The sequence below is a fragment of the Williamsia limnetica genome (assembly GCF_003217475.1).
Classification (GTDB): Bacteria; Actinomycetota; Actinomycetes; order Mycobacteriales; family Mycobacteriaceae; genus Williamsia; species Williamsia limnetica.
This window is the reverse complement of sequence record NZ_QJSP01000017.1, coordinates 57,672-115,342: the sequence shown is the minus strand read 5'-3', so window position 1 is coordinate 115,342 and position 57,671 is coordinate 57,672. Positions and strand designations below refer to the sequence as shown.

The window sequence follows — 57,671 nt, the reverse complement described above, 5'->3', positions numbered from 1 at the left end:
GGCGGTCCGCGACGCGGAGTGGCTGCCCGGTTCGGTCCAGGTATTCATCCACGGTGAGGCCGAAGTGGTGATGCAGAACCTGCGTGGTTACATCCGAAAAGAACGCGGCGTACCGGCCGGCAATGCGTCGATCAGTGGGTATTGGCGACGAGGGCATACGGAAGAGGGCTTCCGCGAATGGAAAGCCAGTCAGCGTAGTCGCGACGAGAAAGCCGGAATCACCGCCTGACCCGTGGTCGCCTGGGCCGGAGTGGCACCCCCGGTGTGACACCGGTAGATGGTTGTCTGTGTGGGTGAGTGCGACAATCATCGACGACTACGAGAGCCATCTGCGGCTCGAATGCGGTCACAGCGAGCACACGGTGCGCGCCTATCTCGGTGACATCCGTTCCCTGGTGAGCTTCGCAGGCGCCCGGGGACTGTCGCCGGCCGCGATCGATCTGTCCGTGCTCCGTGCGTGGTTGGCCTCGCACAGCAAACAAGGGGCCGCCCGCACGACCATTGCCAGACAGGCCTCCGCCGCCAAGAGGTTCACCGCCTGGGCCACGCGCGAAGGCATCTTGGAGGCCGACCCCGGCACGCGCTTGCAGGCGCCGCGGGCGCACCGGACCCTGCCGGGCGTCCTGAGTGCAAACCAGGCCGCCGCTGCGATGGAGCCGTCCGGGCCTGATCATGACCCCGACGCCCCCATCTCCCAGAGAGACCGGCTGATCGTCGAATTGTTGTACGCGACGGGCATCCGGGTGGGGGAGCTCTGCGGTCTTGACATCGACGACATCGATTCGTCGCGAAACGTGTTGCGCGTCATCGGCAAAGGCAACAAGGAACGGACCGTTCCCTACGGCGCGCCCGCTGCTACCGCCCTCGACACCTGGCTGCGCAGCGGCCGTCCCGCACTTGCACACGCCAAAGCAGGCAATGCTCTGCTGGTCGGCGCCAAAGGCGGTCGGCTCGATCAGCGGATGGCCCGAACCGTGGTCCATCAGGTACTGGCGGCCCTGCCGGACTCGCCGGATCTCGGCCCACACGGACTTCGGCACAGCGCAGCAACCCACCTGCTCGAGGGTGGAGCCGACCTGCGCGTCGTCCAGGAGTTGCTCGGTCACGCCAGCCTGGCGACAACTCAGCTGTACACCCACGTCAGCGTCGAACGGCTGCGCAAGGTCCACGATCAGGCGCACCCGCGCGCCTGACGGTGCTCAGTGCTGCTTGTGTGTTCACCGGTTTGAGGCGGACCTGAACCCTGCCGAGCAGCGCGAGCGGATCGAAGTACACCGCCGATGCCCCGGCACCCCTGCGCGCACCCCAGTGCAGGCAAGGGCTCGTGCACCCCGCATGACCCGCCAGCAGCATCCCGATGGACCCGCCGCGGCTCACCGGCGGGCCCGTGGTGACCGTCGCTGTCACCGGTTCGTAGGTGGTCAGCAATCCGTCAGGGTGACGGATGGACACGACGTGCTTGCCGCCCACCATCCCGGCGAAGTTGATCACCCCGTGGCCCGCTGCGCGCACCAGGGCACCTGCGGGAGCGGCCAGGTCGACACCCCGATGCCCGGGCAGCCACCGCTCGGGCGGTGGCGCGAAACCGTTCACGACGGTCGGGGTCGGTGACAACGGCCACCCGAAGTCGGCAGATCTCGTCGGGGCCGAGTGAGCGGGTGACGCAGACAGATCCGCGAAAAGAGGCGGCGCCACCGCGAGCACCGTCAGGAGTACTGCCGCCCGTACGAGGGCCCACCAGAATCGCATGGGTCAACGATGAGGGATGAGAATCGAACAAGCGCGGACGAAGACACAGGTGGGGATGGATTTTGGTAACTGTCCCCAGACCGCTGTGCGGCCTTGACAACAGGTCGAGAGTGCGCCCCGGCAGCGATTTCGTCTCAGGGGCCTGCGAGCGTAGACTCATGTGGCGCTCTCGCTGCGGCGGGAGTGACTTCGCGCGCCTGCGGTCTGCCGATTCACCTCGGACGACACAGCGTGTGGGCAGTCCCGGGCAGTGGCAATGCTCCGCTGCGGGTTCCACACGTGTCAGGTGCCAGGGTCGGCGACCAACCGGGAGCCGACGACAAACTGCACATGAAAGTGAAGTACATGGCTGTCGTAACCATGAAGCAGCTGCTTGACAGCGGCGCTCATTTCGGGCATCAGACCCGTCGTTGGAATCCGAAGATGAAGCGATTCATCTTCACCGATCGCAACGGCATCTACATCATCGACCTGCAGCAGACGCTGACGTACATCGACCAGGCGTACGAGTTCGTCAAGGAGACGGTTGCCCACGGCGGCACCATCCTCTTCGTCGGCACCAAGAAGCAGGCTCAGGAATCCATCGCCTCCGAGGCGCTGCGCGTCGGCATGCCGTACGTGAACCAGCGTTGGCTCGGCGGCATGCTCACCAACTTCTCCACCGTCCACAAGCGTCTGCAGCGTCTCAAGGAACTCGAGACCATGGAGCAGACCGGCGGTTTCGAAGGTCGCACCAAGAAGGAAATCCTCATGCTCACGCGTGAGATGACCAAGCTGGATCGCACCCTCGGTGGTATCCGTGACATGTCCAAAGTCCCCTCGGCCGTGTGGATCGTCGACACCAACAAAGAGCACATCGCTGTCGGTGAGGCTCGTAAGCTGAACATCCCGGTGATCGCCATCCTCGACACCAACTGCGACCCCGACCTCGTCGACTACCCGATCCCGGGCAACGACGACGCCATTCGCAGCGCAGCGCTGCTCACCCGCGTCATCGCTTCTGCGGTCGCCGAAGGTGTGCAGGCACGTGCCGGGCAGAACACCGGTGCCGACACCAAGCCCGAAGGTGCCGCCGGTGAGCCACTCGCCGAGTGGGAGCAGGAACTGCTGACCCAGGCCACCACGCCTGCAGCAGAAGCCCCCGCAGCAGAGGCACCGGCAGCAGCCGAGGCCCCCGCAGCAGCCGACGCGGAAACCCCCGCCCAGGCCTGATCCACCTCTGGCTCATCGATCCATACACATTCGACAGGAGGCTCGCCCACCCATGGCGAACTACACCGCCGCTGACGTCAAGCGGCTCCGCGACCTCACCGGCTCCGGAATGCTCGACTGCAAGAACGCACTCGCCGACAACGACGGCGACTTCGACAAGGCTGTCGAAGAGTTGCGTATCAAGGGCGCCAAGGACGTCGGCAAGCGTGCCGAGCGGTCCACCGCCGAAGGTCTGATCGCCGCCAAAGACGGCGCGATGATCGAGATCAACTCCGAGACCGACTTCGTGGCGAAGAACGACGAGTTCCAGGCGCTGGCCGCCAAGGTCCTCGACGCCGCGGTCGCTGCGAAGACGTCTGATGTGGACGTCCTCAAGGCCGCAACGGTCGCCGACAAGACGGTCGACGAGCTGATCCAGGAACTCTCGGCCAAGATCGGCGAGAAGCTGGTCCTGAACCGGGTGAGCTACCACGAAGGCAACGTCGCGTCGTACCTGCACAAGCGGGCGTCGGATCTGCCGCCGGCCGTGGGCGTCCTGGTGGAGTACACCGGTGACACCCCCGAGGCTGCCGAGGCCGCTCGCGGTGCTGCAATGCAGGTCGCTGCGCTGCGTGCCAAGTACGCCACCCGCGACGAGGTCCCCGAGGACGTGATCGCTTCCGAGCGTCGCATCGCCGAGCAGACCGCACGCGAGGAGGGCAAGCCCGAAGCGGCCTTGTCCAAGATCGTGGACGGCAGGCTCAACGGATTCTTCAAGGACGTCGTGCTGATCGACCAGGCGTCGGTGCAGGAGTCGAAGAAGACCGTGAAGGCCGTACTCGACGAGGCGGGGGCACAGGTTGTGTCGTTCACCCGTTTCGAGGTCGGACAGGCCTGACTCTCGTGAGAAGAACCCCGTGCGAATCGTCTGATTCGCCGGGGTTCTTTTTGCGCTCGACCAATGATCTTCACCTTGTCCGATCTTTACCCTTGTCCGATCTTTACCCTTGTCCGATCTTTACCCTTGTCCGATCTTTACCCTTGTCAATGACGCTGATCTGTTCGCACTTTCGAGAGGGATCCCCATGACCGAGAACGCCACGCAGGAGCGCACCGGATTTCGACGGGTCGTCCTCAAACTCGGGGGAGAGATGTTCGGCGGTGGCAAGGTGGGCCTGGACCCCGACGTGGTGTCCACCGTCGCGGATCAGATCGCCGAGGTGGTCAACACCGGAGTCCAGATCGCGGTGGTCATCGGTGGCGGCAATTTCTTCCGCGGTGCGGAACTGCAGCAACGCGGTCTCGAACGGGCGCGGTCCGACTACATGGGCATGCTCGGCACCGTCATGAATTCCCTCGCCCTCCAAGACTTCCTGGAAAAGCGGGGGATCGTCACCCGCGTGCAGACCGCCATCACGATGGGGCAGGTCGCCGAACCCTACATTCCGTTGCGCGCACAACGGCACCTGGAGAAAGGTCGCGTCGTCATCTTCGGCGCAGGCATGGGCATGCCCTACTTCTCCACCGACACCACCGCCGCGCAGCGCGCTCTCGAGATCAAAGCGGAGGTCGTCTTGATGGCGAAGGGCGTCGACGGCGTCTATTCAGCCGATCCGCGAACCGACCCCGACGCCACGCTGTATCGGGAGATCACTCACCGTGAGGTCCTCGAAAAGGGCCTCAAGGTCGCGGATGCGACTGCCTTCAGTCTGTGTATGGACAACGAGATGCCGATGCTCGTGTTCAATCTTCTCGAGCAGGGCAACATCGCTCGAGCGGTCGCGGGTGAGAAGATCGGAACACTGGTCAGTTCCTGATCGGTATCTCGCGCAGCACAACCTGACCGCATCCCCACAAGTCAACGGAGGACACCATGATCGACGACGCGCTCTTGGACGCCGAGGAAAAAATGGAGAAGGCCGTCATCGTCGCGCGCGACGACATGGGCTCGGTGCGCACCGGCCGTGCCAATCCGGCCATGTTCAATCGGGTCACCATCGATTACTACGGTTCCCCGACGCCGATCGGGCAGGTGTCTTCGATCAACACCCCCGAGGCCCGCATGATCGTGATCAAGCCCTACGAGCCTTCGTCGCTGGGATTGATCGAGACTGCGATTCGCAACTCCGATCTGGGTGTGAACCCGACCAACGACGGAAACATCATCCGCGTGTCCATTCCGCAGCTGACCGAAGACCGTCGTCGCGATCTCGTGAAGCAGGTCAAGGCGAAGGGCGAAGACGCCAAGGTCTCGATCCGCAACGTTCGACGCAAAGCAGTGGATGAACTCAAACGCATCCAAAAAGACGGCGAGGCCGGTGAAGATGAGGTGACGCGCGCCGAGAAGGATCTCGACAAGACGACGGCGTCGTACGTCAGTCAGATCGATGAACTGGTCAAACACAAAGAGGGTGAACTGCTCGAGGTCTAGGTCATCGCATGCGATGACCGATGGCGGGGCAGTGGCGAAGGGGTAGGCAGACGACAGTGACCGACACAGACCGGCCGGGCGGCGCAGCGACGCCGGCTCCCAAGGGCTCTACCTCGCGGGCCGGCCGCGACCTGCCTGCCGCCATCGGTGTCGGCGGCACGCTCGGCGTCTCGCTGATCCTCATCTTGGTGTTCATCCCCGAGGTGTGGTTCGGGGTCGTCGCGGTGGCGATCGCCGTGGCGAGCTGGGAGGTCACCAAACGCCTGCGCGACGGTGGGATCAAGGTCGCGCTGATCCCGATTCTCGTCGGTGGCCAGGCGATCATGTGGGCCAGCTGGCCCTGGGGAATCTCCGGCTCGGTGGTCGCGCTGGCGGCGACGGTGCTGGTGTCGATGATCTGGAAGTTGCTGTCGCAGGGCCTGCAAGCCGCCCCTGAGAACTACCTGCAAGATCTTGCCGGGACAACGCTCGTGCTCGCATGGCTACCGCTGATGGGCGCATTCGGGGCGTCGATGGTGCTGCAGGACGACGGAGCGGCCAGGGTGTTGACCCTGATGATCGTCGTGGTGTGCTCTGACGTCGGCGGTTATGTGGCCGGCGTGACCTTCGGCAAACATCCCATGGTCCCGGCCATCAGCCCGAAGAAGTCGTGGGAGGGCATGGCCGGGTCGATGGTCTTCGGCATTGTCGGCGCAGTGCTCACCGTCATGTACCTGCTCGACGCACAATGGTGGATCGGACTGGTCCTCGGCCCGGTCCTCGTCGTCTGCGCCACCTTGGGAGACCTGGTGGAATCCCAGGTCAAGCGTGACCTGAAGATCAAGGACATGGGTACTTTGCTGCCGGGTCACGGCGGCATCATGGATCGCCTCGACTCCGTCCTGCCCTGCGCCTTCGTCGTCTGGGCGATCCTGGGAGCGCTTCTCTGACGAGCGACTAGGGCCGGGCCTTCTTGACCGCCCGTCGGACCTGCAACATCCGCAGGCTGCCCACGATCGCCGTGATCACTGCGCCGAGGATGGCTGCGATCAGCAGACTCACGCCCACCGGCAGATTGACCGTCCAGAAGAAGAGGTCGATGTTCTGGCTGTCGAGGTTCTGGACGATGAAGATCAGCAGGATGAGGGTGACCAGCGCGCCGACGATCAAACCGACCCAGGCTGCCCGCGTGCGCGTGTGCCTGACGTCGTCGAGAGCCTGTCTACGTACCTCTTCGCGGTGATCAGCCGCGGGTGGGGCGGCGTCGGTGGGGCCGGTCGGGTATGCGACATCGGGCTGGGTGGGGTCCGGCTTCACCGGGTTGTAGTCGGGGCTCGGCTGATAGCCCTCGGGCGGTTGATACGTCATCGCTCTATGGTGCGCTGGAGTGGGGGAAACGACAATCACAGTGATCAAATTGGCATCTGTGGCGGATCTACGTCACGCTTTGATGATGACTGGTCCGTTGCCGCTGGTATTCGACGCACCTAAACGCGGCAAACCGCCGCAGCACCTCGCCGACCTGGACGCCGCAGGCCGCGTTGCCGCGGTGACCAAGCTCGGTTTGCCCAAGTTCCGTGCCGACCAGTTGGCCCGCCAGTACTACTCGCGGTTCAACGCCGACCCGGCGGAGATGACAGATCTGCCCGCTGCGATGCGCGAGTCGGTGGGTCAAGCTCTCTTCCCCGAGCTGATGACCGTGATCCGGCACATTGCGTGCGACGACAACACCACACGCAAGACCCTGTGGCGGTTGCACGACGGCACACTCCTGGAGTCCGTCCTCATGCGGTATCCGGACCGCGCGACACTGTGCATCTCGAGCCAAGCGGGTTGCGGCATGGCGTGCCCGTTCTGCGCCACCGGCCAGGGCGGGCTTGATCGAAACCTGTCCACGGCCGAGATCGTCGATCAGGTGCGCTCCGCGGCGCGTGCGATGCGTGATGGAGAACTCGGTGAACCCGGCCGACTGTCCAACGTGGTGTTCATGGGTATGGGCGAGCCGCTGGCCAACTACAAGCGCGTGATCGACGCCGTCCGCAAGATCACTTCGCCTGCCCCCGACGGGCTCGGTATCTCGCAACGATCGGTGACGGTGTCGACGGTCGGTCTGGCACCCGCGATACGCCGGATGGCCGACGAGGGACTCACGGTCACCCTTGCTGTGTCCCTGCACACCCCGGACGACGAGCTCCGCGACACCCTGGTCCCGGTCAACAATCGCTGGTCGGTCAAGGAGGTGCTGGACGCCGCGCGCTACTACGCGGACAGCACCGGTCGTCGGGTCTCCATCGAGTACGCACTGATCCGCGACATCAATGATCAGCCCTGGCGGGCAGATCTGTTGGGGGAGAAGCTTCGTAAGGCGCTCGGATCTTTGGTACACGTGAACCTCATCCCCCTCAACCCGACCCCTGGATCGAAATGGGACGCGAGCCCCAAGCCGGCGGAACGAGAGTTCGTCAGAAGGGTGATTGCGCAAGGTGTGTCGTGCACGGTTCGAGACACCCGCGGCCAGGAGATCGCCGCTGCCTGCGGTCAATTGGCAGCCGAAGAGAAGTAGTCGTCAGTCGCTGAGCAGGCGCGCGATGTCGATCTGACCGGATTGTTGCGCGATCTGCAGGGCCGTTCGCCCCTGCGCGTCCAAGATGTCGCGATCGGCACCTGCTGCGAGCAGCCGGGACACAATGTCCTGATACGTCGGTGAGCCGTCGCCGTAGACGACCGCCTCGAGCAGAGCCGTCCACCCTGAGTTGTTGATGTGGTCGATCCGAACGCCCGCATCGATCAGGAGCTGGACCGTGGACGGATGGCCCTTCTCAGCTGCAGGGATGAGCGCCGTCCCGCCGAACCTGTTGGTGGAGTTCACATCTGCGCCGTGATCCAGGGTCAGGACGAGGATGTCGTCGAGTCCCTCGGCCCCGGAATAGAGAAACGCGGAGTCCTGCATGTTGTCTTTCGCGTTCACGTCCGCCCCTGCCAGGATCAGTGCGCGAGCGGCGTCGGTGTCCCGGGCCTTGGTTGCGATCACGAGCGGTGTCCGGCCATCGGCGTCCCTGTTCTCCAGGGCGGGGTCGGGCGTCATCGCAGTGGTCTGGGTCGCCGAAGGTGACGTGACGGGCGCCGCAGTCGACGCGGGGCTCGATGCGGACGAACCGGGATCGGGACCGTCGGGGCGATTGGCTGCGGGGCGATCGGCAGTGGACGTGCAGGCACTGGTCACGATCAGCGCAGACGCGACCAATGCGGCTGCAATGCCGGCCGGAATTCGACCCGCAGGCATGTCGGCGGTGGAGAGGTGTTGTGGCTCTACTTCTTCTTTTTCCACTTGCCACGGCTCAGGACCTCACCGCGGACGAGGAGGAAGACGATCACTGCGGCAAACCCGATGAGGTACCAGTCTTCGACGTGGCCCTCGTGATTGCCGATGATCATGCCCAGCAGCGCGACGACCGACACCCACGCGGCGATCTTGTACGTCTTCATGCCTTCGCCGTGCCAGCCGAATCGGGCCGACGGCGCCTCTGCGGGCTCGGGCTTGTACTCGACCTCAGTGCTGGCCACGGCTACTCCTGCTGGTTGCGATCGGACTTTTCTCGTCCAGAGCATATCGTGCGCGGTGACCCATGGCCTCTGACGGGTTCGGCAGCTGTGGCGCGCCGCGGCAGGAAGCCTCGTCTTCTGCGCGGCCAGGGCCCCGGTGCCAGAATGAACGCCGTGCCGACCGAGAGATATGCGCCGTCCGACTACCCCCGCGACATGATCGGATACGGCCGCACCCCGCCACATCCACAGTGGCCGGGTCAGGCGAACATCGCGGTCCAATTCGTTCTCAATTATGAAGAGGGTTCGGAGAACAACGTCCTCGAAGGCGACCGCGGCAGCGAGACGTTTCTGTCGGAGATGGCGGGCGTCGCCGCGTTCCCCAACCGTCACATGAGCATGGAGTCGCTGTACGAGTACGGGTCTCGCGCAGGCCTGTGGCGGTTGCTCCGGGTGTTCGACCGCCGTGACCTGCCACTGACGATCTTCGCCGTGGCGCAGGCCATGGCCCGTAACCCCGAGGCCGTGGCGGCCTTCATCGAACGGGGCGACGAGATCGCTTCGCACGGGTTGCGTTGGCTCAACTATCAACTCATCAACCCGGCCGTCGAACGGGCTCATATGGCCGAGGCGATCGAGATCCTGACCGACCTCACCGGTAGCGCGCCGCTGGGCTGGTACACCGGTCGTGATTCGCCGAACACCCGCGGGCTCGTCGTCGAGCACGGCGGTTTCGTCTATGACTCCGACAGCTACGCAGACGACCTCCCGTACTGGGTCAAGGTGCCGACGGGCGGCCCGGCGGTGTTGCCCGATGCCTCGCCGGGACACGTCGTCGATCACCTCGTGGTGCCCTACACGCTCGACACCAACGACATGAAGTTCTCATCACCCGCCGGGTTCGGGTCCGGTGATCAGTTCTTCGCACATCTGCGCGACGCGTTCGATGTCCTCTACGCCGAAGGTGCCGCGGGGTCGCCCAAGATGCTGTCGGTCGGACTGCATTGCCGCCTGGCCGGGCGTCCGGGCCGCACCGCGGCACTCGAACGATTCCTGGACCATGTGCAGTCCCACGACAAGGTCTGGATCACCCGTCGCATCGACATCGCGCGCCATTGGATCGACCGGCATCCTGCACCGGGCTCGCCGGATCAGGAGTCGGCCGGCGCGGACGCAGGCGGATCGACCACACTGGAGCGGTGACCACTCGTGTTCTGATTCTCGGCAGCACCGGATCGATCGGTACGCAGGCGCTCGAGGTGATCGCTGCCAACCGCGACCGATTCTCGGTAGTGGGCCTCGGGGCCGGCGGCGGGAACGTCGACCTTCTTGCCCGGCAGATCGCCGACTGGCAGTTGCCCGGTTCGGCCGTGGCGGTCGCGGATCGGGTGGCCGCCGACAAGGTCGCCCTGGCTGCGGGAGTCGAGGGCATCGTTTCGGGTCCGGACGCGATGGTCGAGCTGATCGAGAAGACCGGCGCCGATGTGGTCCTCAACGCGGTGGTGGGGTCGCTGGGACTGCGGCCGACGTTGGCGACGCTCGCCACCGGTGCCCGGCTGGCCCTGGCGAACAAAGAATCGTTGGTCGCGGGAGGCGCGCTGGTGCTCGCGGCTGCGGCGCCCGGACAGATCGTCGCCGTCGACTCCGAGCATTCGGCCATCGCGCAATGTCTGCGCGGCGGCAGCGCCGCGGAGGTCGACCGACTGGTGCTGACCGCCTCGGGCGGACCTTTCTTCGGCTGGGATGCGCAGCAGTTGAAGGACGTGACCCCCGAGCAAGCGGGCAAACATCCGACCTGGTCGATGGGGCCGATGATCACCTTGAACTCCGCGACCCTGGTCAACAAGGCGCTCGAGGTCATCGAGGCGCACCTGCTGTTCGACGTTCCGTACGACCGCATCGACGTGACCGTGCACCGGCAGTCGATCGTCCACTCGATGGTCACATTCGTCGACGGCGCAACCATCGCGAAGGCCTCCCCTCCATCGATGAAACTCCCGATCGCCCTCGCGCTGGGATGGCCGGACCGGATCCCTGGCGCCTCGCAGGCCTGCGACTTCTCGCAGGCCAGTACCTGGACCTTCGAGCCTGTCGACAACGCGGTCTTCCCGGCCATCGACCTCGCCCGGGAGGCGGGGACGCGGGGCGGCTCGCTGACCGCGGTGTTCAATGCGGCCAACGAGGCCGCCGCCGACGGTTTCTTCGCCGGGGCCATCGCCTTCCCGCGGATCGTGGACATCGTCGGCGAGGTGCTCGCCGCCGCAGATCAGTGGACCGCCGATCCAGGTACGGTGGATGAGGTTCTGGCGGCCGACGCCTGGGCGCGAGAGCGCGCCCGGCAGCTCGTCGCCGGTGCACTGACGTAGAAGTTCACCAGAAGGGTAAGTGCGGCCGATGATGTTTGCGTTGGGCGTGGTGCTCTTTGCACTGGGACTGTTGGCCTCGATCGCGTGGCACGAATGCGGCCACATGTGGGCTGCCCAGCGCACCGGGATGAAGGTTCGCCGCTATTTCGTCGGATTCGGACCGACTGTGTGGTCCACCCGACGCGGGGAGACCGAGTACGGCGTGAAGGCCCTCCCGCTGGGCGGTTTCTGCGACATCGCCGGCATGACCACCCACGATGAACTCGCACCCGAGGATGAATCCCGGGCGATGTACAAACAAAAGGCCTGGAAGCGGATCGTCGTACTCGCCGCGGGGCCCGCGCAGAACCTGATCCTCGGGTTCGCGCTGATCGTCATCATGGCGTTGGCCTGGGGACTGCCGAGTCTGTCGGAATCGCTCCCGGCCAAGGTCGGGTCGGTCGCCTGTGTTGGTGACACCATCAACAAGGGTGAGCTCGCCCCGTGTTCGGGCGAGGGTCCGGCGCAGCGCGCCGGTCTGGAGCCCGGCGACACGGTGGTCGCGGCGAACGGTGAAAAGATCAGCAGCACCACCGAATTGAGCACGGTCCTGCGGGCGGGTACCGATCCGGTCACCCTCGCCGTGGAGCGCGACGGAGTGACGCGTGAGGTAACTCTCACCCCGCAAGAGGTGACCGTCAACGGCGTCGACGACAAGGGTGCGCCGAAGACCGAGACCATCGGCATGGTGGGCATCGGCTACGACGACGGCTGGCAACACCCATCTGCCGCAGGTGCCATCCCGGCTGCCGCCGGATTCACCGGTGACCTGGTCGTTCGGACCTGGGATTCGCTGCTGTCGCTCCCATCGAAGATCGGAGCCCTCTGGACGTCGGTGACCGGCGGCGAGCGCGCGGCCGACACCCCGGTGAGCGTCTATGGCGCCTCGGTGATCGGTGGCGACGCCGCCGACCACGGTCTGTGGTGGTTCTTCGTCTTCCTGCTGGCCAGCATCAACTTCTTCCTGGCGCTGTTCAATTTGGTGCCGCTATTACCCTTGGATGGTGGGCACATGGCCATCGTGGGCTACGAGAAGGTGCGCAACATGCTGCGCCGGTCTCGTGGACTCGGTGTCGGTGCGCCCGTGGACTACCTGAAACTGATGCCGATCACATACGTTGTGCTCGTGATCATGGGCGGATACATGGCCCTCACCCTGACCGCAGACATCGTGAACCCCATCAAGGCCTTCTAGGACCCGCCAGACTTTGTTCTCCACACCAACGAGTTTTTCCACAGTCAACGAAGCAGGAAGTGACCAACGATGAGTCCAGACGCCACCGCGATCGGTTTGGGGATGCCCGCGGCACCGCCGCCGGTGCTCGCACCCCGGCGCAAGACCCGTCAACTCCAGGTGGGAACCGTCGCGGTCGGCAGCGACCACCCGGTGTCGGTGCAGTCGATGACCACCACCAAGACTCACGACATCAACGCGACGCTGCAGCAGATCGCCGAGCTGACCGCGGCGGGCTGCGACATCGTACGAGTGGCCTGCCCACGTCCCGAGGATGCCGAGGCCCTGCCCGCGATCGCGAGGAAGTCCCAGCTGCCGGTGATCGCCGACATCCACTTCCAGCCGAAGTACATTTTCGCAGCGATCGACGCCGGTTGCGCCGCCGTGCGGGTGAACCCGGGCAACATCAAAGAGTTCGACGGCCGCGTCAAAGAGGTCGCCAAGGCGGCCGGCGACGCTGGGATCCCGATCCGTATCGGTGTCAACGCCGGGTCTCTCGATCCGCGGTTGCTGCAGAAGTACGGCAAGGCGACCCCCGAGGCGCTGGTCGAGTCCGCGCTGTGGGAGGCAAGCCTGTTCGAGGAGCACGGCTTCGGCGACATCAAGATCTCGGTCAAGCACAACGACCCGGTCATCATGGTCGAGGCGTACCGACAGCTCGCGGCCCAATGCGACTACCCACTGCATCTCGGTGTCACCGAGGCCGGTCCCGCATTTCAGGGCACCATCAAGTCAGCGGTCGCCTTCGGAGCCTTGCTCGCTGAAGGCATCGGCGACACCATCCGCGTATCGCTGTCGGCCCCGCCGGTCGAAGAGATCAAGGTCGGCAACCAGATCCTGCAGTCCCTCAACCTCCGACCCCGCAAGCTCGAGATCGTCTCCTGCCCGTCATGTGGTCGCGCCCAGGTCGACGTGTACAAACTCGCCGACGAGGTCAGCGCGGGACTCGAAGGTATGGAGATCCCGCTGCGCGTGGCCGTGATGGGTTGCGTCGTGAACGGACCGGGCGAGGCCCGCGAGGCCGATCTCGGGGTCGCCTCGGGCAACGGCCGCGGTCAGATCTTCGTCAAAGGCGAGGTGATCAAGACCGTTCCCGAAGCGCAGATCGTCGAGACGCTCATCGAAGAGGCCATGCGGATCGCAGAAGAGGCCGGTGATTCCGGAGACGGTGAGTCGGCGGGCGCACCGATTGTCACGGTGAGCTGACCGCAGGCATACCGGCCTGGCAGAATGATCGGGTACACCCCGTACACCTGCTACGAACCTGGGAGCCGCAGTGCTGAAGCTGTTGGGTGACCGTCCGCTCGGAGAGCGGGACTTCGATGCGGTCGCCCGTGCCCTTGAGCAGGATCCGGTGTCGGCGTGCATGGTTGCCGCGAGGGTCGAAGACCACGGCATCAACCCCAGGTCGCTCGGCGGCGAACTCTGGAGTAACAACCAGCCCGGTACATCCCTGTGTTTCTCGGGGGCGAATCTCGTGCCGCTGATCGGAACCGGTGACGACGTCCGTACCTTTGCCGAACGTGCTGTCCGCAATCCGCGGGCCTGCTCGTCGATCGTCGGCCCTGCCGATCTCGTCATGCCGCTCTGGGATCTGACGCGGGAGTACTGGGGCCCGGCGCGCGAGATCCGGATGGATCAGCCGCTGCTGGCGCTCGCCGGCGCTCCGGCGATCCTGGGTGACCCGTTCGTGCGGCGCGTCCGGCTCGATGAGATCGATGCGTATCTGCCGGCCGCGATCGAGATGTTCATCGGGGAGGTCGGAATCGATCCCTGTGCCGGCGATGGTGGCCGCTCATATCGGCGTCGAATCGCGGGCCTGATCAACGCAGGCCGCGCCTATGCCAAGTTCGAACGTGGCGAAGTGGTGTTCAAGGCAGAAGTCGGGGCGCTCTCGCGGCGGGTCGGCCAGATCCAGGGCGTCTGGGTTGCGCCCGATCGTCGCGGCCTGGGCCTCGGCGCATCCGGTACCGCTTCGGTCGTCGAGGCGATCGTCGCCGGTGGCCGGACGGCGAGTCTGTACGTCAACTCGTTCAACACCCCTGCCCGCGAGGCCTACCGACGTGTCGGTATGAAGGAAGTCGGGACGTTCGCAACCGTGCTGGTCGACTGACCTGCGCCGCGGAAGCGGATCGAGCTCCGCTCCGTGTGGCTGCGCCCCTGCGTGGCAACCGGGTTCGCGGCGTCGCCGCAAATACGATGAGCGGTGATGATCCGTTTCCTACGTCGCCGGCCCGCCCGTCTGCTGGTGATCACCGCCACGCTGGTGCTCGGCACGTCGATGCTGGCGTGTTCGGCTGACGACAACGGCCCCGGCGCGGCTGCCGGTCGCTTCCTGTCCGCGTTCGCCGACAACGATCCGCAGCAGGCGGGTGCGTCGACGGACCGACCCGACGATGCCGCGTCCGCTGTGACCGCAACCTGGGATGGGTTGTCTGCCACAGACATGACGGCGAGAACCGCGGGGGTGAAGGTGACGGGGGACACCGCCACTGTTGCCGCCGACTACACGTGGACGCTTCCCGGGAACCGGACCTGGGAATACCGGTCGACGATCGCGATGTCGCGGACCGACTCGGGGTGGCAGGTCCGCTGGATCCCAGCTGCGATTCATCCCAAGCTCGGCGGCAACCAGACGATGGCCCTGCGCACGATTGACGCCCAACGCGCCGCGGTACGGGAGAACGACGGATCGAATGTGTTGGTGCCCGGAACCGTGCACGAGGTGCGGTTCGACGCCGCGCTCGCCGCCCAGTCGGGTGCGGTGGTCTCCACTGCCGGCGACCTCGCGCAGGCGCTCGGACGTTTCGACCCGTCATTGACCGCGCAGGCGATCGCCGAACAGGCGACCGGGCTGGGCGGTCAGTACACGGTGATCACGTTGTCGCAACGGGACTTCGACCTGGTCCGAGATCAGCTTGCCGGGTTGCCGGGCGTCAGTACGGTCGAACAGGCGGATCTGGTGGCGCCGGATCCAGAGTTCGCGCCGACGTTGCTGACCCAGGTCAAGAAGGAGGTCTCCGCGGATCTCGACGGTAAAGCCGGCTGGCGTGTGGTGTCTGTGAATCCGAACGGCTTGGACGCTGACGTGCTCGCGGAGACTCCGCCGGATCCGGCACCGTCGGTGCAGATCTCGCTGTCGCGCCAGGTGCAGGACGCTGCACAGCGGGCCGTCGATCAGCGCAAGGACTTCCAGGTCGCGATGGTGGTGATCCAACCGTCCACCGGACGGATTCTGGCGGTCGCGCAGAACGAACTCGCGGACGCCGACGGGCAGATAGCCACGATCGGCCTCTACCCACCGGGCTCCACCTTCAAGATGGTCACCTCGATGGCTGCCATCAGTACGGGGCTGGCCCGCCCGTCCACGATGGTGGGTTGTCCGAGTGAGGTGACCATCGGCGAGCGCAGCGTGCCGAACTACAACGGCTTCGGACTGGGTACGGTGCCGCTACAGACGGCCTTCGCCCGCTCGTGCAACACCACTTTCGCGAAGCTGGCCAGCGAGATGGGCCCGTCGGACCTGACAAGGACGGCGGCGTCGTTGGGTATCGGACCGGAATACGATGTCGTGGGTTTGCCGACCGACAGCGGGTCTGTGCCCATCGCACCCGAACTCGTGCAGCGCACCGAAGACGGCTTCGGCCAAGGCAAAGTGCTGACCAGCCCCTTCGGGCTCGCCATGGTGGCGGCGACGGTGGCCAATGGCGCCACCCCGACGCCCCAGTTGATCGTCGGTCGTGAGACCACGATCGCCGGCCCGCATCCGGCGATGGATCCGGCTGTGCTCACACAGATGCGGCCGATGATGCGTGAGGTGATCTCCTCGGGAACCGCATTGCGGATGCAGGACCTCGGCGAGGTGTACGGCAAGACCGGTGAGGCCGAGGTCGAGGGCGGGTCGCATGCGTGGTTTGCCGGCTATCGCGGTGATCTGGCCTTCGCGACCCTGGTGGTGCTCGGCGGCAGTTCCGACAACGCGGTCGCGGTCACCCACGAGATGCTGGTCGCACTGCCCGAGTGAGCCCCGCGAACGTGTAGATCACCGCGTTCTCGAATTTTTCCGGCCGGACGAGGGAACCAACAGCCGAACGTTTCCGTCAGATCACTACTCGGGTCGGCGGGGCGCTGGAGGGGGGTACCCCGCCGTCCCGGGTGTTCGATCCGGGAGCACGACGAACTGTCCGGTGTCAGGATGGGTCCACGTCAGCACTGGATGGTCGTAGATCTGCGACAGCAATTCGGCGTTCATCACCTTCTTGGTCGGCCCGGACGCGACAATTCGACCGGCCTTCATGACGAGTACCCGGTCGGCATAGGCAGCGGCGAGCGACAGGTCGTGTACGACGATCAGGATGGCCGCGCCCGTCCGCCTCCGATCGGCGAGGATCGTCAACAATCGTTCCTGATGGTGGATGTCGAGCGCTGCGGTCGGTTCGTCGAGCATGAGGACGGGGGCCTGCTGGGCGAGGGCCCGCGCGAGTGAGACGCGGGCCTGCTGCCCGCCGGACAGCTGACTGAACGGACGATCGCGCACGCTCTGAAGGTCGCACTGGGTCAACGCCTGTTCGACGAGTTCGGCCGACCGGGCCGCCTCCGCGGTCCGCGTCCACGGGAATCTGCCCATCTCAACCACTTCGTGCACCAAGAACGGTGTGTCCGCGCGATTGAGTTGGGTCACCAGGGCACGCAGGCGCGCCAATTCGATCGGGGCGATATCGGAGAGATTCACGCCCGCGAAGCGGACAGCGCCCCGGGAGACCCGGCGCACACCGGCGAGGCCGGACAGCAAGGTCGACTTGCCGCATCCGTTCGGCCCCACGAGTGCCACGATCTCGCCGCCGTCGACCTCGAGGTCGACACCCGTGACGATGTCGCGCCCTCCGATGGCCACATGTACACCTGCCGCGGACAGCGCGGGCCCGGTCGCCGTCACCAGCCCGCCCCGCTGTGCCTACTGCGGCGCAGGAGCAGGAAGAACACCGGGCCGCCGATCAGCGAGGTGAGCATCCCCAACGGCAGATCGGCGTTGTCCATCAGGGTCCTGGCGCCGAGGTCGGCGGCACAGACCACGATCGCACCGCCGATCACGCTGGCAGGCAACAGGATCACGTGTTTGGGTCCCACGATCAGGCGCATCAGGTGCGGTACCACCAGTCCGACGAACATGACGATGCCGGTGAACGCCACCGCCGCCGCGGTGAGCACGGCAACCAGCAGGATGACGATCCGACGGACGCTCTCGACCTTCACCCCGAGGGCGGCGGCCTGGATCTCACCGAGCGACAACAGATCAAGACGGCGCACCAGCAGCATGCTCACCCCGATGGCGCCTGCGGCCAGGGGAAGGACCACCCACACCGGCTTCCAGCCGACGCCTTGGAGCGACCCCAACTGCCAGAAGACGATTTGCTCGCGATCGCTGGTGTCGGCGAGAAAGGTCAGGAACGCGATGATGCCGGAAGCGAAGGCGTTGACCGCGATGCCGATGAGTATCAACATGATCGGCGACGACGACCCGTCGCGCATCGACAGGGTGTAGACCAGCGCGACGGTGACCAGCGCACTGATGAACGCGGCACCGGCCAGGCCCCAGACGCTCGCCCAGATGCCGCCGGACACGATCGCGATACAGGCGCCCACCGCTGCACCGGCAGACACCCCGATGACGCCGGGCTCCGCCAGGGGATTGGCCAGCACGCCCTGGAGCAGGCAGCCCGCGCAGGCGAGGGTGGCCCCGACGATCAGTCCCATGACGATTCGCGGAAACCGGACCGTCCACAGCGTTTCCTCGCCGTTGGGGGAACTCGGCATCGGCCCGATGTCCAGCCCCAGATGGTGCATCACGGATCCGAAGACCTCCGCGGGAGGGATGTAGACCTGGCCCACCGCCGCGGACCAGCCGACGAGCACCACCAGCAGCGCGAGCATGGCGACGATGATCATGACGTTGCGCGGCAGCGGCCGGCGATCGCCGGCCGTACTCTTGCGGACCGCTTCGCGCACGGAACTCACACGTAGATCGCTTCGGACAACGCGGTCAGGACCCGTCCGGTGTCGGGCCCGAAGGTCAGGATCTCCGCTTGGTCCATCTGCACGACGCGGTTGTTGCGGCCGGCGTCGGTCTGGGCGAGCCCGGGCAGCTTCAGGACCTGCTCGAGACCACCGACGGAATCGGCGCCCTGGGTCATCACGAGTATGACGTCCGGGTTGGCGTTGATCATCGCCTCGGTGTTCACCGTGGTGAACGCGGAGGTGAGGCCGGCAGCGGTGCCCGCATCGACACCGCCGAGCGCGGCGATCAATTCGTCGGCCCCGGAACCCGGGCCGGCGAGCAACTGCAGCCGGGGGCCACGCAGGTAGAGGAACGCCATCGTGGCACCGCGGGACTCGGCCGGGACCTGATTCTCCGCCGCGGTGATCTGTTCGGTGGTTCGCGCGGCCAGGGCTTGACCCTGCCTCGGTACACCGAGCGCTCCGGCGACGGTCTCGATGAGCGGACCGGTGCCCGAGATGGTGCGGTCTTTCGTGAAGACGACCACCGTCAGACCCGCTGCTCGCAGCTGGTCGACGGTGCCCGGCGGATTCGTGGCCTCGTCGATCAGGACGACACTGGGATCGGCGGCGAGGACGGCCTCGATGTTGACCGAGTGACCGTTGTCGGTGATCACCGGGAGATTCTCGGCCTCCGGGATCACCGTCGACCGGTCTCTGGCCACCACGTTGTCACCGAGGCCCAGTGAATACACGATGTTGGCCAGGGTGCTCGATCGGTCGATCGCGATGATCCGCCCGATGTCGGTGACGGTGACATCGCCGCCGATGGACTTCGCGGTGGCGGGAAGCGTCGGAACGGGGTCCTGGGCGACCGGGACGACGGCGGGGCCGGAAAGCCGTGCGGTCTGCGGTCCCGTCCGCAGGGTGTCGTCTGCCACCGGCGCGCTCGTCGCGGTGTCCGTGATCGGCGCCGTCGAGCATCCCGCGGTGACGAGTGCGAACGCGATGAGCAGCGCGGCGGTGATCCGGGTCCGCCCGCGAACGGGCAACCTGGTGTCGGTCATTCATCACTCCATCTCGCCGGCTTGTGAGTGTCACCTTACTTGCCGCCCGCCGCAGGGCTGCCCGAGTGGGGTGAGGCAGGCGGGCGGGGTCCCGGGAGAAGCAGATAGGCTGGGGACATGCCTGTTCGTGCCCCACTCGCCCCCGGCGAGATCTCGCCGACCCTGCCGGTGCCGGCCACCATCGAACGACCCGAGTACGTGTGGAAGTCGACCGTCGCCGAAGGGCACGAGCCTTGGGTGCAGACCCCCGAGACGATCGAGAAGATGCGGCTGGCGAGCAAGATCGCGGCCAATGCGCTCGCCGAGGCCGGCAGGGCGGTGGCGCCGGGGGTGACCACCGATCACCTCGATCGGGTGGCGCACGACTACATGATCGATCACGGGGCGTACCCGTCGACCCTGGGCTACAAGGGATTTCCGAAGTCGTGCTGCACCTCCCTCAACGAGGTGATCTGCCACGGGATCCCGGATTCGACGGTGATCGAGGACGGCGACATCGTCAACATCGACGTCACGGCTTACATCGACGGTGTCCATGGAGACACCAACGCGACATTCCTCGCGGGCGACGTGGCACCGGAGGTGATCGATCTCGTAGAACGCACGCGGGAGGCGACGAACCGCGCCATCAAGGCCGTTCGCCCGGGTCGCGAACTCAACGTGATCGGCCGCGTCATCGAGTCGTATGCACATCGCTTCGGATACAACGTCGTCCGTGACTTCACCGGCCACGGCATCGGCGAGACCTTCCACAACGGGCTGGTCATCCTGCATTACGATCAGCCGAACATCGACACCCTGATCGAACCCGGCATGGTGTTCACCATCGAACCGATGATCAATCTCGGTGCCCTCGAATACGAGATCTGGGATGACGGCTGGACGGTCGCGACCGCCGACCGCAAATGGACCGCCCAGTTCGAGCACACCCTCGTCGTCACCGACACCGGAGCCGAGATCCTCACCCTGCCGGACGCCTGACTTGCATCCCCAGCCACGGGGCGCTCTGCTGGTTGCGGGCACGAGTTCAGATGCGGGGAAAAGTCTGATCGTCGCGGGACTGTGCCGCGCGCTGCACCGCGCCGGCGTGTCGGTCGCCCCTTTCAAGGCGCAGAACATGTCGAACAACTCCGTCGTGACGCTCGACGGCGGCGAGATCGGGCGGGCGCAGGCCATGCAGGCCGTCGCGTGTGGACTGGCACCGTCAGTGCGGTTCAACCCGGTGCTGCTCAAGCCCGGCAGTGATCGCCGATCGCAGGTGATCGTGCGGGGGCAGGTCGACGGCACGGTCGGCGCGGCCGACTATCACACCCGCAGGGTGGCGCTCGCGGGCGTGGTGTCTGACGAATTGGCTTCTCTCCGGAGTGATTTCGATGTCGTGATCTGCGAAGGTGCCGGTTCACCGGCAGAGATCAATCTGCGGCGCAGCGACATCGCGAACATGGGTCTGGCCGAACTCGGCGACCTCCCGGTGATCGTGGTGGGGGACATCGACCGCGGCGGGGTGCTCGCGCACCTTCTCGGGACCCTGGCGTGCTTGGGGCCGTCGGACCAGGCCAGGGTCGCCGGATTCGTGATCAACAAATTCCGGGGCGATCGATCGATCCTCGAACCCGGTCTGCAGCAGTTGCTGGACCTGACGGGTCGTCGCACGATCGGCGTCGTGCCGTACGCCGACGGGTTGTGGCTCGACGCAGAGGACTCACTGGCCAGCGTCGTGGGCATGCCGGTGGGTCGGGCAACGCCTGCGGTCGGTTCAGCCCGTTTGTCTGTCGCCGCGGTCCGGTTGCCGAGGATCTCCAACTCGACCGACGTCGAGGCGCTCGCATGCGAACCCGGTGTGGACGTGCGATGGGTGGACGATCCGTCGAGCGTCGCGGCGGCTGATCTCGTCGTGTTACCGGGAAGCAAGGCGACGGTGTCCGATCTGGGCTGGCTACGTGGCCGCGGCATCGATGAGGCCCTCACCGAACGCGCCAGGCGCAACCGACCGATCCTGGGCATCTGCGGCGGCTACCAGATGCTCGGGACCAGCATCGTCGACGACATCGAAGCGCGTGCGGGGACGGTACCCGGCCTGGGCATCCTTGCGTTGCACGTGCAGTTCGCCGCCACCAAGGTGCTGCGCCGGTCACGCGGCCTCGCAGCGGGAAATCCCGTGAGCGGCTACGAGATCCATCACGGGCGCGTGGTGGCCGGTGATGCCGGGCCACTTCTGTACGACGACGAACTCGGACCCGAGGGCAGTGTCGCGGGCGCCGTCTCCGGGACGCATTGGCATGGGCTTCTGACAAACGACGATTTCCGCCGAGATTATCTGCGCGAGGTCGCCCGGTGGGTGGGCAGTGCTGGCTTCGAGGTCGGCCACGTCTCGTTCGAACAGGCCCGGATTGCCCAGCTCGATCTCATCGCCGACCTCGTCGAAACCGAGCTCGACATGGAGTTCGTCGCCGATGTCATCAGCTCCGGCGTGCCCCCCGGGTTGCCGCTGATCACCACGACGCTGAGTTGACCCGCAGGCCACCCGTCGACACGTAGGCTGGCCGGGTGAGCATCGAACATCGCACCATCGCCGTCGGTGACCTTGAATTCGACGTCCGGATCGGGGGGCCGGACACCGGGCCGACCGTGCTCCTGCTGCACGGATTCCCCAATACCGGAGCTTGTTTCGACACCGTGATCGGACGACTGCACGACTCGGGACTGCGTACGATCGTCCCGGATCAGCGCGGGTATTCACCGGGTGCTCGACCCGGGGAGGTCGAGGCATACGAGCTGCGACACCTCGCGGCAGACGCGGTCGGCATCCTCGACGCACTCGGTGTCGGATACACGATGGTCGTCGGACACGATTTCGGATCGCTTGTCGCCTGGCATCTGGCGGGCCACTACCCGCACCGCGTCACCGGATTGGTGGCGGCCAGTGTCGGACATCCCTCATCGATTGCAGCATCGCTGGCGGGGAGTGATCAGCGTGATCGGTCGTCCTACATCCTCGATTTCGTGAAGCCAGATGCCGAGGACACGCTCCTCGCCGGCGACGCAAAGATCTTGCGGGAGCTTGTCCCGGACGACAGTGTGCTGCCGCTCACCGAGCGGCCGGCCCTGTCCGCCGCACTGAACTGGTACCGCGCGAACTTCACCGGTGACATCAAGGCCAAGCTCGCCTGCCCGCCGATCGAGGCGCCGACCACGGTGCTGTGGGGCGATGGCGATCATGCGTTGGGCCGTGAACAGGCCGAAGGCAGCAGTCGATTCGTATACTCCGACTACCGATTCGCAGCGCTGGAGGGTGTTGATCACTGGATCCCGCAGAACGCCCCTGCGGCTCTGGCGAGCGAGATCGCGCTACGGTCGGCGGTCTGGTGACCCGCTGAAGAAGCCCCTAGATCTCGAGGCCGAGTAGGGCGTTCTCCAGTACCTCTGGCATACCCGGGTGGATCCAGTATTGACCGCGGGCCATCGTGGCGGCGTCGAGCCCGAAGGACATCGCCTGGATCACCGGCTGGATGATCGAGGGTGCCTGCGGGCCGATGATGTGGGCGCCCAACAGGCGGCCGGTGCCCTTCTCCGCGATGATCTTGCACAGACCGGTCGTGTCCTCCATCGCCCAGCCGTAGGCGACGTCGCCGTAGTTCTGCACCTTGACGGTGATGTCGAGGCCGGCGTCGCGCGCCTCGGTCTCGGTCATCCCGACCGAAGCGATCTGCGGGTGCGTGAACACCGCCGCGGGCACGAAACGGAGATCGAACGGCTGCAGATCGGCACCATCGAAGTCCCGCAACAGGTTTGCCTGGACGACCCGCCCCTCGTGATTGGCCACATGTTTGAGTTGGTACGGCGAGCTGACGTCGCCCAGTGTCCATACGCCATGGGCGGCGGTGCGGCCGTAGGCGTCCCGCTCGATGCGGCCGTCTTCGTCCACGCCGAGACCGATCGACTCGAGACCGATCTTGTCGGAGTTGGGTACCCGACCGACTGCGACCAGCAGCGCGTCCCCCTCCAGCACGGTGTCGTCGGCACACGTGATCCGGATCGCACTGCCGACCGATTCGACAGCAACGATCGCTGACTCGAAGTGCACATCCCATGCGGCCGTGGCGATGTCGGTGAACCGTGCCGAGATGTCCGGGTCCTGGGTGCGGAGCAGGGCGTCGCTGCGAGCGATGATCGATACCTTCGACCCCAGTGCCCCGAAGACATGTGCGAACTCCGCGGCGATGTAGCCGCTACCGACGATGATCAGTCGCTCCGGCAGCTCCGGCAACCGCATGATGTCTTCGTTCGTGTGGTAGGTCACCCCACTGTCGGCGATGATGTCGGGGATGACCGGCCGCGAGCCGGATGCAATGACGACCCGCGACGCCAGCACCACATCGCCGTCACCGGTTCGCAGCCGGTAGCGGCCGTCCGGGTCGACCCCGTCGAAGACGACGTGGCTGCTGTAGACGGTGATGTTGTCGCAGTCCTCGATCCGGTAGCGCCTGCCGCCGGCGGAGATCGGATCGATACGGCCGAAGACGCGATTGACGATTCCCGGCCAATCGACCTTGTCGACGGTGCCGGTGACGCCCAGTCGCTCGCCTTCGCGAATGGTCTCGGCGACCTCGGCGGCATAGACGAACATCTTGGTCGGGATGCAACCCACGTTGAGGCAGGTACCGCCGTAGATGCTCTCTTCGAAGATCGCGATTTGCTGATCTGCGAACCGTTCGTCGGGGATCGAGTTCCCCGTACCCGAGCCGATGATCGCCAGGTCAACCGATGTGGACTCACTCATGCAAGGCTCCTCGTATCCGATCGTTGTTGCTCAGCAACCAATTGTCGAGCTCGGTGTATGCGGTGTCCCTGGCCTCCAGCCTGGACAAGAAGACGTCATGTCGCGCGCCCGGGACGGGAACCACACTGACCCGATTTCCCAGGCACCCGGACCACCGGGCGATCTGGCGGGTGTCCAGCACTCCGTCGGCGCTGTCGATGTGTGGACCCGGGCCATCCGAGCCGGGGCCGGACAGGGTCGTCGCGTCCGAATGCAGCACCAGAGACGGCACCCCGATGTCGAGGCCGCGGTGCAGGCTCGCGTGCCCGCGGCGGACCCCACTCAAGAATCCGAACGTGACCGGATATCCGTGCAGGGGTTTGTAATCGAGGTCGTACTCCCACTCGCCGTGCACGCTGTTGTGCAGGCTCTCGCCATAGGCTCCCGCGATCTTGCGAGGGATGGTGGACAGGGGACGCACCCGCGCAACCGCGTTCACCACCGTGGTTCCCGCACCGCGCAGGATCGGGGCTCCCTGCAGGTCGAACCAAGGGGAGTTGAGTACCAGTCCGGTGGGCGAGGGTGTGCCGACCGCCGGATCGCGATGTGTGCGATCGGGCCCACGACGGAGTCGACCGAGCCCACGACGGAGTCGATCGAGCCACAGTGCTGTGATCAGGCCGCCGGTCGAGTGCGCGGCGATCAACAGGGGCCGGTTGCCGCTGGCGGCGTTGATCTCCTGCGCGGCGAGGGTCAGTTCCACGTCGTACATCGCCAGATCGGTGATGTGATGTGGCGTCTGGCCTGGGCGCTGCGAGCGACCACACTTGCGTAGGTCCAGTGCATAGAAGGCAAAGCCGCGTTGGGCGAAGAACTCCGCGAGAGGCCGCTGGAAGAAGTAGTCGGTGAACCCGTGGACATAGAGAACGGCAGCAGTGACAGCGGACTGCTGCTCGTGCCGGACGAGGGTCGCCGAGACCTGGCCCTCGCCGTCGGGGTCGGCACCGAGGTCGATCGTCAGTGCCGAGAAGTCTGGGCCGAGGATGTCGGGCTGCCAGCGGGATGAGGCCACGATTTCCCACTGTAGGCCCAAGCGGTGGAACCGGCGATGGCGTTGGGTTCTTCTCGACCGCATTACAGTCTTGCGGCGCCGATAAGGAACAATGAATGTCATCTGAAGGTTCGCCGAAAGAGGAAGTTGAGCTGGAGTGTCTGAGTCTGCAACCCCGCGCGACGGCGGAGTCACCACAACCGACATCGTGCTGGTAGGCGCCGGAATCATGAGCGCCACCCTGGGCGCGCTTCTGCATCGTCTACAGCCCGACTGGTCGATCACCGTCTTCGAGCGTCTCGATGCCGCCGCCGCAGAGAGCAGCGATCCGTGGAACAACGCCGGAACCGGCCACTCGGCGTTGTGTGAGTTGAACTACACCCCGCAGACCGCCGACGGCGATGTCGACATCACCAAAGCGATCACGATCAACGAGCAATTCCAGGTGTCGCGTCAGTTCTGGGCGAACTCGGTTGAGTCGGGTGTGCTGCGCACGCCGAGCGAGTTCATCAACCCCATCCCGCACGTCAGCTTCGTGCACGGGGAGTCCAACGTCGACTACCTGCGCAAGCGCTACGACAACCTGGCGGGCGAAACCCTGTTCAAGGGGATGGAGTACATCACCGATCCCGACGAGTTCACCAAGCGGCTCCCGCTGATGTCCGCGGGCCGGGACTTCTCCGATCCGGTGGCCCTGAACTGGTTCGACGGCGGTACCGACGTCGACTTCGGTGCCCTCACCCAGCAGTTGATCGGCTACCTCGGGCATTCCGGTGCGACGGTCAATTTCGGTCATGCTGTCACCAACATCACAAAAGAGTCCGACGGCAGCTGGCGGATCAAGGTCAAGAACCTCCGTACCAAGGAAAAGTCCACTGTCAAAGCCGGTTTCGTCTTCGTCGGCGCCGGTGGCGGGGCCCTGCAGCTACTGCAGAAATCAGGCATCAAAGAAGCGAAGGGTTTCGGCGGCTTCCCGGTCAGCGGTGCATTCTTCCGCTGCACCGATCCTGCTCTCATCGCCGAACACTCCGCGAAGGTGTACGGCAAGGCCGCGGTGGGCGCCCCGCCGATGTCGGTGCCGCACTTGGACACCCGCGTGATCGGTGGCACACCCGGACTGCTGTTCGGGCCGTACGCCGGCTGGTCGCCGAAATTCCTCAAAGAGGGCAAGAACACCGATCTCCTCGCGTCGGTCAAGCCCGGCAACGTCCTGCCGATGTTGTCGATCGCGCCGAAAGAGTTCGGTCTCCTCAAGTATCTGATCAGCGAGCTGGCGGCAGGTCCGGCCGATCGGGTCGAAACGCTCACGGAGTTCGTGCCGCGAGCCGACGGCAAGGACTGGGAGATGATAGTCGCCGGTCAACGAGTTCAGGTGATCCGCAAGAAGGGCCGCGGCGGCGCACTGGAGTTCGGTACCGCTGTCGTGGCGGCCGAGGACGGCAGCATCGCAGGCCTGCTCGGTGCCTCTCCCGGTGCCTCCACGGCAGTGCCCGCGATGCTCGACGTGCTCGAGCGTTGTTTCCCGAAGCACTTCACGGCCTGGAAGCCGGTGCTCGGCGAGATGATCCCGTCGCTCGGTTCGAAGTTGAACGACAATCCTGAACTGTTTGCGCAGGTGTGGGATTGGACATCCAAGGTGCTGCGCCTCGAGGACACCCCGGCTCCGGTGGCCGATGAGGGCAATTCTCATCTGGCGACGCCCACCGCCGTGTGATAGGCACTTGCATATGACCGCAACTGCAAGCCTGCACCGTCACTGGGCCCAGGACATCGACATGTCGACGCTGTACAAGATCTTGCAGCTGCGGGTCGAGGTGTTCGTCGTCGAGCAATCGTGCCCGTACTCCGAACTCGACGGACGTGACCTCGACCAGGACACGCGCCATCTGTGGCTCGAGGAAGACGGTGAGATCATCAGCACACTGCGTCTGCTCGAGGAGCACGACGGAGGCAAGTCGTACCGGATCGGCCGGCTGTGCACCGAGCGTTCACATCGCGGCCAGGGACACACCACCCGGTTGCTGCAGACCGCTCTGGCCGATGTCGGGTCGGACATCTGCCGCATCCATGCGCAGACGTATCTCGTCGAGATGTACGCCAAGCACGGATTCACCGTCGAGGGTGAGGAACATCTGCTCGACGGTGTCCCGCACGTACCCATGATTCGTGGTGGCGCACATCGCTGAGACGCCTTTTCCGTTCAGCGCGGTCGTCGGGCAGGAGCAGCTCAAGCTCGCCCTGATCCTCTCCGCGATCGCCCCCGAGATCGGTGGGGTCCTGGTCCGAGGGGAGAAGGGGACCGCCAAGACGACGGTCGTCCGCGCGCTCGGCCCGTTGTTACCGGGGCCTTCGGCGACGGTTGTGGAGTTGCCGATCGGTGCGACCGAGGACCGCGTCATCGGGTCCCTCGATCTGCAGAAGATCCTGTCCGAGGGCGAGAAGGCGTTCACACCGGGTCTGCTGGCAACTGCTGATGGTGGCGTTCTCTACATCGACGAGGTCAATCTGCTGGCCGATCATCTGGTCGACGTCTTACTCGACGCCGCCGCCACGGGGCGCGTCGTCATCGAACGCGACGGGGTGTCCCACACACAGGCAGCCCGATTCGTACTCGTCGGCACGATGAATCCAGAGGAAGGGGAGTTGCGACCGCAACTCCTCGACCGGTTCGGGTTGGCGGTGGACGTCGCCGCGCCCCGTGAAGTTGCCACCAGGGTGTCGGTGATCGAGCGCCGGCTGGCGTACGAGTACGACCCGGCCGGGTTCGCGGCCGGGTTCGCGGATCAGGACGCGGCAATTGCCTCGGCGATCGGGCGAGCACGAGCGGGTCTGGACTCCGTCGAGTTGCCGCCCGCCCAGCTGCGCAGAATCGCCGCCGTGTGTTTGGAACTCGAGGTCGACGGTCTGCGAGGTGACCTCGTTGTCGCCAGGACCGCCCGCGCGCATGCGGCGTGGCGGGGCGCGGATCGTGTCGAGGACATCGACGTGCGGCGCGCTGTGGAATTGGCGTTGCCCCACCGCCGCCGACGCGACCCGTTCGACGAGCCCGGTCTCACCGAACAAGAACTCGACGAGGCCATGGACAAGGCGGACGAACAAAGCGCTCCGGACGAGCCTCCGCGATCGGGCGAGCCAGAAGGATCTGATCCGGACTCGACGCCAGAACACGACCCGTCGAATGACCGGACCCCGGCAGAATCGTCTGGGCCGCAATCGGATACCCCGGCCGATCCAGAGCCTGATCCGGATCCCGACGGTCCCGGCGGCGGAGGCGTGGCGCCTCCTGGTCCGGGATTCGCGCCGACTGCGGCCAGCGCAGCGGTCAAGACACTGAAGGTGCGTGGCGTCGGCAACGGCGAACCCGGGCGACGGTCTGCGTCGCAGAGCATTCGCGGCCAGGCGGTTCGCGCCGTACGGGACGGCGGCAGCGGGATCCACCTCGTCGGAACGGTGTTCGCCGCTGCCGACAATCACGCCCGGCGTCAGAACGCGAGGCTGCAGGTGTTGCCCGAGGACATCCGCGGCGCCCTGCGTCGTGGCAAAGAGGGCAACCTCGTCGTGTTCGTACTCGACCTGTCCGGATCGATGACTGCTCGAAAGCGCCTCGACGCGGTGTCGGGTGCGGTGGTCTCGATGCTCCGGGATTCCTACCAACGGCGCGATCGCGTCGCCGTGGTGACGATGCGCGGAGCGGGCGCCGAGATCACGGTGCCGCCGACGCGTTCGGTCGACGCCGCGGTCCGCCGGCTGACCGGGCTCCGCACCGGTGGTCGGACCCCACTCGCCGAAGGACTGCTCACGTCCCGGGACGTCGTGCGGCGCAACAGCCACAAGGAGCCGAATCGGCGTCCGATCGTCGTGGTACTGACCGACGGACGAGCAACCGCAGGACCGGCGGCGCTCGCGCGCGCCGGCGCCGCGGCGGACCGTCTGCGGCGTGAAGGGACCTCGGCGATCGTCATTGATTGTGAACAGGGAATGGTCCGACTGGGCCTCGCTCGGGTCCTTGCGGGTCAACTCGGTGGAGAATGTGTGCAGATCGCAGACCTGACCGCCGGGGGAGTTGCCGGCGTGGTCCGGTCCGCCGCGTGAGGTGAAGATCACATCAGAAGGGAAACATTGTGCCGCAGGGTGTTCCATCGGTCATCCCCGATGACGGTCTGACCACCAGGGCAAGACGCAATCAGCCGGTGCTCGCAGTGCACACCGGCGACGGCAAGGGGAAGTCGACAGCTGCCTTCGGCATGGCCATGCGGGCCTGGAACGCGGGTCTGGACATCGGGGTCTTCCAATTCGTCAAGAGCGCGAAGTGGAAGGTCGGAGAAGAGTCGGCCCTCACCGCGCTCGGCCGACTGCACGAGGAGACCGGCCAGGGGGCACCCGTGCAGTGGCACAAGATGGGCGAGGGCTGGTCGTGGATCCGACACGCGGGCGGGGAGACCGAGCATGCGGAGCAGGCGGCGCAAGGCTGGGCCGAGATCCGCCGCCGGATCATCGATCAAACACATCAGTTCTATGTGCTCGACGAGTTCACCTACCCCCTGAACTGGGGCTGGATAGATGTTGACGACGTGGTCGAGGTGCTGCGCGCACGCGAGGGCAGACAACATGTCGTCATCACAGGCCGTCGAGCGCCGGCGGCACTGCTCGATGCGGCCGACCTGGTGACGGAGATGGTCAAGACCCGCCACCCGATGGACGCCGGTCGTAAGGGACAGCGAGGCATCGAGTGGTGAGCGGCGCGCCACCGGCAGTGGTCATCGCGGCGCCGTCTTCCGGCAGCGGCAAGACCACCGTCACCACCGGTCTGATCGGTGCGCTGGCGCGGTCCGGGCACCGGGTGGCGCCGTTCAAGGTCGGCCCCGACTACATAGATCCCGGATATCACGGACTCGCTGCCGGAAGGCCGGGTCGCAATCTCGACCCCGTACTCGTCGGCGAGGACCTGATCGGTCCGCTCTATCGTTCAGGCAGCGCAGGCTGCGACATCGCGGTGGTGGAAGGCGTGATGGGTCTGTTCGACGGCCGCATCACCGAAGAGCACATGCCGGCGGTCGCACCGGGTTCGACAGCCCAGGTGGCAGCACTGCTCGGCGCCCCGGTGATCTTGGTCGTCGACGCCGCCGGACACAGTCAGAGTCTGGCTGCGATCCTGCACGGTTTCGTCAGCTTCGACCCCGGTATCGACATCCGGGGAGTGATCCTCAACCGGGTCGGTTCACCGCGGCATGAGTTCGTCCTGCGGCAGGCGTGCGCACGGGCCGGGCTCGACGTGTTCGGAGCGGTGCCGCGGAACGCGAGTATGGCCGTCCCATCCCGGCACCTCGGGCTCATCCCCGCGGCCGAACGTGGTCCCGAAGCGCTCGCAGCCATCGACGCCATGACCGAGTTGATCGGCGGCTCTGTGGATCTGCCCGCCATCGTGGCGGCCGCGGACATCGGTGCAGGCCGAAGCGGTCCGGTATGGACACCGGCTCTGGAGGTCGGCGCCGACCACGACGAGTACAGCGGTCCGCCGCCCGTTGTGGCAGTCGCCGCCGGTGCGGCATTCACCTTCGGCTACGCCGAGCACACCGAGTTGCTCACCGCAGCGGGTGCCGAGGTGGTGCCATTCGACCCGCTCGGTGATCTGTTGCCCGCCGATTGTGGCGCCGTGGTGATCGGAGGAGGCTTTCCGGAAGAGCACGCCGCAGCGCTTGCCGCCAACCGTCGCCTGCTGACCCAGCTTCGCGCAGCCGCGGGCGCAGGGATACCCATACATGCAGAATGTGCCGGTCTGCTGTACCTCGCGCAGAGCCTCGACGACCATACGATGGCCGGAATCCTGCCGCTGCGAGCAACATTCGGGAAAACCCTGACCCTCGGTTACCGCGACGCCGTCGCTCTCACCGATTCGATCCTCTTCGACGCCGGTATGCGGATGCGAGGGCACGAGTTCCATCGGACAACCGTCACCGCCTTGGACGGGTCGACGCCGTCGGCGTGGGGCTGGCGCCGGGAAGGCATGGCGCAGACGGAGGGTTGGACAGCAGGACGCGTGCATGCGTCGTATCTGCACACCCATCCTGCCGCTCACCCCGAGGGTGTGGCCCGCTTCGTTCGGGCGGCCCGGAAAGTGGTCGACCGCGTTTCCTCCCGGTGAGGCGCGGGTGGCCATCATGGTGCGGGACAGGTTGGCGGACAGCCTGGTTGCGGTGGTGAATGTCACTCCTATGAGGGCACGGGTCGGGCTTCTGCGGGGGGACGCGCAATCGGTTCGCGGACCGGGCGAGAGTGCCATCGCGGTGAGCCGACGCCGCGTGGGTACGGTCTACCCATGTCGAAGCCTCAGTCAGGCCCAGTGCAGCCGAGTTCCGAGGGCTCCGGGGACCATCACTACCTGGTAGGTCTCGAGCTCACCGGCCGAAAGGTGGTGATCGTCGGTGCGGGCTCGGTGGTGCAGCGCCGACTGCCCACCCTGGCCGACAGCGGGGCCGACATCCATGTGATCGCGCCGGTGGCGACGCCGACGGTCGAGTCGTTCCCGAACATCACGTTGTACACACGGGGTTACCGCGACGGTGATCTCGAAGGTGCCTGGTATGCCCTTGCGTGCACCGACGACGCAGAAGTCAATGCCGCGGTCGTCGCCGAGGCCGAATCGCGCCGGATCTTCTGCGTCCGCGCTGACGACGCCAGATACGGAACAGCGGTCACCCCGGCGTCGCTGAGTCACGACCGACTCCGGATCGGGGTCCTCGCCGCGGGCGATCATCGTCGTTCCGCGGCCGTGCGCACTGCGATCGGGCAGGCACTCGGCGGGGGAGAATTGGGAGCTGCGGGTCTCGAAGCCGCCGCGCGTGAACCCCACCCACCGGGCGTCGCGTTGGTCGGCGGTGGTCCGGGTGACCCTGATCTGATCACCGTCCGCGGCCGCCGACTGCTTGCTGCGGCCGACGTCGTCGTCGCCGATCGGCTGGCTCCACCGGCGCTGCTGGCCGAACTCGGACCCCACGTCGAGATCATCGATGCCGCGAAGGTGCCGTACGGGCGGGCGATGAAGCAGGAGGCCATCAACGAGGTCCTCGTGGACCGGGCCAAGGCGGGTAAGTTCGTGGTCCGGTTCAAGGGCGGCGACCCTTACGTCTACGGGCGCGGATTCGAAGAGCTGGAAGCCTGTGTGGCGGCCGGGGTCCCGGTCACCGTGGTGCCGGGGATCACGAGCGCGATCGCAGGGCCTTCGGCGGCCGGGATACCGGTCACCCATCGCGGCGTCACGCATGAGGTGGTGGTGGTGTCCGGTCACATACCGCCCGGCCACCCCGATTCGCTGGTGAACTGGCAGGCCCTTGCGCAGATGCGCGGCACCATCGTGCTCATGATGGCGGTCGAACGCCTCGACGTGTTCACCTCGGCGCTGATCGACGGCGGTCGCCCAGATGATCTGCCGGTCGCGATCATCGAGAACGCGACCCTGGGTAGCCAACGACTTGTCCGATCGACGCTGGCGCGGGCCGCGGTCGATGCCCGGACCCAGAACGTGCGTCCGCCCGCCATCGTGGTCATCGGTCCCGTGGCCGGATTCGACGGGGAGTCGGGGAGTACGGGGTATGCGCGACCATGACCGTGACAAGCGTGATTGTGACATGGCGGTCCGACGACGGTAGCGTCGTTGCCCATGACTCCACCGACGCACATGGCTGCTGAGGTCGGCCAGACACGCGTCTGGGGACCTCAGATCGTCGTCCTCGGCGGGATGCAGCTGCTGGTCGTCCTCGACGGGACCGTCGCCGCGCTCGCCCTGCCACGAATCCAGAACGCCCTCGGGCTCTCTGACAGCGCGGGTGCCTGGGTGATCACCGCCTACGTGTTGGCGTTCGGTGGGCTGATGCTCCTCGGTGGCCGCCTCGGGGACACCTTCGGTCGCAAACGGATGTTCGTCGCCGGCGTCGCTGCGTTCACCCTCACGTCCTTGCTCTGTGGTCTGGCCTGGGATCCGATCAGCCTGATCGTGGGCAGGGCTCTCCAGGGCGCTGCCGCGGCGGTTGCGGCGCCCACTGCGATGGCGCTGGTCGCCACCACCTTTGCCCCCGGAAAACCCCGCAACCAGGCCTTCGCGGTCTATGCGGCGATGACGGGTATCGGATCTGTCGCCGGCCTCATCGCAGGTGGCGTCCTCACCGAACTGTCGTGGCGTCTGGTGTTCCTCATCAACGTGCCGATCGGCGTGATCGTCGTCGCAGGTGCGGTGATGTATCTCAGGGAATCCCAGGGGGAGAGGTTGCCGCTGGATGTCCGTGGCGCCGTCCTGGCAACCCTCGGCTGCACGCTGGTGGTGCTGGCGGTGAACGAGGGCCCCGGCGGCTGGCTGCGGCCCCTCGTCGTGGTCCCCCTCGTCATCGGCCTGGCCTCGCTCCTTGCCTTCGTGATGGTCGAGCGACATGCGGACAATCCGATTCTGCCCTTCTCCTTGTTCCAGAACGGAAGCCGCGTCGCCGCGCTGGTGGCCATCCTGCTCGCGGGCGCCATCATCATGTGCATGGCGGTGTTCATCTCGCTGTATCTGCAGGGCATCTTGAAGTACTCACCCATCCAGAGCGGTCTGGCCGTCGTCCCGTTCGCCTTCGGGCTCGGTACCGCTGCCGCGATCGCCTCCAAACTCGCGTTGCGCTTCCAGCCGCGCTGGCTGGTGCTGGCAGGCGGTGCGATCGTTTGTGCCGGTTGCGGCTACGCGGCGAGCATCGCCCGGGATGCACCTGCCTACTTCCCTCACATCCTCTTCCCGGTCATCGTCATCGGTGCAGGGGTCGGCTTCGCGGTGATCCCGCTGACCCTGTCCGTTGTGGCCGGTGTCGGGCCGACGGAGATCGGCCCGCTCACGGCACTGGCACAGGTCGCCCAGAACCTCGGAGGTGCGGTCGCCCTGGTCGCGGTCGGCGCGATGGTGACCAGCAGGACCCTGTCCGAAGGCGGCGTCACCGGTCCGGTGGATCAGATGAACGACCTGGAGTTGGACGCGCTGGCGAGCGGTTACGGACTGGCTTTCATCTGTTGTGCACTGATTGCCGTGGCCGCGGGAATCGTCGTCGTGTTCATGCGCTTCACCCCCGAGGAGATCGCAGAGGGGCAGGCGGCACAAGAGACCGCCCACACCTCGATCGACCCGGACGACCTCACTGCCTAGCCCGACGTCAGTCGGTCAGGATGATCAGCTCGTGATCTGAGGCGACCTCGGCTCGTTGGCCCCCCGCGGTGGCGGTCGCGGCGAGAGAGTTCACATCCCGGATCTGTCGACGGGAGCTGACGAGCGATCGCGCGAGAATGCCCTTGTGGTGCTTGTTGAAGTGGCTCACCACCGTCCGGGCACCCGTCGGCCCTTCCGTCAGGACGGTCACCGTGATCGCACCGGGCAGCGGCCCGAGTTGCTGGTAACCACCCGAGCGCAGGTCGATGACGACGTCTTCGCCGAGAGCGGTCAGTGCGTCGGTGAGTGCGGGCTTCCACACCGACGCGAGGGTGCCCATCCCCGGCAGCTTGGAGCCCGAAGACAGGCGATATGCCGGGATCGGATCAGTCGCACGCACGACCCCGAACAGTGCCGAGCCGACGGCCAGTCGTTCGGAGGCCTTGGTTTTCGATGCCCTCGTCAACGTCGAGTGATCCAGCGCATCGAACAGCACGCCGGTGTAGCGCTCGATGGCGGGGCGGGTCGGCGACGACCACAACTGCGCATTCCGCTCGATCTCGGCGATCTGGGACACCCCGAGACCGAGCGCCTGCTGGCTTGCCTCACTGTCGGCGGCGAGCGTCACCAGCGCGTCCGCGAGCTTGCGCCGGATCGGGGTCAGGGTGGGCAGCGACAACTGGTCGAGGTCGAGGGCGGCGCCGCGGCCACCCTCGGCCTTGGTCTCGGAGGGAGGCAGCACGATCAACACATCCAGAACCGTATCGCGCGCCCACCTGCCGCCGCGGAGAGGTGGCGCCGGAGGCGGCGTTAAGGTGACAGTCGTGATCACACGCATGTCGACCCTGTTCCTGCGCACCCTGCGCGATGACCCCGCGGACGCCGAGGTACCCAGCCACAAGCTGTTGGTCCGGGCGGGATACGTGCGCCGCGTCGCACCAGGTGTCTACAGCTGGCTACCACTTGGCCTGAAGGTACTGCGCCGCGTCGAAGATGTGGTGCGCGAAGAGATGAACAACATCGGCGGCCAGGAGATATCGCTGCCCGCACTGTTGCCCCGCGAACCGTACGACGTCACCGGCCGGTGGACGGAGTACGGGGACGCACTGTTCCGCCTCAAGGACCGCAAGGGCGCGGACATGCTGCTCGGGCCCACCCACGAGGAGTTGTTCGCGCAGTTGGTCAAGGGCGAATACTCCTCGTACAAAGACCTCCCGGTGACTCTGTACCAGATCCAGACCAAGTACCGCGACGAAGAGCGCCCTCGGGCAGGCATCCTCCGGGGCCGCGAGTTCATCATGAAGGACTCGTACTCCTTCGACCTCGACATCGATGGCTCCAAGGCGTCGTACGACGCCCACCGCGAGGCATACCAGGAGATCTTTCGCCGGTTGCAGGTGAAGTACGTCATCGTCGCCGCCACGTCAGGTGCGATGGGCGGCAGTGCATCCGAGGAGTTCCTCGCCGAGAGCGAAGTCGGCGAGGACACCTATGTGCGCAGCCCCGAATCGGGTTACGCCGCCAACGTCGAAGCCGTCATCACCCCGGCACCGCCCGCACTGCCCATCGAGGGGCTACCTGCGGCGGCCGTCCACGACACCGGCGACACCCCGACCATCGACACCCTCGTCGCGTGGGCGCAGGAGACGTTCCCGGACCGTGGTTTCACCGCCGCGGACACGCTCAAGAACGTGGTCGTCAAGCTCCGCAGTCCGGGCGGTGAGGAAGAGCTCCTCGCGATCGGTGTCCCGGGAGACCGCGAGGTCGACTTCAAGCGCCTCGAGGCGGCGGTCGAACCTGCCGCAGTCGAGCTCATCACCGACGCCGACTTCGCGAAAAACAGCTTTCTGGTCCGCGGTTACATCGGTCCGAAGGGCCTGCAGGACAACGGTGTCCGCTATTTGGTCGACCCGCGAATCGTCGACGGAACCGCATGGATAACCGGAGCCGACGCGCCGGGCAAACATGTCGTGGACTTGGTGGCGGGTCGCGATTTCGAACCCGACGGCACCATCGAGGCCGCCGAAGTGCGTGACGGTGATCCCTCGCCGGACGGGGCCGGGACCCTGGTGACCGCCCGCGGTATCGAGATCGGTCACATCTTCCAATTGGGCACCAAATACACCGATGCGTTCGACGTCGGCGTGCTGGGCGAGAACGGAAAACCGGTACGGCTCATCCAGGGCTCCTATGGGGTCGGGGTGTCGCGGATGGTCGCGGTGATCGCCGAACAGCACCACGACGACAAGGGGCTGCGCTGGCCGAAAGAGGTGGCGCCGTTCGACGTCCACCTCGTGATCGCGAACAAGGACGAGGGTGCTTGGAGCGGCGCCCGTTCCCTGGCCGCAGACCTCGATGCCGCCGGTTTCTCGGTGTTGATCGATGACCGTAAGGCCTCGCCCGGCGTCAAGTTCAAGGACGCCGAACTGCTCGGGATGCCGGTGGTGGTCGTGGTCGGCCGTGGCTGGGCGAACGGGACGGTCGAGATCCGGGACCGCTTCACCGGTGAAGCGACCGAGGTCGCCTCCGATACCGCCGTGGCCACCATCGTCGCGAATCGCTGACTCTCACAGACCCACGCCGTTCAGGCACACCCAGGTGCTGCAACACCTGGGTGTGCCTGGACAGGCTGGGTTCGTGTGTCAGACCGAACCGGGCAGGGCGACGGTGACGGGGGAGATACGCAGCACTAGACGCCAATTGGCCGCGCGGCCCGCAGAGTCCGTCAAACCGTCGAGGCCCAGTCGACGGGCCCCCACGTCTTCGGCCTGCTCGATGAGCGCCCGATAGGCGACCGCACAATCCTCTTCGGCCGTCAGTGCCACGGTCAACGCCGACACCGGGTCGGTGATCGGGGCGCTCAGGTCGTATCCGGCTGCCGCCGGGGGTACCTCTGCCTGTGCCGCGTTGAGGGCGGCAACCAATTCCTCACGCCGGGAACGATGTTCGGCAGTGTATTCGGCGACGGTCTGCGACCGCGACGAGGCGGCATATGCAGCGACCACCCCGTAGCTGAAGATGGCGGCGTTCTCGGCGTTCACTGCGTCGGTCAACGCGTCCTTTTGGCTCATGCGAGCTGCACCGCCACCGCGGTGGTGACCCCTGCACTGATCGATCCGAGCAGACCCGCGACATACCCGTCGAGTTCGAGCGCGAGATCGCCGGCCGACCTCGCCGAGGCCGACAGCTGCGCGCGCAACGCATCGAGGCCGGGCGGAGCGGGCGCCACAGAACTCGGGGCCGCCGAACTGGAAGCGACCCGAGCCCTGCCGGTGTCCAGTCGGGTGATCTCCTCCGCGAGGACGCGAGCGTGTTCGGTGCGTTCTGTGGCCACCACCGCCAGGGCCGCTGCGCGATCGGGATTGGTGGCGATCGCGGCGGTGGCCGCGACTGCGTCGGCCTGCGCCGCGGCGACCTGGGGGAGCAACCGGTCGGCGAGCTGCTGCTCGGCGCTCACACCCGAACCGGAGCCGCAGGCCCCGACCGCGGTGATCGCCAGCGCACCTGCGGACAACGCGGCGGCCGATCGCACGAACGAGCGGCGCGAGGGTCGAAACCCGCTTTCTGCTGCCTCCCGGAGGCCACTGACCGTCACAGAGACACATAGTGCCAGCAGTCCGGGACAAGCGTGGGACCCGCCGCCCACGGGCATGGTCGGCGAGACCCCACGGCCGCGATGGGCGAAAGCACCCCCGCCGGGGCGTTAAGCTGAGTGCACCTGCGACCGCGGGCGCGGGGAAACCTCCGGGCCCGCCGGTCCCGCTACACCGACAACTGCACACGGAGGGAACGCCGAATGCCTGGGGCAATCGACCGCGACCGCATCAGCGAGCTACTCGAACCGGTGGTGACCGGCAAAGGATTCGACGTCGAGGAGTTGACCGTCGTCGCCTCGGGTGAGGAAAACGTCATCACACTGATGGTCGATCGCGACGGTGGCGCCGGTCTCGACGAACTGGCCACTCTGAGCCGGTCGCTCTCCGAAGTGCTCGACGGGGATTCCGACGACGACGGCGGCTCGGGCCACGAAGCGGTCGCGGCGCTGCCGACGTACACGCTCGAGGTCACCTCGCCCGGGATCGACCGACCGCTGACCGCGCCCCGGCACTGGCGTCGGGCAGCGGGCCGCAAGGTGGTCATCGACCTGGCCACCGAACCCGCAGCACGGGTGTCGGGTCGCATCGGGCCCCTGAACGACGACGAGACCACGCTCACATTGGTCACCAAATCGGGGAAGGGCCTCTCCACACAGGAGGTGCCACTCGAGACGGTGCGCGTCGCCCACGTCCAGGTCGACTTCAGTGACCCCGGTGCAGCCGAATTACAGATGTGCGGCCTCGATGCCGAACAGATCGAGGCAAGACGGAAAGGGAACAAATGAATATCGACATTGCTGCTCTCCGGATGATCGAGGCGGAGAAGGGTATCTCGATCGACACCGTGATCGAGACCATCCAGTCGGCACTCCTGACGGCTTACCGGCATACGGACGGATTCGCCCAGCACGCCTACATCGACGTGGACCGCAAATCCGGTTCGGTGCGCGTGATGGCCCAAGAACGGGACGAAGACGGCAACACGATTTCCGAGTGGGACGACACTCCCGAGGGTTTCGGGCGGATCGCCGCCACCACAGCTCGTCAGGTCATCTTGCAACGCTTGCGGGATGCCGAGCACGACAAGAACTTCGGCGAGTTCTCGACTCACGAGGGCGAAATCGTCGGCGGTGTCGTCCAGCAGGACGCCAGGGCCAACGCACGCGGACTGGTCGTCGTCCGTATCGGTAGCGAGGCGACCGGCCAGGAAGGCGTGCTGCCTCCTGCCGAGCAGGTGCCCGGCGAGAAGTACGTCCATGGCGAACGCATCAAGTGCTACGTGGTCGGAGTGACCCGAGGCCAGCGCGGTCTGCAGATCACCCTCTCGCGCACCCATCCCAATCTCGTGCGCAAGTTGTTCTCTCTCGAGGTCCCCGAGATCGAGGACGGTTCCGTGGAGATCGTCGCCGTGGCACGTGAGGCCGGACACCGGTCGAAAATCGCGGTTCACACCGGAGTCTCGGGTCTCAACGCCAAGGGAGCATGCATCGGCCCGATGGGGCAGCGGGTCCGCAACGTGATGCGCGAGTTGGGCGACGAGAAGATCGACATCATCGACTACGACACCGATCCTGCCGTCTTCGTCGGAAACGCGCTGTCACCGTCGAAGGTCGTCTCGGTGACCGTCGTCGATCTGGTCGCCAAAGCGGCTCGGGTCGTCGTGCCCGATTACCAGTTGTCGCTGGCCATCGGCAAGGAAGGCCAGAACGCCCGCCTCGCCGCGAGGCTGACCGGGTGGCGGATCGACATCCGCAGCGATGCCCAGAGCGATGCCGACAGCGCCACGTCAGACGCTGGTGCGAGCTGAGCCAGATGGTCCTCGGCGGGTCTCATTGGCATCTGACGTGCTGCGGACGGTAGACTTGTCGATGGTCCACAGTGATCCTTCGCTCCACCGCGAAAAACTTCCGATGCGTACCTGCGTCGGATGTCGTCAGTGTCGCCCGGCCGCCGAACTCGTTCGGCTGGTGGCGGACACGGGCGTGAACCCACCGGTGGTCGTGATAGACCACCGAAAGACCATGTCAGGGCGTGGCGCCTGGCTTCATCCGGATCCCGAATGCTTGGGGCTCGCGGTGCAGCGGAAGGCCTTCGTCAGGGCATTTCGGATCGGCGGGCTGACCGTCGACTCCGATCTACTGATGCGAGAGATCGAATCGGTAGCCACACAGAGAGGCCGGCACAAGCCGGCCACTGAGGAACAGGTAGCAGAAGACATGAGCACACCGTGAAGTTCTTGCGATGAGCGAGTTTCGGACGTAAACCGAGGTCGTAGCGGGCAATGCCGCTCGACCTCCAAGTGAGGAGAGCAGTGGCAGGCAAGGCCCGCGTGCACGAATTGGCCAAAGAACTAGGTGTGACGAGTAAAGAAGTTCTCGCGCGTCTCAGTGAGCAAGGTGAGTTCGTCAAATCCGCGTCGTCGACCGTAGAGGCCCCCGTGGCCCGTCGACTTCGCCAGTCCTTCCCCGGGAAGGACGCTCCCGCCGCAGACGGCGGGACCCAGGGCGGCAACGCCCCGGCAGGAAAACCATCAGCAGCCAAGCCGGGCGGCCCACGCCCGACGGCAAAGCCGGCGCCGGCATCCAACGGCGGAGCCCCGACCCCAGGTGGCCAGAACTCAGGGGCTCAGACCCCGGGTGCACCAACACCGGGAGCCCCCACATCGGGAGCCCCGACCCCGGGTGCCAGGCCCGGCGCGCCCAGGCCGACTCCGGCGGCACCGGCAGCTCCCGCAGCGCAATCGGCTCCGGCCACCCCGTCGGCTCCGGCCCCCGCGGCACGTCCGGCGGCGCCGGCACCGGCCGCTCCGGCGCCGAAGGCACCTGAGCCGGCTGCTCCGCAGGCCCCCGCGGCCTCCGCGGCTCCGGCTCCGCAGACCCGCCCGGCTCCCGGCGCAGGTCCAGGCCCCAAGCCAGGTCCTCGCAAGCCCAAGGTCGGCAACAACCCTTACTCGACGGCCGCTCCAGTGGAGCGCCCCGCGTCTCGTCCCGCTCCCGGAACCGGTGGGCCCCGTCCAGGTGGCGGAGCACGTCCGGCCCCCGGCGGCGCAGCCGGTGGCGGTCGGCCCGCTCCGGGTCAGGGCGGTCCCCGTCCCAGCCCCGGCAGCATGCCTCCCCGCCCGAATCCCGGCGCGATGCCTGCTCGTTCAGCTCGGCCCAGCGGTCCCGGTGGACCCGGCGGCGCACGTGGCGGACCGGGTGGAGCACGTGGTGGACCCGGTGGAGCGCGCGGTGGTCCCGGTGGCGGCGGCGGTGGATACCGCGGTGGTCCCGGTGGTGGCGGCGGCGCGGGTGCGCCGACCGGTGCTCCCGGTGGTCCTCCCGGTGGTTTCCGCGGTCGTCCCGGCGGCGGTAACCGTGGTCGCGGCGGTGCCGCAGGTGCCTTCGGTCGTCCGGGCGGAGCAATCCGTCGCGGTCGCAAGTCGAAGCGCGCGAAACGCGCCGAATACGAGAGCATGCAGGCGCCCGCGGTCGGTGGCGTAAGGCTGCCCCGCGGCAACGGCGAGACCATTCGCCTCGCCCGTGGTGCGTCGCTGTCGGACTTCGCAGACAAGATCGACGCCAACCCGGCCTCGCTGGTCCAGGCGTTGTTCAACCTCGGCGAGATGGTCACGGCGACCGAGTCGGTCAACGACGAGACGCTGGAGCTGCTCGGCGGCGAGATGAACTATGTCGTCCAGGTCGTCAGCCCGGAAGACGAGGATCGCGAACTGCTCGACTCCTTCGACCTCACCTACGGCGAGGACGCCGGTGGCGAGGAAGATCTCGAGCAGCGTCCGCCGGTGGTGACCGTCATGGGTCACGTCGACCACGGTAAGACCCGACTGCTCGACACCATCCGTAACGAGAAGGTCCGTGAGGGTGAGGCAGGTGGCATCACCCAGCACATCGGTGCCTACCAGGTCCTCACCGAACTGGATGGCAACGAGCGACTCGTCACCTTCATCGACACCCCCGGTCACGAAGCGTTCACCGCCATGCGTGCCCGTGGCGCCAAGGCGACGGACATCGCGATCCTCGTGGTCGCGGCCGACGACGGTGTGATGCCGCAGACGGTCGAGGCGATCAACCACGCACAGGCGGCCGACGTGCCGATCGTCGTGGCGGTCAACAAGATCGACAAGGAGGGCGCAGATCCGCAGAAGATCCGCGCTCAGCTGACCGAGTACGGTCTGGTCGCCGAGGACTTCGGTGGCGAGACCATGTTCGTCGACATCTCCGCCAAGCAGGGCACCAACATCGACGCACTGCTCGAAGCGGTGCTGTTGACTGCGGACGCATCGCTCGACCTGCGTGCCAATCCCGACATGGACGCCCAGGGTGTCGCCATCGAGGCGCATCTCGACCGCGGTCGGGGACCCGTGGCAACCGTGCTCGTGCAGCGCGGAACCCTCCGGGTCGGCGACTCGATCGTGGCGGGCGACGCGTACGGACGTGTGCGTCGGATGGTCGACGAGCACGGTGCCGACGTCACGGCGGCACTGCCGTCGCGTCCGGTGCAGGTCATCGGTTTCACCTCGGTGCCCGGTGCCGGCGACAACCTGTTGGTCGTCGACGAAGACCGCATCGCCAGGCAGATCGCAGATCGGCGTAATGCGCGTAAGCGCAACGCGCTGGCCGCTCGCAGTCGCAAGCGGATCAGCCTGGAAGATCTGGATTCGGCGCTGAAGGAGACTTCGCAGCTGAACTTGATCCTCAAGGGTGACAACTCGGGAACCGTGGAGGCCTTGGAAGAGGCTCTGCTCGGCATCGAGATCGACGACGAGGTGCAGTTGCGGGTCATTGATCGTGGTGTCGGTGGTGTCACCGAGACCAACGTCAACCTGGCGTCCGCATCGAACGCGATCATCATCGGGTTCAACGTGCGGGCCGAGGGCAAGGCGACCGAACTCGCCAACCGCGAGGGTGTCGACATCCGTTACTACTCGGTGATCTACCAGGCCATCGACGAGATCCAGAGCGCGCTCAAGGGCATGCTCAAGCCGGTCTACGAAGAGGTCGAGTTGGGCCGTGCGGACATCCGCGCGATCTTCCGCTCGTCCAAGGTCGGCAACATCGCCGGTTGCCTCGTCACGTCGGGCATCATGCGTCGTAACGCGAAGGCACGGCTGCTCCGCGACAACGTCGTGGTCGCCGAGAACCTCACCATCTCCTCTCTCAAGCGTGAGAAGGACGATGCCACCGAGGTTCGCGACGGTTACGAATGCGGTCTGACCATCACCTATAACGACATCAAGGTCGATGACGTCATCGAGACGTACGAGTTGCGAGAAAAGGCTCGGGACTGATCCGGGCCGGTAGGGCGTGATGTTCGTCGGTTCGCTGGAAATCGACCTGCTACTCGGCGACATCCACTCTCTCAAGCAGAAGCGCTCAGTGGTGCGACCCATCGTCGCAGCGCTGGCGCGTCTGCGGGTGGCCGTTGCGGAGGTCGATGACCACGATCTCCACCGACGTGCCCGGATCGGGGTCGCGGCGGTCGCGGCGGATGCCAGGCACCTCGGTGAGATCCTTGATGCCAGTGAGGCGTTGGTCGCCGGCCGCCCCGAGATCGAGGTGCTGTCGGTCCGTCGTCTCGTGCGCGGCGGTAGTGATGATGATTAGAGCTGTCGACAGCGTCGGAGATTAGAGTTGCGGTAGCGACGTAGATCGACAAAGAGCCGGTGCGTCAGAACGTCTCGAACAAACGGTGGGACGTCCAGGGGCACCGGCGAACGTCTTGAACAAGGAAGTGAGCTGGAGATGGCAGATCCCGCCCGGGCACAGCGGATGGCAAAGCGGATCTCTTCGATCGTCGCCTCGGCCATCGCCAAGGAGATCAAAGACCCACGCCTCGCCTACGTCACGGTGACCGACGCAAAGGTGACCGGCGACTTGCACGACGCGACTGTGTTCTACACCGTCATGGGCCCGTCACTGAACGTCGAGCCCGACTATGCCTCGGCCGCTGCCGGTCTCGCGAAGGCCACCGGCATCTTGCGCTCCAAGGTGGGCGCCGGTACCGGTGTTCGGTTCACCCCGACGTTGTCGTTCGTGCTTGACAAGGTGCCGGACACCGCCCGCGACATGGAAGAACTGCTGGAGCGCGCGCGATTGCAGGATGAGGAAGTCGCCAGGCTTGCGCGCGACGCCGCTCCGGCCGGTGACCCGGATCCGTATCGCGAACCGCGGGCGGCCGATGACGTCGAGGATTCGGCCGAGGGCGCCGCAGAGGACACTGGCGAACGGTGAACACCACAGAGGCCGCCGAAGCCGTCGCGCTGCGTTCTGTCGTAGACGTGTTGGCTGCGGCCGATCACGTCACGGTTCTCTGTCATACGCGTCCTGACGCCGACACGATCGGTAGCGGACTCGCCATCGCGGGGGCGTTGCGCAGCCGGGGCACGGTGGTCGAGGTCAGTTTTCCCGGTCCCACCCGATTGCCGTCCGCGCTGGCAGCGCTCCCCGGAGCCGACCTGCTCATCGAGCCGGAGGACGTCGTCGGGTATCCCGTAGTCGTCGCCGTCGATTGTGCGAGCATCCACAGGCTCGACACATTGGCCGGAGTGCTCGAATCGGCGACGGAGTCCATCGTCGTGGACCACCACGCGTCGAACGCCGGTTTCGGCACGGTCAACCTCGTCGATCCGGGTGCGGACTGCACCGCGGAATTGGCACTGGCGATCATCGACGCGCTCGACGTGCCACTCGACGTGGGTGTGGCGACCTGCCTGTACGCCGGGGTTGTCACCGACACCGGATCGTTCAAATGGGCACAGCCGAAGTCACACCGGATCGCGGCTCGGCTCCTCGAGCTCGGCGTCGACGGCCGGACGTGGACCCGCCATCTTCTCGACACCCATCGTTTCGCCTGGCTCTCCATGGTGTCGGCTGCACTCGAGTCCGCGGTCCTGGTCTCCGAGGCATTCGACGGCCGGGGTCTGGTGTATGCAGTCGTCGACCACGGCTCGACCCGGGAACTGGGTTGGGAAGAGAGTGAAAGCGTGGTCGACATCGTCCGGACCACCGCTGAGGCCGAGGTCGCCGTGGTGTTCAAGGAAGCCTCACCCGGTGACTGGACTGTGTCGATGCGCGCCAAATCCGAGGTCGATCTGGTCCCGATCGCACGCACCCACGGCGGCGGCGGTCATCGACTGGCGTGTGGGTACAGTGCCTCCGGCTCGGCCGACGAGGTGGTCGGACAGTTGTTGCGCTCGGTGTGAGCGCTACGCCGAACGCGTCGTCGACAGCCGCTGACGACCGCGACAGCTATGACCCGACCAGTCGCAGGATCTTGCGGTTGTCGTTGTCCGCGCTCGTGGTGCTGGTGGCCGAACCCCTCTACCTGATGCTCGATCTGGCTGTGGTCGGACGGCTCGGTGGTCTCGATCTTGCTGCGCTGGGCGTCGGAGTGCTGGTGTTGTCGGTGGTGAGTACGCAGCTGACCTTCCTCTCGTATGGCACGACCGCACGGTCGGCACAGAAGTTCGGTAAGGGCGACAGGGCGGGCGCGGTCGCCGAAGGGGTGCAGGCGAGCTGGATCGCGCTCGGGGTCGGCGCGGTGATCGTGGCGATTGTCGGCGTGTGCGCCCCTTGGATACTGAGCGCACTCACCGGCGGGGGAGAGGTGGCCTCCGAGGCCACCACCTGGCTGCGCATCGCAGTGTGGGGCGTGCCGCTGATCTTGCTCTCCATGGCGGGCAATGGCTGGATGCGCGGAGTCCAGGACACCCGGCGGCCGATCATCTACGTCGTCATAGGTCTTGGTGTCTCGGCCGTGTTGTGCCCGGTGCTCGTGCACGGCCTACTCGGTGCACCGGCGCTGGGGCTCGAGGGCAGCGCGATCTCGAACGTGGTGGGCCAGAGCATCGCGGGTGTTCTGTTCGCTGTCCGGGTCTGGCGCGAGAACGTACAGCACCCGACTGCCGGCGGCTCGCGCCCGCAGTGGTCGATCATCCGGATGCAGCTGGTGCTGGGCCGCGATCTCATCGTCCGCAGCCTTTCTTTTCAGATCTGTTTCCTCTCCGCAGCCGCGGTCGCGAGCCGATTCGGTGTCGCCGCCGTGGCCTCGCATCAGTTGGTGCTCCAGCTCTGGAACTTCGTTGCGCTGCTGCTCGACTCGTTCGCGATCGCGGCCCAGGCGCTCGTCGGCGCCGCGTTGGGTGCAGGGGCGATCCCGGCGGCGTGGCGGGTCACCAGACGGGTCACGGTGTGGTCGCTGGGTGTCTCCATCGGACTTGCGGCGATCTTCGCAGCGGGCAGCGTGGTGATCCCGGAGATCTTCACCGGCGACGCCGAGGTGCTCCGGGCAGTCGGTACTCCCTGGTGGTTCTTTGTCGCGATGCTGCCGATCGCCGGTGTCGTCTTCGCGCTCGACGGGGTGCTCCTCGGCAGCGCCGACGCGGCGTTCCTGCGGAACGCGACCCTCGTCAGTGCCCTTGTCGGCTTTTTGCCCATGATCTGGTGCTCGCTCCTGTTCGACTGGGGCCTGGCAGGGATCTGGAGCGGGTTGATCCTGTTCATGGTGTTGCGACTGCTCACGGTTGTCTGGCGGATCCGCAGCGAGAAATGGACGACCATTGCCAACCCTGCGCCGGATGACGCTGGGGTGCAAGGCCTTTGACTCGGAGGGTCGGCCTCGGCAGTTCCGCCATTGGCGCGCAATGGATTTCGTGAGGATAACTAAAGTTATTCATCTCCCTCGGCTTGCGTGGGCAGCCTAGAATCATTGCGTGGCACGCACATGGCCGTTGATCGAACGCGATTTGGAATTCAGGACGATCCAGGCGGCTCTCGATTCCGAGACGGCCGATCTCGGAGTGGTACTCACCGGTGACCCCGGCGTGGGCAAGACAACACTGGCCCGATACGCGACCGGATCGATGCCCGGGCAGGTCCGGTGGGTGGCCGGGACCGAATCGGCGCGCAGCATCCCCCTGGGCGCGTTCGCGCACCTGGTCGGACCGACCACCGCCACCGACCCGGTGACCTTCATGTCGGCGGCGCGTGAGTCGCTCCTGGCCGGGGGAGACACGGTGATCGGCGTCGACGACGCACACCTGCTCGACGAACTGTCCGCCACCCTGCTCCACCAGCTCGCCATCGACCGGGCGGTGCGCATCATCGCCACCGTCCGCAGCGGTGAGACCGTTCCCGATGCCGTGACGTCGCTGTGGAAAGACCGCCATCTCGTACGCATCGTGCTGTCACCCTTCAGCAAGACCCAGAGCCTCGAACTTATCGAGTCGGTTCTCGGGGGCCGGCTGGAGGGCCTGAGCGCCGACGTCATCTGGGATGCCTCCGGTGGCAACGCGTTGTTCCTCCATCACCTGGTGGAGGGTGCACTCGAGTCGGGCGCCTTGCGACAGGTGCGAGGGGTGTGGCAGCTACGTGGTCGAGCGGCGGTCACCTCCGAACTGGCCTCGCTCCTCGAGGGCAGAATCGAACAGCTCGACGACGACGCCCTGTCGGTACTCAAGCTCCTCACCTTCTGCGAACCGCTCGACCTCGATGTGCTGTGCGAACTCGCCGGTGAAGCGGCCGTCGACGACGCCGAGGCCCGTGGCCTCATCCGGGTCGCGCGGGACGGACAACACTTCGACGTCCACTACACGCACCCACTGTTCGGCGACGTCATCCGTCGACGACTCGGGATCGCATCGGCAAGACGTCTGCGCGGCCGGCTGGTCACCGCGCTGCTCGCGGACGGCGTCACCACGGCGTCCGAGCGTATCCGGCTGGCGGAGCTGTCACTCGACAGCGATCAGAGTCTCGATGTCGAGCTGTTCCGCGCAGCGGCGCACGACGCGATCGCCCTGGCCAATCTCCCGCTGGGCGAACGGTTCGCAGAGGCGGCGCTCACCGGTGGCGGGGGACTGGCGGCCGCCGATCTTCTCGCCAGGGCGTTGCTGTGGCAGGGCCGTGCGGAGGACTCCGACGCTGTGCTGACCGCCTTCGATCCGGCGACACTCGATCAGCTCCAACTGGTGCAGTGGGGCCTGACCCGTGTCGGCAATCTCTTCTGGTCCATGGGGGACAGCGATCGCGCCGACGAGGTCCTCGAACTCGTGTCCTCGCGGGTCGATCACCCGGCCCTGCTGCTGGTGGTCGAAGGGATGTCGTCGGCGTGTGCGCTGTTCGAAGGTCGGCTCGAGGAAGGGTTGCGGCGCGCTCAGGTGGTCCTCGACTCGCCGAGCGCCAGCCCGTGGGCAGTGGAGTGGGCATGCTTCAGCGGTGGTCTGGCGCGCGCACTCTCCGGTCGGGGCGACGAGGTCGCCGCGCTCGCCGAACGAGGACAGGCGGTGGAGTCCAAGACCGACGGACTACTCCGCTTCCCGACAGGTTTCGGCGAGATTCTGGGCCTGACCCTGACCGGTGGGTTCGATGTCGCGCAGCAGCGCGCCGGACGTTATCTCGCGTTCTCCACCGCCGGACAATTCCTCGGCTGGGCGCTGGCCAACATCGTGATGGGCACCGTGGACCTCGCCCGGGGCAGGCTGCGCGAGTCCGCCGCCCGATATGAACAGAGCCTCGCTGCCCTGGACACCACTGCAGGTGCCGCGTGGGGATTTCCGGCCCAGATCGGACTCGTCCAGTCGTACGCCGCCCTCGGCAAAGCCGATGCCGCTCAGCGCGTCCTCACCGACGCCCGCGGACGCACCGGACGCTATGTGGCCGTGTTCGATCCGCAATTGGAACTCGCGGCGGCCTGGGTCGCCGCGTCCCAGGGGGTGACAGGAGAGGCGACGGCGCGTGCCCGACTCGCGGCGGACAGTGCCTCGGTGGCCGGTCAGTTCGCCGTGGAAGCCGAAGCGCTGCACGCGGCGGCCCGGTTCGGGGACGATACCGTCACCGCTCGGCTCAGCGATCTGATGGGGCGAGTCGACGGTGTGCTGGTCGGTGCCTACGCCCGGCATGCCGCAGCGGTGGCCTCCGGCGACGGAGCCTTTCTCGATCGCAGCGCGACCGAGTTCGAGGAGCTGGGCGCAATCGCGTCGGCGGCCGACGCATCTGCCCAAGCCGCGAGTGCGCACAGCGGTGCGGGCGAGAGGGCCGCGCTAGCCACCTCGTCGGCGCGGGCCAACCGACTCGCAGCAATGTGCGGGGGGCTGCGCACACCCGCGATGGTCGCCGCCGCCAATCCGTTGCCGCTGACCGCCCGGGAACGTGAGATCGGCACTCTGGTGGCGGCGGGCCTGTCGAACAGGTCCATCGCCGAAAGGCTCACCGTCTCGGTGCGCACCGTCGAAGGGCACATCTACCGAGCCTGCACCAAGCTCGATCTCACCGACAGGGCCGATCTGGCGACCCTGCTGTCCGGACGCAGTCGAGAGACCTGAAGGCGACCCGCGTATGAAGAATCTGATCATCTGCTGCGACGGAACGTGGAAACGCGCCGACGACCAGTATGTCTCCAACATCGAGAAGATCGCACGTGCCATCGAGACCACGCCTGCCGGCGGCAACATGCAGATCGTCTTCTACACAAGCGGGGTGGGTACCGGAGCAACTGCGGCAGAACGCATCCTGGGTGGCGCGTTCGGCATCGGCCTGGATGCGGCCATCGTCAGCGCCTACCGTTTTCTGGCGCTGAACTATGAACCCGGCGACTCCGTCTTCGTCTTCGGCTTCAGCCGCGGCGCGTACACGGCTCGCTCTCTGGTCGGTATGACAAAAGCCATCGGGCTGTTGACCCCCGACGGTCTCGCCGACAACAAACTCCGATCCGCGATCTCGCTCTACCGCGGGCGCCCACGTCCGGACGAAGAACCCTCGCCCGACTTCCGCCGAGCCAAAGAGGACTTCGCCACCTCCTGTTACTCCGATGAGGACATCGAGATCCGTTTTCTCGGGGTCTTCGACACCGTCGGTGCGCTCGGTGTCCCGGGCCTGTCCCGCCAGAAGTACAAATTCCACGACGTGACCCTCAATCAAAGGGTCAAGTGTGCGCGGCAGGCGCTGGCCATCGATGAACAACGCCGGACCTTCGCTCCGTGCATCTGGCAACAGGTCCGGGGAGATGACGGGACACTCGAGAACGCCCTCACCGATGTGAAGCAAGTGTGGTTCGAGGGCGTCCACACCGACATCGGCGGCGGATATGAGGAGAGCGCGCTCTCGGATCTCGTCCTCAACTGGATGGTCGGCGAAGCAAAGCAGTGTGGTCTGGTGATCGACTCCGCACGGCTGGCGAAAGGGCAACGGTCGTCGCCACTGGTGGTGCACAACTCGCTCACCCTGGCCTACCGAGTCATGAATGCCCTCAGCCGTGGCCAGCAGAAGTTCCGGAGATTCCCCAAGGCGGCGATCTGGCGGTTCCGCGGCGACCGCCGGTTGCTGGAGTCGAGCGCCGAAGACTGGGGCGTCGCGATCGCCTCGGGTGCCCACCGGCGCTGGACCGACGCAGCTGACATGGGTGAACCCAGCGCCGTCAACGTGAGCTGGTGGATCCAGTGGCTCGGTGACCACGGACTCGACCCCTCGGCGCGCGTGGAGAAGGTCGACTGACCTGGTCGACGCACAGATGCACACCGTTGCGTCACAGACACATGTTTGAACGAGTGTTTGTGGCGCAACGGTGTGCATCTGTGGTGCGGGTGAGTCGGCCGATTTGACCACCCCGGTAGAAATGCAGGAGGGGGCTACCGGAAGGATCTGACGTCATGGCGACATTGTGGGCGATCAGTGACCTACATGTCGCGCACCGCGGCAACGAATCGGTGATCGACCGCATCCACCCGTCAGAGGAGGGCGACTGGCTGATCGTCGCGGGTGACGTGAGCGAGCGCACCGACGACATCTCCGACACGCTGCGCCGGCTCAAGGCGCGGTTCGACACCGTGATCTGGACTCCGGGCAACCACGAGCTCTACACCACGGCGAAGGATCCGATGCAGATCTACGGGGTGGCACGTTACGACTACCTCGTGCAGATGTGCCGCGACCTCGGTGTGGTGACGCCCGAGGACATCTATCCGTTGTTCGATGCCGGTGACGGTTCGCGACCGGTCCGGGTGGTCCCCATGTTCCTGTTGTACGACTACACCTTTCGGCCGAAAGGTACCGTCAACAAGCTGCAGGCCCTTGCCGTCGCCCGCGAGAACAACGTGGTCGCGACCGACGAGTTCTTGCTCTCGCCCGAGCCATTCCAGACCCGCGACGCGTGGAGCCGGGCCCGGATCGAGCAGACCAGGAAGCGGCTCGACCAACTCGACCCTGCCGAGCCGAAGGTGCTGATCAACCACTGGCCGTTGCGCAGGGAACCGACGGACACGCTGATGTACCCCGAGTTCGCGCTGTGGTGCGGTAGTGAACTCACCCACGATTGGCATCAGCGCTACAACGCCTCATGTTGCGTCTACGGTCATCTGCACATCCCTCGGACCACCTGGTACGACGACATCCGGTTCGAGGAGGTGTCGGTCGGCTACCCGCGCGAGTGGAGCCGCCGAGGATTGCCTGACCCGTTGCTTCGCAAGATCGCGCCGGACGAGGGACTTCGCCCCGAGCATCTTCCGGAGCACGGTGCGCGGTTCGAGTTGCCGCCGGACTACAAAGAACGCGCAGAGGAGTTCGCCCAGAAGTTGGCCAAGAAACGCGAGGACACCAGAGCACGCCGCGCGGAGCGGGAGCAGAAGCGAGACGGGACGCCATGATCGAGAAGCTGTTGCCCAGCGGGGTCGCAGTGGCTGAATCCTTCGGTGAGATGCCCGATGTGGCGCCGCTGGCCGCCGAGGCCGGTCTCATCGCCCGAGCAGTGGACAAGCGCCGCAAGGAGTTCGTCACCACCCGGAACTGTGCTCGAGAGGCATTGGGTCAGTTGGGAATCGACCCGGTACCCATCATGCGCGGTGAGAAAGGCGAACCGCTCTGGCCGCGGCAGGTGGTAGGAAGTCTCACCCACTGCGACGGCTACCGCGCCGCCATCGCGGGCTACGCGATGCAGGTCCGCTCCCTCGGGATGGACGCAGAGCCGCACGGTCCGCTGCCCGAAGGGGTGCTCGAACACGTCAGTGTCGAACCCGAACGCCACGTTCTCGCCACCCGCGGCGACGATCTGCACTGGGACCGGTTGTTGTTCTGCGCCAAGGAGGCGACCTACAAGGCCTGGTTCCCGCTGACGAAGCGCTGGCTGGGTTTCGAGGACGCCCACATCACCTTCGAACGGACCGAGGAGTTCGCGGGGACCTTCCGCACCGAACTACTCGTCGACGGCACCACCGTCGACGGCGGCGACCCGCTGCTCGGTTTCGATGGTCGGTGGCTTATCGACTCGGGGCTGGTCATCGCCGTGATCGCACTATGAGCGCGCCCAGGTCCGGACTCGACGGTGCCGGACTGCTGGTCATCGACAAAGAGCAGGGTGTCACCAGCCACGACGTTGTCGCCGCGTGCCGAAAGCTCCTGCAGACCAGGAAAGTCGGTCACGCGGGAACCCTGGATCCGATGGCGACGGGTGTCCTGGTCCTGGGCGTGGAACGAGCCACCAAGATGCTCGGGCTGCTGTCACTGACGACGAAGGCCTACACCGCGACCATCCGCCTCGGGGCCGACACCGACACCGATGACGCCGAGGGAAAGGTGCTGACCCGCACCGACTCCGCAGCGCTCGATCACGACCGCATCGCAGCGCAGGTGCGCACCCTCACCGGCGACATCAGCCAGATCCCGGCGCGGGTCAGCGCCATCAAGGTCGACGGCAAACGCGCCCATGCGCTTGCCCGTGACGGCGCGGACTTCGAATTGAAGCCCCGCCCGGTGACCGTCTCGCGTTTCGAGGTCGGGAAGATCACCCTCACCCCGTGGGACGGCGGTGGGACAGGTGTGTTCACCGATATCGAGGTCGAGGTCGAGTGCTCGGCTGGTACCTACATTCGATCACTGGCCCGAGATCTGGGGGCTGCGCTCGGAGTCGGCGGTCATCTGATCGCGTTGCGCCGCACCAGAGTCGGGCCCTTCACGCTGGCCGAGGCGCGAACCCTCACCGAACTGGCCGACGATCCCGCGGTCAGTCTCGGGATCGACGATGCCGCGCAGTTCGCATTCTCCCATCGCAACATCAGTGCGGAGGAAGCCGAGTCGATCAGCCAGGGGCGCTGGCTCGAGCCCATCGGGATGGCAGGAACATATGCTGCCATCGATCCGGACGGCCACACGATCGCCCTGCTCCAGGAGAAGGGCAGACGCGCGTCGTCGGTGATGGTGGTGCGGCCGGCGACACTGCGGCAGTGATCGCCGAATCGTCAGGGACCGTCAGGGGCCCTCACGCGGACACCAGCCAAATTGCCTGAGCTGCGATGTCGCCCAGGTCGATAGGGGTCCCACCGTCGATGCAGATCTCGATCGTGCCGGCAAACGGACGCCGTTCGCGGACGACGATGGTGCGATCGAGCGCGATGCCGACGGAGTCGAAATAACGCAGCATCTCCGGATCTGAATCGGCGATCCGGGCGACGGTTCCGCTGACGCCGGCGTCGAGGTCGGCCAGCACCTTCGCCTCGGGCGTCGGCACCGAGCCGTCCAGCGCCGGAATCGGATCGCCGTGGGGATCGCGGGTCGGGTGGTCGAGTTTCGCATCCAGCCTGGACAGAAAGCGGTCGGAGACGGCGTGTTCGAGCACCTCGGCCTCGTCGTGGACCTCATCCCAGCCGTACCCCAGCTCTCGGACCAGGAACGTCTCGAGCAGGCGGTGTCTGCGAACCATGAGCACGGCGGCCATCCGGCCCGTCTCGGTCAGCGTGATGGACCCGTAGCGTTCGTGGACGACCAGACCTTGGTCGGCGAGCTTTCGGATCGCCTCGGAAGCCGTCGACGGTGAGACGCCGAGCCTCTCGGCGATCATCTTGGTCGTGATCTTTTCCGGCTTCCATTCCTGTCCGGTCCAGATCACCTTCAGATAGTCCTGGGTCACCGAGGACAGTTCGGCCAGCGCCTTCAAGCCTGCGGTGTCGACTGTTACCTTCCCGGCGTCCGAGGAATCGGTTGATGGCGGCACCCTTCGAGTTTAGGGCTCGGGTGGCCAGGAGTGGGGATCGGGCGCGCAGGGGAACCGCCGGTGATCGAGCACCGGCGCGATCGGAGGGGCTGCTCCGGTGCGGCAGTGTCGCGGCCGCAGGGGTGTGGTCGTAGGCTTACCGATGTGTTGCGTTGGCGAGGGCTCGACGATATCCCCGCGGACTGGGGCAGATGCGTGGTCACGATCGGCGTCTTCGACGGCGTCCACCGAGGCCACGCCCAGCTGATCACGACGGCCACGAAAGCGGCGACCGAGCGCGGGGTACCTGCGGTCCTGATGACGTTCGACCCTCATCCCGCGGAAGTGGTGCGTCCGGGTACTCATCCGCCGCAGCTCTCCACCCTGACCCGGCGGGCCGAATTGGCCGAGGAACTGGGCATCGATGTCTTATGCGTGATGCCTTTCACCGCGGTGTTGGCAGCGCAGAGTCCGAAAGATTTCGCCCACGAGGTGCTGGTGGAGCGGCTGCACGCGCAAGAGGTGGTGGTCGGCGACAACTTCACGTTCGGCAAGAAGGCGGCGGGAGATGTCGGGGTCCTGCGGACTCTCGGCGAGAAGTTCGGGTTCGGGGTGCAGGCGGTCTCACTGCTGGCCGAACACGCCGTGACCTTCTCGTCCACCTACATCCGATCCTGCGTGGACGCGGGTGATGTCGCCGCGGCGACCGAGGCGCTCGGTCGACCCCACCGCGTCGAAGGCGTCGTCGTGCGCGGCGACGGGCGAGGGCGGGAGCTGGGCTTTCCGACAGCGAATGTCGCGCCGCCGATGTACTCGGCGATCCCGGCCGACGGGGTCTATGCCGCCTGGTTCACCGTGCTGGGCGCCGGGCCAGTGGTCGGCCAGGTCGAACCGGGGGAGAGCTATCGCGCGGCGGTCTCCGTGGGAACGAACCCGACGTTCTCGGGGCGGACGAGGACCGTCGAGGCGTTCGTCCTCGACACAAAAGCGGATCTGTACGGCCAGCACGTGGCGGTCGATTTCGTCGCGCGGATCCGGGCGCAGGAGAAATACGATTCGGTCCAGGTGCTCATCGATCACATCGCAGCCGATGTCGAGCAGATTCGGACCTTGTTGCCGTAGCACCTTGCTGTTCGCGGTCGCACGTTCGGTCGCCGAGCGATTTGGCCGCGTGGTCGATCCGGCTGTACTGTTCCTCGTTGGTGTGTGCTGCGGTTCGCGGCGGCTGCACCTGGAGAACGGTGGCGGTGGGCAAATATCGCCCGGTTCTCTCACACATACGTACGCGATCATCATCACCAGGAGTTTCTGTGGCACTGACCGTTGAAGAGAAGAAGACCATCCTGGCCGAGTACGGCCTGCACGAGACCGACACCGGATCTCCTGAAGCTCAGGTCGCGATGCTGACCAAGCGCATCGTCGATCTCACCGAGCACCTCAAGAAGCACAAGCACGATCATCACAGCCGTCGCGGACTGCTGCTGCTCGTCGGCAAGCGCCGCCGGCTGCTCAAGTACGTGGCCAAGGTCGATGTGCAGCGTTACCGCACGCTGATCGAGCGCCTCGGCCTGCGCCGATAGGTACGATCCGGCCCGCCACGGCGGGCTGCTGAACGACAACATTGCAAGCGCCGAGGGTATCGAGTGATACCCTCGGCGTGGCTTTTGTGCAAGGAAGAATGTTCGTCCGTGCGCCCGCACTGGTGAGCGGTCTTCGGTAGTGGCTCCCGGAACGCGGACCTCCGCGTCCGGCGGCTTCGATCGATGGCCGTCACCCTCGGCGCCGACAAACCTCTTCCCTGGCTCAGGGCCTGCTCGCGTGTGTTTGCCCGCGAGTCACAGACCGTACGCAGGTCGGACCTGCCGTACGACGAGAGGAAACCCCAACACATGACCGACGTCACCACCACCACCGACGCTGTGGAGTACGACGACGAGATCACCGAAGCGACCGCCATCATCGACAACGGCAGTTTCGGAACCCGCACCATCCGTTTCGAGACCGGGCGTCTCGCTCAGCAGGCCGCCGGTGCGGTCGTCGCCTATCTCGACGAAGAAACCATGCTGCTTTCGGCCACCAGCGCCGGCAAGCACCCGAAAGACCACTTCGACTTCTTTCCACTGACCGTGGACGTCGAAGAGCGGATGTATGCCGCAGGCCGCATCCCCGGATCTTTCTTCCGCCGCGAAGGCCGTCCCTCCACCGACGCGATCCTCACCTGCCGTCTGATCGACCGGCCGCTGCGCCCGTCCTTCGTCGACGGTCTGCGTAACGAGATCCAGGTCGTCGTCACGATCCTGAGCCTCGATCCCAAGGACCTGTACGACGTGGTGGCCATCAACGCCGCCTCCGCGTCCACCCAGATCGCCGGCCTCCCGTTCTCGGGCCCGGTCGGTGGCGTCCGCGTCGCACTGATCCCGACCGAGGAGAACAAGGCCGGCCAGTGGGTCGCATTCCCGACCGTCGAGCAGCTCGAAGGCGCCGTCTTCGACATGGTCGTCGCGGGCCGCATCGTCTCCGGTGAAGGCGACACCGCCGATGTCGCGATCATGATGGTCGAGGCCGAGGCCACCGACAACGTGATCGAGCTCATCGCAGGCGGCGCCCAGGCTCCGACCGAGGCGATCGTCGCCGAGGGACTGGAAGCCGCCAAGCCGTTCATCGCCCGCCTCTGTGAGGCACAACAGAAGCTCGCCGCCGAGGCCTCGAAGCCGACCGGCGACTTCCCGTTGTTCCCTCCGTACGGAGACGATGTCTTCGCCGCGGTCGAGACCGCCGGTGCGGCCAAGCTCTCCGAGATCCTGACGATCTCGGGCAAGAAGGACCGCGACGACAAGACCGACGAGCTCAAGGCCGAGATCCTCGCCCAGCTCGGCGATCAGTTCGAGGGCCGCGAGAAGGAGATCGGCGGGGCTTATCGCTCGTTGACCAAGAAGCTCGTCCGCCAGCGGATCCTGACCGATCACTTCCGGATCGACGGTCGCGGTGTCACCGACATCCGCTCGCTGTCCGCGGAGGTCGCCGTGATCCCGCGTGCACACGGCAGTTCGCTGTTCGAGCGTGGCGAAACCCAGATCATGGGCGTCACCACCCTCGACATGGTCAAGATGGCCCAGCAGATCGACTCGCTCGGACCCGAGACCAGCAAGCGCTACATGCATCACTACAACTTCCCGCCGTATTCGACCGGTGAGACCGGCCGCGTCGGTTCGCCGAAGCGTCGCGAGATCGGGCACGGCGCACTTGCCGAGCGCGCTCTGATGCCGGTGCTGCCGAGCGTGGAAGAGTTCCCGTACGCGATTCGTCAGGTGTCCGAGGCCTTGAGCTCGAACGGCTCGACCTCCATGGGCTCTGTCTGTGCGTCGACGATGTCGCTGCTGAACGCCGGGGTGCCGCTCAAGGCTCCGGTCGCCGGTATCGCCATGGGTCTGGTGTCCGACGAGATCGACGGCCAGACCCGTTACGTGGCGCTCACCGACATCCTCGGCGCCGAGGATGCGTTCGGCGACATGGACTTCAAGGTCGCAGGCACCAAGGACTTCGTGACCGCGCTGCAGC

54 protein-coding genes (2 of these 54 cut by a window edge) are annotated in these 57,671 nt (G+C 66.2%); 41 read left to right on the top strand and 13 right to left on the bottom strand.

The window, feature by feature from the left end:
* Both DFR67_RS24255 and DFR67_RS24250 read left to right on the top strand, forming a co-directional pair.
* Window positions 1-229: the 3' end of a siderophore-interacting protein gene (locus DFR67_RS24255; RefSeq protein WP_110472042.1), read on the top strand. 620 nt of this gene lie to the left of the window's left edge; only the last 229 of its 849 coding nucleotides appear in the window; its start codon lies beyond the left edge, outside the window; it ends in the stop codon at window positions 227-229.
* 64 nt (window positions 230-293) lie between these two features.
* Window positions 294-1,193, top strand: a complete 900-nt coding sequence (locus DFR67_RS24250) for a tyrosine recombinase XerC (protein ID WP_245938133.1) — start codon at window positions 294-296, stop codon at window positions 1,191-1,193.
* On the opposite strand, the gene DFR67_RS24245 is transcribed toward DFR67_RS24250, so the two are convergent.
* Window positions 1,141-1,749 carry a M23 family metallopeptidase gene (locus DFR67_RS24245; protein ID WP_110472041.1) on the bottom strand — a complete coding sequence of 203 codons (609 nt, stop codon included), beginning with the start codon at window positions 1,747-1,749 and terminating at the stop codon, window positions 1,141-1,143. The two genes, DFR67_RS24250 and DFR67_RS24245, sit on opposite strands and share 53 nt — an antisense overlap.
* A gap of 345 nt (window positions 1,750-2,094) precedes the next feature.
* On the opposite strand from DFR67_RS24245, the gene rpsB reads away from it, so the two are divergent.
* The 5 genes from rpsB (at window position 2,095) to DFR67_RS24220 (ending at window position 6,300) form a co-directional block, all read left to right on the top strand.
* On the top strand, window positions 2,095-2,961 hold the full coding sequence (gene rpsB, locus DFR67_RS24240; RefSeq protein ID WP_110472068.1) for a 30S ribosomal protein S2: 867 nt from the start codon (window positions 2,095-2,097) through the stop codon (window positions 2,959-2,961).
* 52 nt (window positions 2,962-3,013) lie between these two features.
* A complete protein-coding gene (gene tsf, locus DFR67_RS24235; protein ID WP_084896223.1) occupies window positions 3,014-3,838 on the top strand; it encodes a translation elongation factor Ts in 825 nt (274 codons plus the stop codon).
* Between the two features lie 187 nt (window positions 3,839-4,025).
* A complete protein-coding gene (gene pyrH / locus DFR67_RS24230; RefSeq protein ID WP_110472040.1) occupies window positions 4,026-4,757 on the top strand; it encodes a UMP kinase in 732 nt (243 codons plus the stop codon).
* 56 nt (window positions 4,758-4,813) lie between these two features.
* Window positions 4,814-5,371 carry a ribosome recycling factor gene (gene frr / locus DFR67_RS24225; protein ID WP_110472039.1) on the top strand — a complete coding sequence of 186 codons (558 nt, stop codon included), beginning with the start codon at window positions 4,814-4,816 and terminating at the stop codon, window positions 5,369-5,371.
* Between the two features lie 20 nt (window positions 5,372-5,391).
* Window positions 5,392-6,300 carry a phosphatidate cytidylyltransferase gene (locus tag DFR67_RS24220; RefSeq protein ID WP_110472038.1) on the top strand — a complete coding sequence of 303 codons (909 nt, stop codon included), beginning with the start codon at window positions 5,392-5,394 and terminating at the stop codon, window positions 6,298-6,300.
* Window positions 6,301-6,307: 7 nt separating this feature from the next.
* Here the strand turns inward: DFR67_RS24220 and DFR67_RS24215 are convergent, their stop codons facing one another.
* A complete protein-coding gene (locus tag DFR67_RS24215) occupies window positions 6,308-6,718 on the bottom strand; it encodes a LapA family protein (protein ID WP_110472037.1) in 411 nt (136 codons plus the stop codon).
* 85 nt (window positions 6,719-6,803) lie between these two features.
* Between DFR67_RS24215 and rlmN the strand changes: the two genes are divergently transcribed.
* Window positions 6,804-7,913: a dual-specificity RNA methyltransferase RlmN gene (gene rlmN / locus DFR67_RS24210; protein WP_110472067.1), complete on the top strand. Its 1,110-nt coding sequence runs from the start codon at window positions 6,804-6,806 to the stop codon at window positions 7,911-7,913.
* A 3-nt stretch (window positions 7,914-7,916) separates the two neighbouring features.
* Here rlmN and DFR67_RS24205 read toward each other — a convergent pair whose 3' ends face one another.
* Both DFR67_RS24205 and DFR67_RS24200 read right to left on the bottom strand, forming a co-directional pair.
* Window positions 7,917-8,633, bottom strand: a complete 717-nt coding sequence (locus DFR67_RS24205) for an ankyrin repeat domain-containing protein (RefSeq protein WP_110472036.1) — start codon at window positions 8,631-8,633, stop codon at window positions 7,917-7,919.
* A gap of 26 nt (window positions 8,634-8,659) precedes the next feature.
* A complete protein-coding gene (locus tag DFR67_RS24200; RefSeq protein WP_110472035.1) occupies window positions 8,660-8,914 on the bottom strand; it encodes a DUF2631 domain-containing protein in 255 nt (84 codons plus the stop codon).
* A gap of 144 nt (window positions 8,915-9,058) precedes the next feature.
* Here DFR67_RS24200 and puuE point away from each other — a divergent pair, with 144 nt between their 5' ends.
* The 6 genes from puuE (at window position 9,059) to DFR67_RS24170 (ending at window position 16,556) form a co-directional block, all read left to right on the top strand.
* Complete coding sequence (gene puuE, locus DFR67_RS24195; RefSeq protein ID WP_110472034.1) at window positions 9,059-10,096, top strand: allantoinase PuuE; 1,038 nt, start codon at window positions 9,059-9,061, stop codon at window positions 10,094-10,096.
* Window positions 10,093-11,259, top strand: a complete 1,167-nt coding sequence (dxr, locus tag DFR67_RS24190; protein WP_110472033.1) for a 1-deoxy-D-xylulose-5-phosphate reductoisomerase — start codon at window positions 10,093-10,095, stop codon at window positions 11,257-11,259. Before puuE ends, dxr begins: the two co-directional genes overlap by 4 nt.
* 28 nt (window positions 11,260-11,287) lie before the next feature.
* A complete protein-coding gene (locus tag DFR67_RS24185) occupies window positions 11,288-12,493 on the top strand; it encodes a M50 family metallopeptidase (protein ID WP_110472032.1) in 1,206 nt (401 codons plus the stop codon).
* Window positions 12,494-12,562: 69 nt separating this feature from the next.
* Complete coding sequence (ispG, locus tag DFR67_RS24180; RefSeq protein ID WP_110472031.1) at window positions 12,563-13,738, top strand: flavodoxin-dependent (E)-4-hydroxy-3-methylbut-2-enyl-diphosphate synthase; 1,176 nt, start codon at window positions 12,563-12,565, stop codon at window positions 13,736-13,738.
* Between the two features lie 70 nt (window positions 13,739-13,808).
* Window positions 13,809-14,645, top strand: a complete 837-nt coding sequence (locus DFR67_RS24175; protein ID WP_110472030.1) for a GNAT family N-acetyltransferase — start codon at window positions 13,809-13,811, stop codon at window positions 14,643-14,645.
* A gap of 96 nt (window positions 14,646-14,741) precedes the next feature.
* Window positions 14,742-16,556: a penicillin-binding transpeptidase domain-containing protein gene (locus DFR67_RS24170; protein WP_110472029.1), complete on the top strand. Its 1,815-nt coding sequence runs from the start codon at window positions 14,742-14,744 to the stop codon at window positions 16,554-16,556.
* Window positions 16,557-16,640: 84 nt separating this feature from the next.
* Here DFR67_RS24170 and DFR67_RS24165 read toward each other — a convergent pair whose 3' ends face one another.
* From DFR67_RS24165 to DFR67_RS24155, 3 genes are all read right to left on the bottom strand, one after another.
* Complete coding sequence (locus tag DFR67_RS24165; RefSeq protein ID WP_110472028.1) at window positions 16,641-17,471, bottom strand: heme ABC transporter ATP-binding protein; 831 nt, start codon at window positions 17,469-17,471, stop codon at window positions 16,641-16,643.
* A complete protein-coding gene (locus DFR67_RS24160) occupies window positions 17,465-18,478 on the bottom strand; it encodes a FecCD family ABC transporter permease (protein WP_110472066.1) in 1,014 nt (337 codons plus the stop codon). The genes DFR67_RS24165 and DFR67_RS24160 overlap by 7 nt, the downstream gene beginning before the upstream one ends.
* A gap of 65 nt (window positions 18,479-18,543) precedes the next feature.
* On the bottom strand, window positions 18,544-19,593 hold the full coding sequence (locus DFR67_RS24155) for a heme/hemin ABC transporter substrate-binding protein (protein WP_110472027.1): 1,050 nt from the start codon (window positions 19,591-19,593) through the stop codon (window positions 18,544-18,546).
* Between the two features lie 117 nt (window positions 19,594-19,710).
* Between DFR67_RS24155 and map the strand changes: the two genes are divergently transcribed.
* From map to DFR67_RS24140, 3 genes are read left to right on the top strand one after another with little or no spacing between them, the layout of a single operon-like run.
* Complete coding sequence (map, locus tag DFR67_RS24150; RefSeq protein WP_110472026.1) at window positions 19,711-20,574, top strand: type I methionyl aminopeptidase; 864 nt, start codon at window positions 19,711-19,713, stop codon at window positions 20,572-20,574.
* Between the two features lies 1 nt (window position 20,575).
* On the top strand, window positions 20,576-22,105 hold the full coding sequence (locus DFR67_RS24145) for a cobyric acid synthase (protein WP_245938132.1): 1,530 nt from the start codon (window positions 20,576-20,578) through the stop codon (window positions 22,103-22,105).
* A gap of 35 nt (window positions 22,106-22,140) precedes the next feature.
* On the top strand, window positions 22,141-22,962 hold the full coding sequence (locus DFR67_RS24140; protein WP_245938131.1) for an alpha/beta fold hydrolase: 822 nt from the start codon (window positions 22,141-22,143) through the stop codon (window positions 22,960-22,962).
* A 16-nt stretch (window positions 22,963-22,978) separates the two neighbouring features.
* Here the strand turns inward: DFR67_RS24140 and mtr are convergent, their stop codons facing one another.
* Together mtr and DFR67_RS24130 are read right to left on the bottom strand one after the other, a co-directional pair.
* Complete coding sequence (gene mtr, locus DFR67_RS24135) at window positions 22,979-24,373, bottom strand: mycothione reductase (protein ID WP_110472024.1); 1,395 nt, start codon at window positions 24,371-24,373, stop codon at window positions 22,979-22,981.
* Complete coding sequence (locus tag DFR67_RS24130) at window positions 24,366-25,424, bottom strand: alpha/beta hydrolase (RefSeq protein ID WP_245938130.1); 1,059 nt, start codon at window positions 25,422-25,424, stop codon at window positions 24,366-24,368. The genes mtr and DFR67_RS24130 overlap by 8 nt, the downstream gene beginning before the upstream one ends.
* A 136-nt stretch (window positions 25,425-25,560) precedes the next feature.
* Here DFR67_RS24130 and mqo point away from each other — a divergent pair, with 136 nt between their 5' ends.
* The 7 genes from mqo (at window position 25,561) to DFR67_RS24095 (ending at window position 34,566) form a co-directional block, all read left to right on the top strand.
* The gene (gene mqo, locus DFR67_RS24125; RefSeq protein WP_281268368.1) at window positions 25,561-27,117 is read left to right on the top strand and encodes a malate dehydrogenase (quinone); all 1,557 of its coding nucleotides are present in this window, start codon (window positions 25,561-25,563) and stop codon (window positions 27,115-27,117) included.
* A gap of 13 nt (window positions 27,118-27,130) precedes the next feature.
* Window positions 27,131-27,589: a GNAT family N-acetyltransferase gene (locus DFR67_RS24120; protein WP_110472022.1), complete on the top strand. Its 459-nt coding sequence runs from the start codon at window positions 27,131-27,133 to the stop codon at window positions 27,587-27,589.
* Window positions 27,573-29,495 carry a VWA domain-containing protein gene (locus tag DFR67_RS24115; protein WP_245938129.1) on the top strand — a complete coding sequence of 641 codons (1,923 nt, stop codon included), beginning with the start codon at window positions 27,573-27,575 and terminating at the stop codon, window positions 29,493-29,495. Before DFR67_RS24120 ends, DFR67_RS24115 begins: the two co-directional genes overlap by 17 nt.
* A gap of 29 nt (window positions 29,496-29,524) precedes the next feature.
* The gene (gene cobO, locus DFR67_RS24110; RefSeq protein ID WP_110472020.1) at window positions 29,525-30,139 is read left to right on the top strand and encodes a cob(I)yrinic acid a,c-diamide adenosyltransferase; all 615 of its coding nucleotides are present in this window, start codon (window positions 29,525-29,527) and stop codon (window positions 30,137-30,139) included.
* Window positions 30,136-31,545, top strand: coding sequence for a cobyrinic acid a,c-diamide synthase CobB (locus tag DFR67_RS24105; protein WP_425451330.1), 1,410 nt, complete (start codon window positions 30,136-30,138; stop codon window positions 31,543-31,545). The genes cobO and DFR67_RS24105 overlap by 4 nt, the downstream gene beginning before the upstream one ends.
* Before the next feature lie 174 nt (window positions 31,546-31,719).
* Entirely contained in the window at window positions 31,720-33,006 is a 1,287-nt protein-coding gene (cobA, locus tag DFR67_RS24100) for a uroporphyrinogen-III C-methyltransferase (RefSeq protein ID WP_110472018.1), read from the top strand.
* Window positions 33,007-33,060: 54 nt separating this feature from the next.
* Complete coding sequence (locus tag DFR67_RS24095) at window positions 33,061-34,566, top strand: MFS transporter (RefSeq protein ID WP_245938128.1); 1,506 nt, start codon at window positions 33,061-33,063, stop codon at window positions 34,564-34,566.
* A gap of 7 nt (window positions 34,567-34,573) precedes the next feature.
* On the opposite strand, the gene yaaA is transcribed toward DFR67_RS24095, so the two are convergent.
* Window positions 34,574-35,317, bottom strand: coding sequence for a peroxide stress protein YaaA (gene yaaA, locus DFR67_RS24090; RefSeq protein ID WP_110472063.1), 744 nt, complete (start codon window positions 35,315-35,317; stop codon window positions 34,574-34,576).
* A 73-nt stretch (window positions 35,318-35,390) separates the two neighbouring features.
* On the opposite strand from yaaA, the gene DFR67_RS24085 reads away from it, so the two are divergent.
* A complete protein-coding gene (locus tag DFR67_RS24085; RefSeq protein WP_211325149.1) occupies window positions 35,391-37,130 on the top strand; it encodes a proline--tRNA ligase in 1,740 nt (579 codons plus the stop codon).
* A gap of 78 nt (window positions 37,131-37,208) precedes the next feature.
* On the opposite strand, the gene DFR67_RS24080 is transcribed toward DFR67_RS24085, so the two are convergent.
* Both DFR67_RS24080 and DFR67_RS24075 read right to left on the bottom strand, forming a co-directional pair.
* Window positions 37,209-37,637 (bottom strand): ferritin-like domain-containing protein, encoded by a 429-nt coding sequence (locus DFR67_RS24080; protein WP_110472015.1) that lies wholly within the window; start codon window positions 37,635-37,637, stop codon window positions 37,209-37,211.
* Window positions 37,634-38,161: a hypothetical protein gene (locus tag DFR67_RS24075; RefSeq protein ID WP_245938127.1), complete on the bottom strand. Its 528-nt coding sequence runs from the start codon at window positions 38,159-38,161 to the stop codon at window positions 37,634-37,636. The genes DFR67_RS24080 and DFR67_RS24075 overlap by 4 nt, the downstream gene beginning before the upstream one ends.
* Window positions 38,162-38,362: 201 nt before the next feature.
* Between DFR67_RS24075 and rimP the strand changes: the two genes are divergently transcribed.
* The 13 genes from rimP to truB all read left to right on the top strand — a co-directional run bounded on the left by rimP (window position 38,363) and on the right by truB (window position 53,371).
* A complete protein-coding gene (gene rimP / locus DFR67_RS24070; RefSeq protein WP_110472013.1) occupies window positions 38,363-38,947 on the top strand; it encodes a ribosome maturation factor RimP in 585 nt (194 codons plus the stop codon).
* Complete coding sequence (gene nusA / locus DFR67_RS24065) at window positions 38,944-39,969, top strand: transcription termination factor NusA (protein WP_110472012.1); 1,026 nt, start codon at window positions 38,944-38,946, stop codon at window positions 39,967-39,969. The genes rimP and nusA overlap by 4 nt, the downstream gene beginning before the upstream one ends.
* Window positions 39,920-40,393, top strand: coding sequence for a YlxR family protein (locus tag DFR67_RS24060; RefSeq protein ID WP_342766756.1), 474 nt, complete (start codon window positions 39,920-39,922; stop codon window positions 40,391-40,393). The genes nusA and DFR67_RS24060 overlap by 50 nt, the downstream gene beginning before the upstream one ends.
* A gap of 80 nt (window positions 40,394-40,473) precedes the next feature.
* Window positions 40,474-43,449, top strand: a complete 2,976-nt coding sequence (gene infB, locus DFR67_RS24055; protein WP_110472011.1) for a translation initiation factor IF-2 — start codon at window positions 40,474-40,476, stop codon at window positions 43,447-43,449.
* Between the two features lie 19 nt (window positions 43,450-43,468).
* Window positions 43,469-43,765: a DUF503 domain-containing protein gene (locus DFR67_RS24050; protein ID WP_110472010.1), complete on the top strand. Its 297-nt coding sequence runs from the start codon at window positions 43,469-43,471 to the stop codon at window positions 43,763-43,765.
* 138 nt (window positions 43,766-43,903) lie between these two features.
* Window positions 43,904-44,392 carry a 30S ribosome-binding factor RbfA gene (rbfA, locus tag DFR67_RS24045; protein ID WP_110472009.1) on the top strand — a complete coding sequence of 163 codons (489 nt, stop codon included), beginning with the start codon at window positions 43,904-43,906 and terminating at the stop codon, window positions 44,390-44,392.
* Window positions 44,389-45,363 (top strand): DHH family phosphoesterase, encoded by a 975-nt coding sequence (locus DFR67_RS24040; RefSeq protein ID WP_110472008.1) that lies wholly within the window; start codon window positions 44,389-44,391, stop codon window positions 45,361-45,363. The genes rbfA and DFR67_RS24040 overlap by 4 nt, the downstream gene beginning before the upstream one ends.
* Complete coding sequence (locus tag DFR67_RS24035) at window positions 45,360-46,763, top strand: MATE family efflux transporter (protein WP_110472007.1); 1,404 nt, start codon at window positions 45,360-45,362, stop codon at window positions 46,761-46,763. The genes DFR67_RS24040 and DFR67_RS24035 overlap by 4 nt, the downstream gene beginning before the upstream one ends.
* Before the next feature lie 109 nt (window positions 46,764-46,872).
* On the top strand, window positions 46,873-49,479 hold the full coding sequence (locus tag DFR67_RS24030; protein ID WP_110472006.1) for a helix-turn-helix transcriptional regulator: 2,607 nt from the start codon (window positions 46,873-46,875) through the stop codon (window positions 49,477-49,479).
* 13 nt (window positions 49,480-49,492) lie between these two features.
* Window positions 49,493-50,647 carry a DUF2235 domain-containing protein gene (locus tag DFR67_RS24025; protein WP_110472005.1) on the top strand — a complete coding sequence of 385 codons (1,155 nt, stop codon included), beginning with the start codon at window positions 49,493-49,495 and terminating at the stop codon, window positions 50,645-50,647.
* A gap of 155 nt (window positions 50,648-50,802) precedes the next feature.
* On the top strand, window positions 50,803-51,795 hold the full coding sequence (locus DFR67_RS24020; RefSeq protein WP_110472004.1) for a metallophosphoesterase family protein: 993 nt from the start codon (window positions 50,803-50,805) through the stop codon (window positions 51,793-51,795).
* Window positions 51,792-52,445 (top strand): 4'-phosphopantetheinyl transferase family protein, encoded by a 654-nt coding sequence (locus DFR67_RS24015; protein WP_110472003.1) that lies wholly within the window; start codon window positions 51,792-51,794, stop codon window positions 52,443-52,445. Before DFR67_RS24020 ends, DFR67_RS24015 begins: the two co-directional genes overlap by 4 nt.
* Window positions 52,442-53,371: a tRNA pseudouridine(55) synthase TruB gene (truB, locus tag DFR67_RS24010; protein WP_110472002.1), complete on the top strand. Its 930-nt coding sequence runs from the start codon at window positions 52,442-52,444 to the stop codon at window positions 53,369-53,371. Before DFR67_RS24015 ends, truB begins: the two co-directional genes overlap by 4 nt.
* A 31-nt stretch (window positions 53,372-53,402) precedes the next feature.
* Here the strand turns inward: truB and DFR67_RS24005 are convergent, their stop codons facing one another.
* Complete coding sequence (locus tag DFR67_RS24005; RefSeq protein WP_110472061.1) at window positions 53,403-54,077, bottom strand: metal-dependent transcriptional regulator; 675 nt, start codon at window positions 54,075-54,077, stop codon at window positions 53,403-53,405.
* Between the two features lie 201 nt (window positions 54,078-54,278).
* On the opposite strand from DFR67_RS24005, the gene DFR67_RS24000 reads away from it, so the two are divergent.
* From DFR67_RS24000 to DFR67_RS23990, 3 genes are all read left to right on the top strand, one after another.
* Window positions 54,279-55,235 (top strand): bifunctional riboflavin kinase/FAD synthetase, encoded by a 957-nt coding sequence (locus DFR67_RS24000; RefSeq protein WP_110472001.1) that lies wholly within the window; start codon window positions 54,279-54,281, stop codon window positions 55,233-55,235.
* Window positions 55,236-55,423: 188 nt separating this feature from the next.
* Window positions 55,424-55,693 carry a 30S ribosomal protein S15 gene (rpsO, locus tag DFR67_RS23995; RefSeq protein WP_084838559.1) on the top strand — a complete coding sequence of 90 codons (270 nt, stop codon included), beginning with the start codon at window positions 55,424-55,426 and terminating at the stop codon, window positions 55,691-55,693.
* A gap of 309 nt (window positions 55,694-56,002) precedes the next feature.
* Window positions 56,003-57,671 carry the 5' portion of a polyribonucleotide nucleotidyltransferase gene (locus DFR67_RS23990; protein WP_110472060.1) on the top strand. 617 nt of this gene lie beyond the right edge of the window, so only the first 1,669 of its 2,286 coding nucleotides appear in the window; it begins with the start codon at window positions 56,003-56,005; its stop codon lies beyond the right edge, outside the window.

Coding starts and splice junctions, on each gene's coding strand:
- DFR67_RS24245 (WP_110472041.1), bottom strand. CDS start 1,749: ATGCGATTCTGGTGGGCCCTCGTACGGGCGGCAGTACTCCTGACGGTG.
- rpsB (WP_110472068.1), top strand. CDS start 2,095: ATGGCTGTCGTAACCATGAAGCAGCTGCTTGACAGCGGCGCTCATTTC.
- tsf (WP_084896223.1), top strand. CDS start 3,014: ATGGCGAACTACACCGCCGCTGACGTCAAGCGGCTCCGCGACCTCACC.
- pyrH (WP_110472040.1), top strand. CDS start 4,026: ATGACCGAGAACGCCACGCAGGAGCGCACCGGATTTCGACGGGTCGTC.
- frr (WP_110472039.1), top strand. CDS start 4,814: ATGATCGACGACGCGCTCTTGGACGCCGAGGAAAAAATGGAGAAGGCC.
- DFR67_RS24220 (WP_110472038.1), top strand. CDS start 5,392: ATGGCGGGGCAGTGGCGAAGGGGTAGGCAGACGACAGTGACCGACACA.
- DFR67_RS24215 (WP_110472037.1), bottom strand. CDS start 6,718: ATGACGTATCAACCGCCCGAGGGCTATCAGCCGAGCCCCGACTACAAC.
- rlmN (WP_110472067.1), top strand. CDS start 6,804: ATGACTGGTCCGTTGCCGCTGGTATTCGACGCACCTAAACGCGGCAAA.
- DFR67_RS24205 (WP_110472036.1), bottom strand. CDS start 8,633: ATGCCTGCGGGTCGAATTCCGGCCGGCATTGCAGCCGCATTGGTCGCG.
- puuE (WP_110472034.1), top strand. CDS start 9,059: ATGAACGCCGTGCCGACCGAGAGATATGCGCCGTCCGACTACCCCCGC.
- DFR67_RS24185 (WP_110472032.1), top strand. CDS start 11,288: ATGATGTTTGCGTTGGGCGTGGTGCTCTTTGCACTGGGACTGTTGGCC.
- ispG (WP_110472031.1), top strand. CDS start 12,563: ATGAGTCCAGACGCCACCGCGATCGGTTTGGGGATGCCCGCGGCACCG.
- DFR67_RS24170 (WP_110472029.1), top strand. CDS start 14,742: ATGATCCGTTTCCTACGTCGCCGGCCCGCCCGTCTGCTGGTGATCACC.
- DFR67_RS24160 (WP_110472066.1), bottom strand. CDS start 18,478: ATGATCATCGTCGCCATGCTCGCGCTGCTGGTGGTGCTCGTCGGCTGG.
- DFR67_RS24155 (WP_110472027.1), bottom strand. CDS start 19,593: ATGACCGACACCAGGTTGCCCGTTCGCGGGCGGACCCGGATCACCGCC.
- map (WP_110472026.1), top strand. CDS start 19,711: ATGCCTGTTCGTGCCCCACTCGCCCCCGGCGAGATCTCGCCGACCCTG.
- mtr (WP_110472024.1), bottom strand. CDS start 24,373: ATGAGTGAGTCCACATCGGTTGACCTGGCGATCATCGGCTCGGGTACG.
- DFR67_RS24120 (WP_110472022.1), top strand. CDS start 27,131: ATGACCGCAACTGCAAGCCTGCACCGTCACTGGGCCCAGGACATCGAC.
- cobA (WP_110472018.1), top strand. CDS start 31,720: ATGTCGAAGCCTCAGTCAGGCCCAGTGCAGCCGAGTTCCGAGGGCTCC.
- DFR67_RS24095 (WP_245938128.1), top strand. CDS start 33,061: ATGACTCCACCGACGCACATGGCTGCTGAGGTCGGCCAGACACGCGTC.
- DFR67_RS24080 (WP_110472015.1), bottom strand. CDS start 37,637: ATGAGCCAAAAGGACGCGTTGACCGACGCAGTGAACGCCGAGAACGCC.
- rimP (WP_110472013.1), top strand. CDS start 38,363: ATGCCTGGGGCAATCGACCGCGACCGCATCAGCGAGCTACTCGAACCG.
- nusA (WP_110472012.1), top strand. CDS start 38,944: ATGAATATCGACATTGCTGCTCTCCGGATGATCGAGGCGGAGAAGGGT.
- DFR67_RS24060 (WP_342766756.1), top strand. CDS start 39,920: ATGCCCAGAGCGATGCCGACAGCGCCACGTCAGACGCTGGTGCGAGCT.
- DFR67_RS24050 (WP_110472010.1), top strand. CDS start 43,469: ATGTTCGTCGGTTCGCTGGAAATCGACCTGCTACTCGGCGACATCCAC.
- rbfA (WP_110472009.1), top strand. CDS start 43,904: ATGGCAGATCCCGCCCGGGCACAGCGGATGGCAAAGCGGATCTCTTCG.
- DFR67_RS24025 (WP_110472005.1), top strand. CDS start 49,493: ATGAAGAATCTGATCATCTGCTGCGACGGAACGTGGAAACGCGCCGAC.
- DFR67_RS24020 (WP_110472004.1), top strand. CDS start 50,803: ATGGCGACATTGTGGGCGATCAGTGACCTACATGTCGCGCACCGCGGC.
- DFR67_RS24015 (WP_110472003.1), top strand. CDS start 51,792: ATGATCGAGAAGCTGTTGCCCAGCGGGGTCGCAGTGGCTGAATCCTTC.
- truB (WP_110472002.1), top strand. CDS start 52,442: ATGAGCGCGCCCAGGTCCGGACTCGACGGTGCCGGACTGCTGGTCATC.